The organism is Gillisia mitskevichiae (assembly GCF_003634585.1).
Classification (GTDB): domain Bacteria; phylum Bacteroidota; class Bacteroidia; order Flavobacteriales; family Flavobacteriaceae; genus Gillisia; species Gillisia mitskevichiae.
In genome coordinates, this window is record NZ_RBLG01000003.1 from 173015 (window position 1) to 230685 (window position 57671).

A 57671-nucleotide genomic window follows, 5' to 3' on the forward strand; every position below is an offset into this window, starting at 1 on the left:
CATTAACATCTGCCCCAGTTTTCTCACATAATTCGCTCATAGCATTTATGCTAGAAACCCGTTGGGCTAAAAATGCATTTGCAGTTAATTTAGATAATTCAGAAGACCAAACATTTGTGGTCAAAATATGCTCCTTTGTTACCCAATTAGCATAAACGCTAACTAATGCATTCACAGCCTCTCTGCCTTTTTCAGTATCTATATCTCCACCAATTAAAACTCTATCTGGAGCCAGTAGATCTTCTACCGCAGTTCCTTCAGCTAAAAATTCTGGGTTTGATAGAATCTGAAAGTTTACTCCATTTCCCGTGTTCTCTAATATATTCTTTAATGCTTCAGCAGTTCGTACAGGTAAAGTAGATTTTTCAACTACGATCTTATCTGTCTTTGAAACACGGGCAATTTGTCTTGCACAAAGCTCAATAAACTTTAAATCGGCCGCCATTCCCTTTCCAATACCATAAGTTTTGGTTGGTGTATTTACCGAGATAAAGATCATTTCAGCTTTATCTATAGCTTCATCTACTTTCGTTGAAAAAAACAAATTTCTACCTCTGGCTTCCTTCACTATATCTGACAAACCTGGCTCATAAATCGGAATGTTATTCACATCTTCATCATTCCAAGCAGCGATTCTTTTTTCGTTTATATCTACTACAGTCACATTAATATGTGGACATTTTTGAGCAATTATTGCCATAGTTGGACCTCCAACATATCCAGCTCCAATACAACAGATATTTGTAATCTTCATTCTATAATTTTTTATCGCATTTATCTCCTAAAACTCCTTTAACATCATAAACCACTGCGCTCTGAGATTTAAGTTCATTAAAGTCTAAACTTAAAAATTCCTTATGAGCAACTGTTAAAACAACTGCATCGAATTTTTTATTTGGTAATGTTCTGGATGTTGAAAGATTATATTCATGTTTAACCTCTTCTGGATTTGCCAATGGATCGTAAATACTAATATTTACACCATATTCCTTTAAGTTCTTAATAACATCTACAACCTTAGTATTTCTTACATCAGGACAATTTTCCTTAAAAGTTATCCCCAACACCAGTACTTCAGCTCCCTTAACTTTAATATCATTTTGTAACATCAGCTTTACAACTTCAGAAGCCACATATTGTCCCATACTATCGTTCATTCTTCTTCCTGCAAGAATAATTTCTGGATGATAACCTACTTCTTGTGCTTTTTGTGCCAAATAATAAGGGTCTACACCAATACAATGTCCACCAACCAATCCAGGTTTAAAAGGTAAAAAGTTCCATTTTGTACCCGCAGCTTCTAAAACATCATTAGTATCTATATCCAACATATTGAATATTTTAGCTAACTCATTTACAAACGCAATATTAATATCTCTTTGAGAATTCTCTATCACCTTTGCAGCTTCAGCTACTTTAATTGTGGGCGCTAAATGAGTCCCAGCAGTTATAACAGCTTTATAAAGATCATCTACTTTTTTACCTATTTCTGGAGTAGATCCAGCGGTAACCTTTAAGATCTTATCTACGGTATGTTCCTTATCTCCCGGATTAATCCTTTCTGGAGAGTAACCAGCAAAGAAATCCTGATTGAATTTTAATCCACTAATCTTCTCAAGAACTGGAATACATTCATCCTCTGTAACCCCAGGATACACTGTAGATTCATATATAACTATATCTCCTTTTTTTAGAACTTTCCCTACTGTTTCACTACTTTTATATAATGGAGTAAGATCTGGCCTATTATTCCTATCTACTGGAGTGGGCACAGTTATTATGTAATAGTTACAATCTTTTATATCCTCAAGATCTGTGGTACAATATAAACCAACTTCTCCAGATGGGCTATTTATTAAAGAGGATTGTAAAAGGTCTTTTTCAATTTCCAACGTAGAATCGATCCCAGACATTAGTTCGGCAACTCTTGGTTTATTAATATCAAAACCTATTACAGAAAATTTTGTAGCAAATAATCTGGCGAGTGGTAATCCCACATAGCCTAAACCTATGACTGCTATTTTAATATCTTTATTCATATATGCTATTTATAAAGTACATAATATTATCTTAAATTCTTCCAGTACCAAGCAACTGCTTCTTTCAAACCAGCCTGAATATTAAATTTCGGATCATATCCCAAATTCATTTTAGCTTTATCTACAGATGCTAAAGAATGTGGAATATCGCCCACCCGGTTTGGACCATGCTTGATCTCCACTTTCGCTATTTCCGGATCATATTCAGATAAATATTCCTTTAACAGGTGTATCAATTCGAGAAGATTTGTTCTTTCCCCAAATGCCGTATTATAAACCTCATTTAATGCTTTTTCATTTTCTGATGTAAGAGCAAGAAGATTCATTTGAACAACGTTATCTATATAGGTAAAATCTCTGGAATAGGTTCCATCTCCATTTATCACAGGAGATTCATAATTCATTAACTGAATTACAAATTTGGGGATAACCGCAGCATAGGCTCCATTAGGATCCTGTTTTCTTCCAAAAACATTGAAATATCTTAAACCAATAGTATCTAGATCATATGTATTCTTAAAAATATCTGCATACAATTCATTCACATATTTAGTTATTGCATATGGTGAAAGTGGTTTCCCAATAATGTGCTCCACTTTTGGTAAATTTTCGGAATCTCCATAAGTTGAGGAACTTGCTGCATACACAAATCTCTTTACCCTAGCATCTCGAGCAGCAACCAACATATTTAAGAAACCAGAAACATTCACTTCGTTAGATGTAATAGGATCTTTTAATGATCTAGGCACAGAGCCTAATGCCGCCTCATGTAAGATATAATCCACGCCTTTAGTTGCTTTATGACAAGTTTCAAGGTTTCTAATATCTCCTTCAATAAGAGTAAACATGGAATTATCCTTAAAAGCTTCTAAGTTCTCATGTTTACCAGTAGCAAAATTATCTAAACATACAACCTGAGCTCCATGATTTAGTAAGGTTTCGCAAAGATTGGAACCTATAAATCCAGCTCCTCCTGTTACTAATACTTTAGAAGACTTTAATTGTGAAAATTGTTCTAGCATTAAATGCGAATGTTTTGTTTAACAATCGGCAAAGATAGTATTTCTAATTTATGGATGAAGCATGTAAGTATTAAAGAAATGTGAAAAGGTCAGAGAGTTTTTCAAAAGTGTCCATCTGACTGGAAACTAATTGGCTAAATACTAAAAACGAATACGCATGAAAATAGGTGGTTTAACATTTTATTTCTATTCTGCAACCTTGAAAGTCGTTATCCTAAAAACGCTTGTATTATTTTTATCTACAATTTTCATCAAATAATCCCCGTATTCATTTTTGCTTAATGGAGTTGCGAGTTCTCGCAACTGTTCTCTGGAAATAAATTTTTTTATCGAATGCTATCTCTTCAATACAAGCAATTTTTAATCCCTGCCGTTTTTCTATAGTATTTACAAAGTTTGATGCATCTAAAAAGGATGCATGCGTACCCGTGTCCAATCAGGCAAATCCTCTACCCATTAACATCTAATTTTTCTTCAGCTAAATATTTTTGATTCACACTCGTTATTTCTAATTCACCGCACTCGCTTGGGTTTACAGATTTTGCTATTTTAATAACTGAATTTGGATAAAAATAAGTTCCTGTTACGGCAAAGTTGCTTTATGGTTTAACAGGCTTCTCTTCGATACTCTTAACTTCACCTTTGCTATTGAAATCTACAACCCCGTATCTATGTGGGTCGTTTACGCAATAACCAAATATGGTTGCTTTTTTATTTTTGGAATTTCCTAAAGCATTCTTAAGCATACCAGTAAATAGTTGTCCGTAAAAAATATTATCGTCCCAGATAAGGTAAACATCCTCATTAACAATAAACTTTAATGCTAATTAAAGCCATCTGATTAGGCATCAATATTTGCAGCAAAATCTTAACATTTGAATTTCCTGAACTATAAATTCTACCTTAATAAGAAATTTGCAAATTCAGTTGTAAAAACTTTTCTACCCTCGAAATTTATATGCGTATGATTTATAAAATATTTTTCTTGTGACATCCAATCCATGCCTGATTTAAAATAAATATCAGATTTGATGTTTTGAAGAAAATTTTCAAAGTCGTTATCAAGATTTTCCAGAGTTGGGGCGGTAAAAGTTATTATCTGAATATTATTTTCGGCCGCCAATTCTAATATTTGATTGTAATAATAATTATCCCTCTTATTCATTGTGAAATTTAAAATTCCGGCATTAGTAATAATAGGCTGGTTCGATATAGATTGTTTTTCCAATTTATTTCCGTTAATACAGTTAAATTCGGAGTTTTCACAAAAGGTGTCATATTTAAGAAATGAATTTATTATTTGAAAAGGAGAATAATAATTATTGTAAATAAAATAACCTAGATAAGGAATATAAAATGGGCTATCTTTAATTAATGGAATTTCCTCATGTAAAACATCTTTTATAGTTTCATCACTATCCCAATAGGGTAAATAGGCATAAGCGTAAAATGAATTAGAGAAACTTTCTTTCGACATAAATGAATAGGGATCAATCTGTAGATAAATTTTATCCAATTTATTTTTGTTTAATAAAAACAATTTAACACTAACATAATTTTCGTTAAAACCTGATCCATCTAAGCCTAGATTAATTCCATTTTGATCTGTTAAAGAATCAAGTAAATTTACATCTATAGAACCATAGGCTCGACTTGAACCAATTACGGCATAATCATAATCGGTATTTTTTATTGATAATTGCCAATATCTTTTGGTATTTCCTAGAAACATGTTCTTATTCTTGTAAAGTAGATCACACACAACCCCATAAACCAATAGGAAACAGATAAAAATAAGTAAATAAGCAAAAATTTTCTTTAGAAAATGTTTCATAAATTAGAATTGAAAATATATAAAACTATTAGGACTAATGTACAAACCAAAAAACACTATTAATAATAGGATTGTAGCATAAGAGAGTCTTCTCAATATAGAATTTTTGAAATATAGAGGAAATCGATCTGCTCTTCCCCGCCATTCAAATAATAAAAATATTGAAATAAGGGTAATAATCTTTGCATGGCTTAATAATGCTGATGTATTGAATGAAGTGAAAACAAATATTCTAAATATATAATTAATTGCATCGGCCACTGTGTCTGACCTAAAAAACACCCAAGCCAAACAGGTAAAGGAAAAAGTTAAAACCATTTGAACTAATTCTTTAAAATTAGGCAATGTTCTACCTTCTGCCACGGAACCAAGATCTTTACGATTTCGACCACTTAAAAGTAAAGGCAGGAAATATAAAGCATTCAAAGATCCCCAAACAACGAATGTCCAGTTAGCGCCATGCCAAAAACCACTTAGCATAAAAACCACGAAGATATTAATCACACCTCTGTTCTTACTTACTCGACTACCTCCAAGTGGAATATATACATAGTCACGAAACCATGTAGATAAAGAAATGTGCCATCTTCGCCAAAACTCAGCTATATCGCGGGAAAAATAAGGTGTACGAAAGTTTATCATTAAATCAAAACCAAACAATTTCGCAGTTCCTATTGCCATATCAGAATACCCAGAAAAATCTCCATAAATTTGAAATGCAAAAAATATAGCACCCAATATCAACTCCATTCCAGAAGCTGTCCCATAATTAGCAAATATGTCATTAACGGCAAAGGCACAATTATCGGCAATTACAACTTTTTTAAACATACCCCACAAAATTAGACGCATACCGTCTACTCCCTGAGTATAGTTGAATTTTCGTTTAATATTAAACTGCGGTAACAAATTAGTCGCTCTTTCAATAGGTCCCGCCACTAATTGAGGGAAAAAGCTAACAAAGGCTGCAAAAGAGATAAAATCTTTGGTTGGTTCCAGCTGTCTTTTATAAACATCTATAGTATAACTTAATGTTTGAAACGTATAAAAACTGATCCCTACTGGAAGGATGATGTTTAAAGAATTTGCATTTATTTCGGAACCAAAAAAAGTAAATGCTGATTTGAAGTTATCTAAGAAAAAATTGTAATATTTAAAGAAACCTAAAAACCCGAGGTTTACCAATACACTTACCCAAAGTAGTATTTTCCGCTTGTATAAATTATGCTCCCTTCCCAAACTTACCCCAATCACATAATCAACTAGGGTGCTGAACAGGATCAATGCCAAAAACCGCCAATCCCACCAGCCATAAAAAACATAGCTAGCAAAGGCAATAAGAATGTTCTGGTGCTTCAGATTTTTGTTGACAACAAACCAATAAAGAACAAAAACTATAGGTAAAAATACAGTAAAATCAAGGGAATTAAAAAGCATTTATAGAGTATAGAGAATTTAGTATTGAGATGGTTTGTGGTTATTTTATTTATAGTTGAATAAGACCTCAAAATTCATACTTCCTAACTGCAAATTTGAGAATTAAAAACAGGAGGAAATATAGAATTTATAAACTTGGATAAAATTGAAAATTCAATTACTCAGGATTTTCCTTTATCGAAGAATTTTAATTGACAAGAGTTCCATATTATTGCTCCTTTTTATCTACAATTTTCATCAAGTATTCCCCATATTCATTTTTTCGCAATGGGCTTGCCAGCTCCCGCAATTGTTCTCTGGAAATATATTTTTTATCGAAAGCTATCTCTTCAATACAGGCAATCTTTAATCCTTGACGCTTTTCTATGGTATGTACAAAATTGGAGGCATCTAAAAAAGACTCATGGGTGCCTGTATCTAGCCAGGCAAATCCTCTACCCATTAATACCACTTCTAATTTCTCTTCAGCTAAATATTTCTGGTTCACACTCGTGATTTCCAATTCCCCGCGCTCGCTTGGGTTTACAGATTTTGCAATCTTAATAACTGAATTTGGATAAAAATAAATCCCCGTTACTGCATAGTTACTTTTCGGATTAATAGGCTTCTCTTCGATACTCTTAACTTCACCTATACCATTAAAATCTACAACTCCATATCTATGTGGATCATTTACGTAATACCCAAAGACGGTTGCTTTTTTATTTTTGGAATTTTCTACTGCTTTTTTAAGCATACCTGTAAATCCTTGTCCGTAAAAAATATTATCCCCCAATATCAAACACACATCATCTTCCCCGATAAATTCTTCACCGATTATAAAGGCTTGAGCAAGGCCATCTGGGGAGGCTTGTTCTTCAAAATAAAATTTCATCCCCAACTCTTTTCCATCTCCTAATAACTTTTTAAAATTAGGAAGATCTTCAGGGGTAGAAATTATTAAAATTTCACGTATTCCTGCTAACATTAAAACAGATAAAGGATAATAGATCATCGGTTTATCATAAATTGGCAATAGTTGTTTAGAAATTCCTTTTGTAATTGGGTAAAGTCTAGTGCCGGATCCTCCTGCTAGTATTATTCCTTTCATTTGATACGAATTTTTATTACAAATTAATCCGAATTAATCCGAATTTTTTGAATTTAATATTCTTTTATATATTAGAGAAGACGTGCGAAATTAATCAACATTCCTAATTCCGTATTTGTACATTTTAAATAGTTTTTTAATTGAGCATAAAATACGGTAGGAGTTAGTTTAACTGCTTTTATTTCCAAAATAATAGAGTCATAACAAACGAAATCTGCTCTATATTGTTTCTTCAATTTTTGATTTTCGTAATATAGTTCTAGCTTAACTTGCTTTTTAAATTGTATTTTTTGGTTCCCAAATTCTTTCACCAAAGCTTCTTCATAAACCGCTTCCAAAAATCCGGGACCTAAGGTTCTATGAACTTTCATACAGGCTCCTATTATTTTATAACTCTCTTCCTTGAATACTATATTCTCATTGGATTCCATTCGTATAATTAGTATAAATTCGGATTAATTCGTTGCATATTGTTTTGTATAATATTCCTGATATTTCCCTGAGGTCACATTTTTTAACCAATCTTCATTATCCAAATACCAATCTATTGTCTTTTCTAATCCATCTTCAAAAGTTACCGAGGGTTTCCAGCCTAATTGTTTACCTATTTTAGAGGCGTCTATAGCATAACGCTTGTCATGACCTGGACGATCTTTTACAAAGCTAATTAATTGCGCAGAGCTACCTTCCGCTCTGTTCAGTTTAGCATCCATTATTCTGCAAAGAAGTTTTACCAAGTTGATATTTTTCCATTCATTAATTCCACCTATATTATAAGTTTCATTATTCTTTCCTTTGTGAAAAACCTTATCAACTGCAATAGCATGATCAATTACATATAACCAATCTCTTGTATAATCGCCATTACCATAAACAGGCAGTGGCTTTTCTTCTATAATATTATTAATAAATAATGGAATTAGTTTCTCTGGAAATTGATTTGGGCCATAGTTATTTGAACAGTTGGAAATTATATAAGGCAAATCATAAGTTTCTCCATAAGCTCTCACAAAGTGATCTGAACTGGCTTTTGAAGCGGAATAAGGTGAATTGGGAGCATAAGAGGTGGTTTCTGCAAATAATCCTTCCTCTCCTAAAGTGCCATATACCTCATCTGTACTGATGTGATAAAACAATTTTCCCTGTAAATTATCTTTCCAAATTTTATTAGCTGCATTTAGAAGATTCATTGTTCCAATCACATTAGTTCTAACAAATGCAAGAGGATCTTTTATTGAGCGATCTACATGAGATTCTGCAGCTAAGTGAATAATTTTATCAAACTTATATTTTTCGAATATGCTATCTACTTTATTTGCATCATTGATATCGACCTTTAGAAAATGATAATTCTCCTTATCTTCCACATCAATTAAATTTTCTAAATTACCAGCATAGGTTAAGGCATCTAGGTTGAAAATATCATATTCCGGGTATTTATCCACAAACAATCTCACTACATGAGAGCCAATAAACCCTGCTCCACCAGTTATTAAAATTTTCACTTTTTTGAACTCATCCATTCTATATTTCATCCATCATAAATTTAACTATTAGCATTATCGCTATCCATTTTTAAATATTTTAAACTCAAAAATATTATCTTCTCAAGTCTAATGTTCATCCTATACAACAACAAAAGCCAGAAATATACATGATATTAGCCCGGCCTACTAAAATCTAATTCCTTATATAATATAAAATTTTACCTTTCGAAATCTTTTCAAATCCTTCATTTAACAACCTCTCTTCCAAAGCACTTAAATCAGTATAATAAGAATTTTCGGGATATTTATAAGTTAAAAATATAGCGATTTTCTCTTTACTTTTCATCAATCGCTGCATTTTAGGATTAATTTCAGAATTCATTAAATCTTGATTAAAATCTTTAATATTAATAGATGCAAAAGGATATAAATAATTAAATATATGGCTCTTACTCCCGTAGAAATATGGATTGATATCTTCATTAAGAAGTTTTGCTATTTCCTTATCCACATCTTCTAAATAATCTGAACGTTCACCTTGGGTTCTTATTTGACTTAACTTTGGAATATTTACACTATTATTTAATTTCAAGAAATTAGCATCTTCATATGGGATTAAGACTTTATTAGTAATGCCAAGAAAACATGTAACAATTAAGGTTCCTACCCAAAACTTAATTCTCGTAGGTTTTAATATTACTGCAATAAAAGGAAATAAAATAAATAAAAAAGAAGCTTTGATAAGACCCGTATTAGATCCAAACGGGTTAACAAACATACAAATAACATACAGGATTAAAATTATAAATTCTCGATTTGGAAAATTTGATTTTTTTTCTTTAAAAAAAATTACTGCAAAACTTAAAACAATAGAGACGAAATAAAGTGTAAAATTATACTTCGTAAGAGAAGCTATGCCAAAAGAAATTAAAAGCTGAATAATGAAAAATGGAATATAGACTAATTCCGGTTTTCGAACTTTTTTAGCGCAAAATTTAAATACCTCATAAGACGTTAAAAAATATAAGCTGATCGCTATTAATTTATAGAAGTCATTTAAATAGTTTTTTAATAAATGCGTGGTTTCGTGGCCTGCAATATCAAATTCTTCTTTAATTACCAAAACGAAATCTGAATAATATAAAGAATATACCAATACGGTAAGAAACATACTAAAAAGTAGGTAAAAAACAGGTTTTAAAAATGCCTTTGTTTTAATTAAATTAGAATTCCGTTCATCATAAAAAAGAAAACCGGAAATAACAAGTAATACAACGAAATTTGGAAATCTTGTTAAAATTGCAGCGACTGTAAGAAAGGACAGTAATAATATTTTAGCAACGCTATTCTTTTCTAAATAATCTAATGATGTAAAAAATATAAGTGATAAAAGTAGAGTGCTGAACGTGTCGAAACCTAGAATATTTGTATTGAGTGAAGAGGAAATAAATAATAGAATTGTACCATATAATAAGCTTTGAATTATATCCATTTTTCTCTTAACATAAAAGAATGATATCACTCCAGGTATAAGAAGTAAAATACCATTAATCATCCTAAACCAAATAAGTTGGTCACCAAATAAACCTGATACTGCTTTTATAAATATGGAACTTAATAAAAAAGAAAACCTATAGTCATCATTTACTGGATGAAGAGCCTCATTAATGTGAAAGAAAGAATCTGTAAAATCCAGTCCATAAAAAATTGTTACCACATAAAAAGCTAAGGAAGAAAAGAATAAAATAGCAGACAGGAAAATTCTTAACCTCATTCTTATTTAAAATTCTGATTTAAACAATGCTCTATATAAAAATTTATTTTTGTAATAGGTTGTATCGCCATTAAAAACAGGGAAAGTATATATAAAATATTCCTATAATCGAATACAAGGCAAACTTAATCAACTTATAAATTCTATGTATGAAAACCTTAATAATTTATTTCAAAAGTAGCCGTTTTAATAATTTTAGATGCTAGTTCAAAATTCAAAGGATTTACGAATACTGGAAAAAAAAACTATCATCAGATAATTAAGATGCTCGCATCTATACTAAGCTTAGTATGGTAATTATATAAAACCAGCCCTAAATAATAGAATATTTATTAATTAACAGTGAGATTTTAGAAATATCAAATAAATTTAATTCTACATAAATAGGTAAACATAGTACTGTTTTTGAGATTTCTTCTGAAATCTTCATTTCTTTATAGTCTACATAATCGAGGGTGTTTAAGGAAGGATAAAAATATCTTCTTGGGAAGATCTGCGCTTTGTTTAAAGTCTGTTGTACCTTAAGGAGAGTTTCCTCATCTTCAAAAATAATGGGGTAATAACTAAAATTCCAATCGGTACCTTCCCGTATCCTCAACTTACGAAACTTCTTGAAATTTAGATTTTTGTTATATGCCTCAACTATTTTTTTTCTAGATGCTATTAGACCATCCACATATGGTAAAACTGCAAGCCCCATCGCAGCCTGTAACTCGCTCATTTTAGCATTAATTCCCAATCCATGAAAATCTAGTTCCCCTTTATGTCCAAAATTATGACTGTGAAATAATTTTTTATATAAATCTTCATCCTTACAAAACATTGCACCCCCTTCTCCTGTATGAAACAACTTTGTAGCATGAAAGCTACATGTGCTTATATCACCATATTCAAATAAAGATTTACCATTGTAATTCGCTGCAAAACAATGAGCAGCATCATAAATAACTTTTAAATTGTATTTAATTGCTATAGCTGAAATTGCTTCAATATTACATGGATTACCAAATACATGAGTAGCAAGAATTGCTGTTGTTTTCTCTGTAATAGCCGCTTCAATTTTAGTTTCGTTAATTGTTAAATACTCGGGATGAATATCTACGAATACTGGTGTGCAATTCTCCCAAACAATTGTAGATGTTGTAGCTACATAACTAAAGGGAGTAGTGATTACCTCTCCTTTATTTGCTAATAGTTTTAAGGCAATTTGAAGTGGCAATGTCCCATTAGCAGTAAGTATTATGTTAGAAATATGTAGATGCCTTTTTAAAGCAAATTGCAAATCGAATAACAATTTTCCCCCATTAGCTAATTGATTACTTTCCCAAATCACTTTCAATTTAGACTGATACTCCCCAATTGGAGGTAAAAATGTTTTTGTAACTGGAATCATTTCTTAATAATAAGTTTAATAAGCTCTTGGAAACTGTCAAATTTGAATCTATATGCTGCAAATATATAAATTGATAAGCCAACAACTCCTCCAACCATAATTCTTAATATATCTAAGTTATTACCTAAGCCATAATAATCTAATAGATAAATAAATAAACCCATTACTAAGGACAATAACACTATTGGAAACACATCTTTCAACTGCTGCAAAGCTGTATAATTGATGAATTTACCTGTATAATGTGCATTTATAAAAAAAGCAATAATAGAAATAACAACCTGACCATATAACATTGCAATTATACCTAAGGGAATAGTTACTAATAAGGTAATTATAATAAGTATTTTTTTAAATACCTCCAATTTTAAAAACAGATCACTTCGCCCTTTTACATTAAGAATTGTTAGATTATATGAATGCAAAGGATATAATATACCCGTAATACAAAGTATTTGAAAATATGGAACCGCTGGCAACCATTTTTCTGTAAATAAAAGCCGAAAGGTAGGCTCTGCCAATACCGCTAATATTATCAAAACAGGGGTGATTACAAAAACGACCATTTGCATAAGCTTTTTATATACGCTTCTTAATCGGACCTCATCATTTTGAATGCTTACAAAAAGCGGAAATGTCACCTTATTCAGTGCATTAGAAAGGTTGCTCACAGGAAGTTGCTTCATCGTTTCAGCCCTGGTATAGAAACCTACCTGCGCTGGAGAAAAATATTTTCCGATTACAATTAAAAAAATGTTATTGAATATTCTGTCTAATAATTCGGATAAGGTAAGTTTATAGCCATAGTTTAAATGAATTTTAAATTTTTTGTAATTGAAGTTTAACTCTGGAGTCCATTTAGAATATATCCATAATTGGATTGAATTTACTGATGCCGAAATAATACTACTCCAAACAAGGCTCCATATTCCAAACCCTAATAATGCCATTGTAACCCCCACAATGCCACCAATAATAGCAGAAGGAACTGCAATCATTGTTTGCGTTTTAAAATCCATACTCTTTGTTAACCTAGCCAATTGAACTGCAGAAAATGCTGAAATTATAAATGATAAACAGTAAATTCTTAAAATTTCAATTAAAATTGATTGCTCATAAAAATCTGCAATTAATGGCGCTAAAAAATATATAATTACATAAACCAAAAGACTTGCAACCAAATTGAAATAAAATACTGTGGAGTAATCTTCATTATTAAGATCTTCCCCTCTTATTAAAGATTTGGTAAGTCCGCCATGCAATAACGTGTTTCCAATGGCAACAAATACAGCTATCATCCCAATTAAACCAAATTCTTCCGGTAATAAGAGTCGGGCTAGAATTACAGAAACCACAAAACCAATAAGCTGATTTCCAAATTGCTGTGCAAAAGTCCACACTAAACCTATTGTGGCTTGTTTTTTTAGAGACATTAAATAGTTTGTTCCATCAAAATCAGATTGCAAAAGGTGTCAAGACTAAAGTGCTTGTAATCCATAATCCACATTGAAAGTTTTTATAAAAATACATACTTGAATATTAATATTAGAAGCTTTGGTATAATTTGACAATAAAACTTTCACTCACTATTCTGAATTCATTTTTATATCTTAAAATTCTTTTAATTCCCATTAAGTATATTTGCTCCGAGGATAAAAAATTAGAGACAGGAAATGACAATATTAAAGTTATGGTTTACAGATTTTGATGAGCTTTTTGATCCTCAGGATAATTTCATTTATAATTTACTTTGTACTCATTATACTATCAAACTATCTTCAAAGGATCCAGATTATTTGATTTACTCTTGTTATGGAAATGATTTCTTAAAATATAACTGTATTCGAATATTTATAACAGGAGAAAATTTAGTTCCGGACTTTAATCTTTGTGATTATGGAATTGGATTTAATCATCTACAATTTGGTGATAGATACCTAAGATATCCAAATTTCGCTTTTTATGAGGATCAATTCAAAGAACTTCTTACTCCAAAGAATTTTGATGAGACCATATTATTAAAAAAAGAATACTTCTGTAATTTCATTTACGCAAATTCACTTTCTGATCCTGCCAGAGATACATTTTTCCAGTTACTAAATAAGTATAAATTAGTGTCCTCTCCTGGAAAACACTTAAATAATATATCATTGAACGTAGGAGAGCGATTTGCTGAAGATTGGATGTATACCAAAATAGATTTTCAATCTAAATGCAAATTCAGCATTGCTTTTGAAAACACTTCTTCATGTGGATACACTACAGAGAAGATCCTTCACGCATTTATTTCTAGTACCATTCCTATCTATTGGGGAAATCCGGATGTAGCAAAAGATTTTAACCCAAAAGCATTTATTAATTGCCATAATTATCAGAGCTTTGAGCAAGTTGTAGAAGAAATTAAAAGGATTGATTCTAACCATCATGAATACATCCAAATGCTTAACGAATCGCCTTTCATAAATCACGTTATTCCAAAAGATTTAAGCAAGGAAACATTACTTCAGTTTCTTCAGAACATTTTTGAAAAAGAAAATACTAAGCGACGATCAGAATATGGTACCCAATACAAATATGAAAGTAATATGAAAGCTGCTATTACTTCAAGGGAAAGAATTATGAGAATTTCTAAATTTGTAAATCCCCTAAAATTTCTTATAAAAAAAAAAGAAAATAATAGTTGAATCCTAAAGCTTTTCATAATAAGCCTTATACCAATCTATATATTTCCCAACGCCTTTTTCGATGCTAGTATTTGGTTTATAGCCAAAATCTTTTTTTAGATCACTTACATCTGCCCAAGTTCTCTCTACATCTCCAGCTTGCATAGGTAGCATTTCTTTTTGGGCCTCTAACCCAAGTTGCTTTTCTATCTCATCGATAAAATCTAGAATTTTCACAGGTTTACTATTCCCAATATTATATAAGCTATAATTAGGTTTTTGATTTTCGGGATTAGTGACGATCTTTAAAACCCCATCCACAATATCATCTATAAATGTAAAATCCCGTTCTAGATTTCCATTATTGAATACCTTTATAGGCTTTCCTTTTATTATGGCATCTGTAAACAAGAACATAGCCATATCTGGCCTTCCCCATGGGCCATAGACCGTGAAGAAACGTAGACCGGTAGTTTTAAAATTAAATAAATGGCTATAGGTATATGCCATTAACTCATTACTCTTCTTTGTGGCTGCATATAAACTAATGGGATGGTCTACATTATCTTTTACAGAGAAAGGAATCTTTTTGTTTTGTCCATACACACTAGAACTGGTTGCATAAATTAAATGTTCTATATTATTATTTCTGCAACATTCTAAAATATTTAAAAAACCAACTACATTGCTATCTATATACGCTTCCGGGTTTTCAAGACTATACCTAACTCCTGCCTGAGCGGCTAAATTGCAAACAATTTTAAAATTATGCTCTTTAAAAAGTTTTGGCAGTTGTTCTCTATCCTCTAGATTTAATTTGATAAACTGAAATTTAGAATATTTTTCACTTCCTAAAATCTCATTATATGCAATCACCTTTTTTTCGATCCCTAGTTCCTTAAGTCTCGCTAGCTTTAAGTTGACTTCATAATAATCATTTATATTATCTAGTCCTACCACTTCAAATCCTAAGTCTAATAACTTCTTTGCTAAATGAAACCCAATAAATCCTGCGGCTCCAGTTACTAAAACCTTATTTTTAACTTGTTCCTGCATAATTTTAAATTGCAACCTTTATAGGTGATCTGCCATCACCCTTAAAATTTCATAGATTTCACAAAAGTATCAATTTCAATTTTATAACTTTATTGTTTACACAATTCAATTTCATGTTTCAAGAAATTAATAAAACGGCTTATCCCCCAACGAATTCTATATTTGTTTGGGATGGTGATTGTAAATTTTGCAAATGGTGGAAAAATAGCTGGGAGCATAATCTTAATGGTAATGTAGAATTTCATACTTATCAAGAGGTGAACCATCAATTTCCTGATATTCCGAAGAAAGAATTTCAGAAAGCCAGTAGGCTTATAGATATTAATGGAAATGTATATTCTGGACCTGATTCGGCTTTTAGAATTCAACATTACCTAGGAAATCCAAAATGGCATTCATGGTACAAAAAACAAAGGTGGTTTAAGCTTGTTAGTAATAACGCATATAATCATATCGCCAAAAACAGGAGTTTTTATTATAAGGCAACCCTGCTTCTTTTTGGTAAAGATCCTACAAAACCCAAGATCTATTGGTTTTACTACATCTTGCTTTTAATTTTAATCATTATTTCAATATGAAATTTTTAAAATCTTATTGGATCTATATTGTCGCTGCATTTATCACCCTTTTTGGTATAATCACGGGTTGGTATTTGTTCATTTTCTTCGCTATCCCTTTTGCGTTATTCCGAAGTAAAGATCTAAATGAATAAGAGTGTTTATCTGAGTTAAACTTATACTAAACACCAATAGCAATTTGCTTTTAGAGATCCTTGGCAGTAACTTTCAGTATAAATTTAAAATAAACTAAAATGAAGGACTACGGTACACTTTCACAGGCTATTAATAAATTGAAATTAGAAGAAGGATATGAATATGATTTTAATTTGATGGATGAAAAGATCGAATTGAAATCTGAATCAAAATCTTATCATGTAAACGATTTTGAAGTGGATAAAGTTTTAAGATTTGAAGGAATGAGTAATCCCGATGATAATGCCATTTTATATTGCATACATACCAAAGACGGGAAAAAAGGAACATTGGTAGATGGGTACGGAATTTCTGGGGGTCAAATCTCGAAAGAATTAATGGCAAAACTCGATCTTAAATCTGGTAGAGAAACAGAATAACTATCCCGTTAAACTTATATTAAACCTCGTTTCAAAATTGGATAGCAGCACACACTATCATATTTTTGTATCGTAAATTAGAAATCAATAAATAAAAACTATGAGCTACTTAGGATTAGACGATAAAAAAACTGTCCATACAGTGAAAGAATTAAATATTCTTCTTGCAGATTATCATTTATATTATCAAAAACTTAGAAACTTTCATTGGAATGTAATTGGAAAGAACTTTTTTGATCTCCATGAAAAATTTGAAGAATTATATGACGATGCTAAATTAAAAGTTGATGAAATTGCCGAAAGAATACTAACACTTCGCTATCAACCGGTAAGTAATCTAAGTGATTATCTTAAATCTGCCAGCGTAAAAGAATCTAAATCCGATCTTTCAGATTCACAAATGATCAAGACTTTATTGGATGATCATGGAACCATCCTTAAGCAATTACGTAAAGTTGCAGAGGTTGCCGACAAAGGTGGGGATGAAGGAACTATAGATTTAATTGGTGGATATATAAGAGAACTTGAGAAAACAAGTTGGATGTTAGATGCATGGAAAATGAAAACCAGCGATACTCATAAAACAATTTAATTCATATAACATTAAATGTTCAACGATTTCAATTTAAATGATTCCATAAGGGGTATTTGGGATAAAATGGGCTCTTGGTTAGACTCTTTAATTCTCAATCTTCCAAATTTTGTTTTAGCGGCAATAATATTTGTAATATTTATATTTATTGCTAAATATGCTGCTAAGCTGGTAGATAAACTCCTTCGTAAAAAAGGATCTCAAGACTCAATAAGACAAATTTCAACGAAAGTTGTAAAAATTGTTATCATTTTACTTGGATTCTTTGTTGCCTTAGGCCTTTTAAACCTAGATAAAGTTTTAACCTCTGTCCTAGCTGGTGCTGGAGTCGTTGGACTTGCCATTGGTCTAGCTCTACAAGGAACATTAAGCAATACGTTTAGTGGAGTTATTTTAAGCTTTCTACCAGAATTACAAATTGGGGATTGGGTTGAAACTAATGGGTATGCAGGAGAGGTTATAGAAATTAATCTTAGGAATATCGTTGTAAAGGAATCTGATAATAATTATGTAATGATCCCTAATTCGAAGATCGTTGAAGAACCATTCAAAAATTTTACTAGAACTGCACGATCACGAGTAATGGTTAATTGCGGTGTCGGTTATAGCAGTGATCTCGAATTCGTGCAGAAATTAACCACAGAAACTATGCAATCTATTTTCCCACAACGAGGGAATGAGGAGGTAGAATTCATGTATGGAGAATTTGGGGATAGTTCTATTAATTTTGTAGTGCGTTTTTGGACAGATGCTACTAGGAATCGTGATCTTTTAATGGCAAAGAATAAAGCTATTATAGCTATTAAGAAAGCTTTTGATAATAACGGAATCAACATTCCATTCCCTATTAGAACTATCGATTTTACCAATAAGCTCTCCATCAATGAACCTCAAAAAGAGAATTAATATTGAAATTGAATTATAAAAAAAGCTTCTCTAATTAGAGAAGTTTTTTTTATTTTAATCAAACCAGAAATTACTTTTTCTGGTCTCTCCTTTCTTACCAAGAGTATTAAACTTATAGCTAAATCCTAACATGAAATACCTCTCTAAAACGGTACTTTCCATATCCTGAATATAATCTTGGGTAGCAGTTCGTTGAGAATTAGTGTTCTGATTAAGTAGATCATACACTTTAAATGTAATGGTGCCTTGGTCCTTTAAAACAGAATAAGCTAAAGAACTATTCCAAAACACAGAACTTGTTTCAAATCCAGGGGCAACATCTGGATTAATATTATACTTTATATCATTATTCCATTCTAATTTCTTCGGGTAAAATGTGATAGTTCTTAATCTTAATTCATGTCTCACAAAATTCCTATCCTCAAAATTATCTATATCAAAATTATTGCTAGTATAACTTAATTCATAGTTAGGTCTAAATTCAAATAATTCCTTCCAAATAAATCTAAAACCTAATTTGGGACTGTATGAAAAATTCCTGCTTGCATATTTTACATCATTATTAAAGTTGACATTCCTACTAGCATTTAACCCAATTCCTACATCTAGATTTAAGGTTCTAAGACTATCCAAGGCAATATTTTTACTATAATTAGTATTTGCATAGATTTGATAATAGCCATCTACATTATCATATGTTGTAGTTCTAATAAATGAAGGATCAATGATAGACCTCGATACAACTTTATCATTATCTACATTAATATTAATGTACGTATACATTCCTGTTCGAGTTTGAAAATCGTAATTATTCAAATTCAAATATAAATAATGAGATTTCGCAGGCTTTAGATCGGGATTCCCTTGAACTATATTCAATGGGTCTGAAACATCTATGTAAGGAGAAAGTTGTCTTATTCCAGGCACATTATTAGATATTCCAAATCCAGTATATAATGAAGTTTTTTCACTGAATTTATACCGAATATTTCCGCTGAATTCTATTGCATTAAAATCATTGGTAAAATTAATAGCCCTTAATGCATCATCACTTTTTAAAGTTCTAAATACGTATCCAGTATTTAATCTGATTCGCACTTTATCAACATCATAAGTAATACCAATTTCAGGTCTTGAAGTTCTATCAACATTTGTGAAATCTGTGCTCTGATCTACGTTCAAAATAGAATAGGTATCCAAATTTTGATCTAGATCATATACCAACTGTGCATCATCTTTATCCTGATTTTTAAATCCATATTCCACGTCCATAAACAGTTTTTTCGCAAGCAAAGGGACCCGCACATTCGTATTGATCTCTATAGCATTTGTTTGTTGATTGCCGTCTGTAAACTGGTCTCTTAGGATCTCTTGAGGTGTATCACCAAATATCAGGGTTTCAGATTGAGAAAAATTATCATTATCCGTGTCATTTAATTCATTTTCAATAGAGAGCTTTACAAATCCTCCGTTAGATCCATATCTTTTATTAAGGCTTAGATCTCCCTTAAAATTCTTTCCTTCTCTTATAGCCTGGTTGTTTGTAGATGAGGAATTGGTTAACTCTTCCTCCATATTTAATGTTTCTTCTGAACTCTGATATCTGGAATCACCATTTGTATAATTAAACTTAGGTTTGAATTCTATAAGAAAGGTGGAATCTATTTTTGTTTTCAAATTGATATTGATAGCATGGTTATCGCTATTACTATTGGAATTGGAAACAAGATTCGAAAAATATCTTCGCTCTGGAAGAATATTTTCTCTATTCCTAATTTTATCTTCATAGGAGTTTGAAGCCGAGTAAAAGTAATCTGAGGAAATCTCAACTTTTTCTCCAATGTCGTCGGCATAATTAACTCCAGCAGTTCTAGAATTTGTAATCCCTTCTCCTCCACCAAAAACTCTACCCCCAAAGTTTAAAGTTCCATTACTGCTAATACTCATATAGTTTACGTTTCCAAACATTTTTTGAATTTCACCAAAACTAAAACCTGGGGAATTAATATTATTCCCTCCCGATAGTGCACTAATTCGTAGATCATTATCAAAATAATTCAGCAAACCAGCGTATTCAAAACGTTCATCGGTTCCTCCTCCTGCAGCTACGCGTCCAAAGATCCCTTTATTCTTCTCTTCATCTATTGTTATATTAATGGTCTTGTTCTGATCATCTCCTGCTTCGTTATTAAAGGCTTCAGAATCTGTTTTGGTATCTGTTACTTGGATTTTATCTACAATTTCTTTTGTAAGATTTCGGGTTGCAATAGTAGGGTCATTTCCAAAAAAAGGCTTCCCATTAACAAGGATCTTATTTACAGGCTTTCCATTAACAGTAATATTTCCCTGTTCATCCACTTCTACCCCGGGAAGTTCTTTTAAAAGATCCTCCACATTGGCATCCTTTTTCGTTTTAAATGAAGCTACATTAAATTCTAAAGTGTCCTTTTTAATGCTGATAGGTGCTCTTCTACCTTGAATAACTACATCTCCTAAAGATTCAATTTGTTCACTCAAAGAAATTGCTTCTAACTTAAGGTTTCTATTCTCCTCTATTGCTATTAACTTTTCGTAGGGCTTATAACCTACAAAAGAAATATAAAGGTTAACTTTTGAAGCCTGAGTACTCCCCTTAAGTTCAAACACCCCAAATTTATCGGAAATAGTATAGGTGATCAAAGAACTATCTTTAACAGATTCCACGAAAACTGTAGCAGCCTCTAAGGGTAATTTAGAATCCCGATCTATTAATTTTCCGGATACAGAAAATTCTTGAGAATAAGAAATTAATGAAATTGTAGAAAAGACAAGGGCCACAAGAAAACGGTTAAACATATGCTTTAAAATTAATGAAAAGCGAATAACAGAAATTTAGTTATAACTAGAATATTAGTTATGGAAATTTAAGTTTTAATTAACATTATCGATTTCTATAAAAGTATCCCAATGCAAAAGGCCTCTAAAATTTTAGAGGCCTTTTGTAAACTGTTATTTAAGGTTTATTAAAACTTGAAGCCGAAACCAAATGTAAATCTCATGTCTTCTTCACTACCAAATAGACTGAATTTTGCACTCAAGGCCTCAGCACTATTAATCCAAAGTCCTCCACCATAGCTATCATGCCATTTCTTGCTATCCCCTTCTTCTGTCCAAACCCGTCCAAAATCGAATCCACCATATACTCCTATCTGGAATGGTAAGAACGAAGTTTTAAATTGATTAAAGCTATAACGTAAGTCGGCACCAGTTGCAAAGGCCGTTTTACCAGAAAATCGTTGTTGTCTATAACCCCTTAAACCAGTATTCCCACCTAATAAAGCAGCTTGATAAAACTCATAATCTTCACCTATATTAAAATGAGCTTGTACCTGAGATTTTAAAACCAATTTTCTGTTCTTAGACAGAGAATTGTAGAAACCTAAATAAGGTTTAATATAACCAAAGTGTCTTTCAAGATCTTCTAGATTTAATTTTCCTCCTCCATTTAATTCAAATTTCATTCCTCTAGTAGGATTCAAATTATTATCATAACTCTCATATCTATAGGTCGCATCTAGTCCCCCAAAGAATTTTCTTTCAAAAAAGTCTGGATCATTAGAAACAAAATCTTCAGTAATAAACCTTCCTTCAGTTTCGTCTACTTTAATCCCTTCAAAATTTGCTAAATATCCAAAATAACTTCCAAAAGGAGATTTTCTAACGAACCCAAATTTAATTCCGGCTCTCCCAATTTTAGTTCGGTTATAGTCGTAATCTAAATCATCATCAAAATTTGAAGTTTCATTCCCATAGCCAAAGAAATTATTAGAGGCATTAGGACTAGAAAAATTAGCGCCTATCAACAAATTGAAATTTCCAATTATTCGGGCAAATTCTCCTTGATAACTTGCATCAAATCCATTCGTAGCAAAATAATATCCTAAACTATAGGTGTTCCTGGTTGTAAAAGGATTTCTTTTAAAACCATTAACGGTAGAAACACTTTGCAAGCCTAATTTAATACCATCATCTGGATTGTACCCAAAACCGGGAAGTATAGATCCAGATTTAAAGGTCTTCTTATCTTTATCAAATGTATTTTGATTATAATTATCTCTAAATCTAATCTTAGCATTCCCTTTGGACTGTACTGTACTAGGTTTACTTAAATAATCGTAAATCTTTACTTTTCTCCCGCTGTTCTCTTCAACATTATAAATATCATTATTTTGCCCTCCAATAACTCTAACAAAGATCAAATTTTTATTTATATCCCCTTTTATATTTATCTCATCATCATCGTCTAAGGCATACAACCAGATTTCATCTGTATCTGCTTTATTATAAGTCTTATCGCTTACAATATCTGCCTTTTTTCCGCCTTTAATCCTAGAAACAATGATTCTGGTTCGCCCTTGATCTAAACGTTCAATTTCTACAAAATCATCTTTATCTGTTCCGGTAACAATGGCCAATTTTGCCATATAATCGTAATATCTTTTCGCGATATCTACAATATTCCCTCTTCTACCTTTAAGACTTTTTACAATAAATTCTGTTGTTTCGTTTCGTGTAATCTCTGGTAACTCTAAAAACGCCTCATCAATTATTTCGTCGGTTAAATTCTTCTGAATAAATTCTGCCTGTTCTATCCATGCCTCTCTTCCTACGTTCTGGATTAATGTTCTATCCATTCCTGTAGCAGCGGTATTAAACCATTTTACATCTTTAATATCATCCCCATATACTGCGAATTGATTGGCGAATCCAGCTAAACCTCTTAAAGTACCAAAGAAGGCTCCATCAAAGTTTGAAAATGCCTGGTCCCGGTCTCTTGGAATTGGTAAAAATCGCTTATTCCCATTATCCATTTCAACTTCGGCCCATTTCCACTGATCTTGATGTCTATCCCAATCCCCAATAAGCATATCGAAAATTCTTGCCTTGATATATGCTTTTTCGTCCAAAAAGTATTTCTCATCCTTCCTTAACTTCTCCAACATATCTGAAGTACTTAAAATATCGTCTGTTTCCTCTCCAAAAGTCTTCATTCCAGCCCAATCATCTTCTGGCCTTTCCACGATCATATAAAGTTCATCTCCAAAATCTGAATTATATTCCTCCAAAGCTTTTTGCTTAGGTACATAGAACAATTTAGGATTTGTGTGGTATAACCCAATGGCATCAGATAATTTTGGGACTGCTAGAAATGCATATGGATGTGCCGCAGTATAAAAATCTTGGATCACATTTTCAGCAATCGTGTTCTCCAACTGATCTTGCACTGGAGTATCTTTAAAGGCAACCGTTTGTAAGAATTGCACAGCGCTCTTTTTTAGACGGCGCATATTATAATCTCTACCCAAACTATCTTCTAATCTAACAGATATGGTTTGATGACCACCTCCTTTAATAACAGGTTTTAAACCTCCATATAACGTGTCTAGATTAGCGGTTTTTACTGAAATTGGCGTGCCATAAAGATCTCTATATCGCTGTCCCCAAACACTTTCATATAATCCTGTTTTTTCCGTTTCTTCTTCATTGTAAATAGAAGTAGTTATAGTTTCAGGGAAGTTAGATGGTAAATGAGAAACATCGTAGGCTTTAGGAGCAGAAAACACCTCTTTCTGATATAATAATTTAGCCTTGTTATTTTCATTTCCATAGAAACTAGCCCAAGACGAACCATCTTCAAAAACATCGTAAACTGCAAAACCTTGATCTGGATATGCAAAATAACCATCGTTACTTAGTACTGCATAAGAACCCTTAGAACCAGATCCTGCTACGATCTGCTTAATACTATCATGTTCTATATATTGCAGCGAATGCTCATGTCCAGAAACGAATATTAATCTTTCTGAACCTTGTGCAATCGTTTCTAATCTTTTAACAAGCGACTTGTATCTTTCATTTTGAGCATCTTGAATAGAAACTCCCCCACTTGTTCTTATTAATGCAGCAAGAGAACCCAATACAGGAATGGGTATTTTTCTTTGAGAAGGATATATGTGTCTTGTAAACTCATATTGACCTCCATGAACTCCATTGGTGTATAATGGGTGATGAAGTGCCACTATAATTGTCTTATTTTGATTTTTTTGTAATTCTGAAGCTAATTCTATAAATAAAGCTTCTCTTGTTCTAATTTGAGAACAATTGTCATTAATAGTAGGATGCCTATCCCAATCTTCTAAAAACCATTGGGAGTCTAAAGTTATAAGCTGAATATTATCTGAGATCTCGATTACATCCAATCCACATCCAGTTTTTGGTGCCCAAATTAAATTATCCTTCAATTTGGATTTCAGATAATCCCTTTCGCGCTCTAAGCCTTTAATACCTTCATTGTACCAATCATGATTCCCAGGTATTACAACTACTTTTCCTTCATATTTCTCAAAGGCGTCTAATTGTGCATCCAATCTATATTCTGCCGCTTCGCGCTCTGGTGAATCCTTTGGCGGCATACCTACAGGATAAATATTATCCCCTAAAATAATGGTGTAATTATCTGTCACCTTAACAGAATCCATATAATTTTTAAGTGCAATTAATCCTGGTGAACTTCCTCCCGGAGGAGAATAACCTGCATCTCCAATTAAGTAAAAGGATTTCTCAATTTTCTTATCCGTTGGGTACTCAAAATTATTGGTTGGTTCACCTTCCCTGTATTTCGGATCGTATGTAGAACATCCAACAAGCAGTAAAATGGCCAATAAAGTTAGAAAAATGTTATTTTTTTTCATAAAAATCTATAGGGCGTTTTTTTTTGTAATTTGGCTCCTTATTTAATCAATATTTCCATGACAGAAATAATAAAAAAGGCAGATAAGTTTGTCCTAAACTTGTTTAAAGAGAAACTACCAAACACATTTATATATCACAATTATAACCACACAAAGCGGGTGGTTAAAAGTACTAAAGAATTAATTGAGAATTCGGAAATAAATGTTAAAGAAGAAGAGGTGTTGCTCCTATCTGCTTGGCTTCACGACACCGGCTACACTGTAAAGTTCGATGGTCATGAAGAAGAAAGCGTAAAAATTGCAGAGCAATTTTTACAGGAAAATAATGCAGATTCGGAGACTATAGAACTAGTATCTAAATGCATTATGGCTACGAAATTAGGGACTTTTCCTGAGACTAAACTCGAAAAAATTATTCGAGATGCAGACTGTTCTCATCTTGCTAAAGATTATTTTGACGAAACCAGTGAACTGCTAAGACAGGAATTACAATTATTAAATATACATAACTACTCTTCAGAAGAATGGTTAGCAGAGAATGTGAATTTATTCACAGATAAGCATCAATATTTCACTAATTATGCTTCCAAAAATTGGAAAGCAGGTAAGGACAATAATCTTTCAGAATTATTAGAGAAACAAACAAAAAAGGATCAAAAATTAAAAAAAGAGGAAACTAAAGCTCGTCTTAAAGCTGAATATAAAAACAACAATCCTGAAAGAAGTATTCAAAGTTTATTTAGGGTAACACTTAGAAACCACATAAAATTAAGTGACATAGCCGATACAAAAGCCAATATCTTACTTTCTGTAAACGCCATTATTATTTCACTTGCTTTAGCGAATATAATCCCAAAATTAGATGCCGTTTCCAATAAGCATTTATTAATACCAACCTTGATCCTAGTGATATTTAGTGTTGCCTCTATTATATTATCTATTATGTCTACCAAGCCAAACGTAACTACGGGAGAGTTTACTAGGGAACAAGTAGAAAGCAGAGATGTGAATTTGTTGTTTTTCGGGAATTTTCACAAAATGCCTTTTGAGCAATTTAAATGGGGTATCAACGAAATACTTAAGGATAAGGATTATGTTTATGAATCTCTTATGCTCGACCTCTTCCTATTAGGAAAGGTTCTCCATAGAAAATACATGCTTTTAAGACTTACCTATACTGTATTTATGGTAGGAATTATAGCCTCTGTATTAAGCTTTGTAATAGCTTTTTACCTTAAATAATCTATAAGTCCATCATAAGTGATGGCTTTATCAAAAGCATTTTCATCTGGGTGATATAAAATATTCACCCGGATGGCTTTTAATCCTATAACACCTTGCACATCCTCTAATTCCAACAATTCCACTTCGTCTCCAAGATATTGTTTTATCTGCAGGTATTTGATATATCTTAAATATTCTCGTTCATCACTGGTTTGAGAATACACGATCGAGATCTTCCCTTTTTGCGTTATTCGTTCTTCCGTATTTTTAATAAATGCTTTATCTATACGTTTTTTAATAATTTCATAACGCGCATTATAAGTGCCATCCACATCGAATTTCTTCTCATCCATTCTATATCTAATAGACAAGGTGCTGTTGAAAACTAGAATTAATGATGCAGCATCTAATTGTATTGGGGTATTCGTTTGCAGCTGATAGAATTTATTCTCCATCTCACACATAGTGGCAAGCTGCCATAATCTAAGATTATACAAATACACCTCATTAAAAGGTTTATTATTTGTTAATGAAGCTCCTATATAAATATTATGGTCTACTCCGTCGGTCTTATATCTTTCGAAATAATGTGGATATATTTTTTGAGCCTCAACTTGTTTTTTGTCAAGTAATCTGGCCATTGTTCTATTAATTCTTTGCACCGTATCATCATAATTCTTACGATGATTATAAATGATCCCTGTTTCTGGATTTAACTGTTTTTGATAATTATCTACCAGCCTTTTTAATTCATCAGACTGACCGCTTAAATGCTGCATTAAAGGGTTCACTTCTTTCTGAAGCAAATTGAAAACTCGCTGCTCACTCGATGCATTCAAGGTATCCTGAAGATCTTCTTTAAAATCTGTAATTCTAAATCTTACCTGATCGTAAATAGGCATATTTTCAATTTGATAGGCCATATCTATAATATGTTCTATCTCCTCTAACTGATGCATCAAATCATCTTGAATCGCAGAATTTCTAGCATCAGAAGAACCAACAATATCTATTTGACCATAGAGAGGATATACATCTTTAAAGGCTATATCTTTAAATGAAGCTAATCCATCTTGATTAAGATCTTTTATAAATTGCTTAGCTTCTCTATCAAATATCCACAGTACACTTGGGTGTATAGAAGTACACTCACTTTGGATCACCGCTTTAACTTTATTTTCGAACTCGCTTCTATTTCTTTCAACAGAGGTAACTATATACGGTAATATATCGTCCAGTTTTATCGCATTAATACTGTTCAATTCATTTTTTCTATAGGAGACTAATTCTAAAATACCCCAAACATTATTTTCTACTGCAATGGGTGCAAGAATACAGCTCATCACATTATTTTTTAGAAGATTCTGAGACAGTAAATTATTGTCTGTTTCCTTTGCATAACGTTCTACATTGGTAATAGAGAAATAGTTTTGTTCTTCTATAATTTTCTTAAAGGTTTCATCGCAAACACTATCTACACATTTATTTTCTTTCTTATCGTTGAGAATAAAACTAAAGGCATCCCGATCGTTCATTCTTTCAAAGACCATTCTTTCTTGGTTAAATACTGTGAAACCAACGCGAATATCTGGAAGCCTATAGATAGATTGAAAAATTTCTTGAAATTTCAGTAATTCTTCTTCGTCTGAAGATTCTTTATGAAGTAGTGTAGTTTTTAGATCAGAGATAGCATCATCTACCGTTACATCGGTTAAATTGCTTATTATAAATCCTTTAAAGGTCCAACTTAAGGGTGGGAATTTCTCTTTCCAAAAGTCTACATCATCAATATTCTGAATTAAAAGATCTACATCGTCTTCAGTAATATCTACAGCATTCTCCCCTTTTTCAATATCAACAAAGTCGGCATTTAACGCAACTCTATAGTGTTTTAAAATCCCTGTTTCATCTGGAATATCATAATATAAAGGTCTAGAAAAATCTATTTTATACCCGTAATGATGATTGAGAATTAGGATACATCCATATATGTAGTACATATCTTCATCCAAATTTCTCATAGAAAGCTCAAAATCATCACCCGCATTTTCAAGGATCTTTTTAAATCTGGCAGAAGTATTAAAGAACAAATTATGAAATGGCAAAGAAGCCGCTTTGATCTCGTTTTTCGTTAAAATTTTAGGGAAAAGTTCATCCAATAAGATCTTGATAACGTCCTTATACTTATTTAAATCATTAGGATCATCAATTCCCTCCTCTAGTTTAGGGAAAGAAGAAACATAATCTAAGACTTTTACCATATATTCCTTAGAAATACTACTTTGTTCATCCTCTAAAAGATGTCTGTATTCTTCAATAATTTTATGGAAACTTATCTTTATATCTAAAGGAAAATCCTGAAGCTGATTTTTCATAATATGATTTAAAGTTTAAAATTACTATTTCTTTTAGCGGTGTGCTTAACTAGCCTTGAAATTAACATTTTTTTACAAACTTAATTTAACAATCCAAGGGATGTTGTGTATTTTTGCTGAAAACAAACTATAAATGAAACAAGTTTTAATAGCAATAGCAGTACTTACCGTTCTTGGATGTGCCAAGGAAAAAGAAGGTTTTTCTATCTCTGGAGATCTTAAAAATATTGAAGATGGTAAAATGGTTTTTTTATCTGAATTAGATGCCAATAATCAGCCAAAAATCATAGATTCTGTGGCTGTTAAAGATGAGCAATTTATGCTCGAACTACCTGATGTTACTAATTCTAATTTAAATTTTTTAAATGTCGAAGGTCTTAGAGGAAATGTTTTATTTATTTCTGAAAATGCTCCAATAGAATTTAAAATTTTTAAAGACAGTTTGCCATCATCTAATGTTAAGGGTGGAAAAGAAAATGAATTGTTATATGACTATTTAGGCCATATTAAAGAGTTAAATACAAAGGTGATGAAAATTAGAACAGACCTTCGTACTCAAACTACCACATCTGGTGATCCCGCAGCAATAGCTAAATTGCAGAAAGAAGAGGAAGGACTTAGAAATAGCGATCTTATATATAAGAAAAAGGTAGCTAAAGAGAACCCAGAAAAGTATGTGTCTCTCTTAGTATTAACAGACATGATTAACGTAGGTGCTCCAGCTAATGAGGTGAGAGAACTTTACGACGGACTTTCAGAAAACTTGAAACAAACATCTATTGCCAAGATGTTAAAGGAGAATTTAGATAAAAGAAGTGTTACCGAAATAGGTAGTAAAGCACCAGAGTTCACTGCTCCAAATCCAGAGGGTAAAGAAATTGCTCTTAAGGATGTTCTTGGTAAAGTTACCTTAGTAGACTTCTGGGCAGCTTGGTGTAAACCATGTAGGTTAGAAAACCCAAATATTGTAAATGTGTATAACAAGTATCATGATAAGGGTTTTAATGTTATTGGAGTTTCTTTAGATAGAGAAGGGCAAAAAGATAAATGGACGCAAGCAATAGAAGATGATAATCTTACTTGGAACCATGTGTCTAACCTACAATTTTGGAATGATCCTGTTGCAAAAATGTATAATATTAGAGCTATTCCTGCAGCATTTTTATTAGATGAAAATGGGATAATAGTAGCTACAAATCTTAGAGGCGAAGCATTAGAAACTAAGGTTAAAGAATTATTAGAGAAATAATTTTCAATAAATATGTTATGATTAGCTTATTGAGAAATTGGCTATTGAATATCAACAAATGATTTAATAAAAAAGGCTTCTGAAAATTATCAGAAGCCTTTTTTATTTACTTAGAATTATATAAATTATTTCAACTCGAAAGCCACAGTAACTTTCGCACTGATCTCTAACTCTCCAGGAGCCACAGTTTCCTGTTCTATAGAATCTGAACTTGCTTTCATTTCATTCATTCTATACATAGGTGGATAATTGCTAGTTTGCACCTCACTAATACTAATAGCCTTTCCAATAGATTGATCTAAAGAAGAAGCATATTCTGAAGCTTTATTTTTAGCATTCAAAACTGCCTTTTTTCTAGCTTCGCTCATATATTTATCCATCTGAGATGAGTTAAACTGTACACCATCAATCCTATTCAAGCCTACTTTCAACAAGCCACTCATGATCTTCTCATAATTCTTTAGATCATCCAGTTTAATAGATATGGCCTGATTTGCAACGTAACTATAAGTCTTCTCGTTATAATTATAGTTTTTATTCAAATTAATATAATCTGTTTGAATATTTTTTTCTGGTATTCCTTCAGATTTCAAATATTTAATTACTGCATCTACAACAGCATCATTTTGTTTTTTCACCTCTTGTGCGTTGTCACCATCATGTTCTATTCTAGATTTTATAACAACTTCATCTGGAATCACTTTAACGATTCCTTCCCCATTTACAGTAACTGCTGGAGTATAACTATTAATTTGTTGGGCCTGAACAGCAAAGGTTCCTAAAGCTGCAAAAAGTATTAAAATTGATTTCATTTTAGTTAATTTTATTGATTTCAAGACTATATTACAAGAAGGATACCACTTTATATCTTTCCTGCTTTTTGAAGTACAAATAATATTAAAATAGGAATAGCTAGAAGAATCACCATAAGTAAATGTTGCTCAAAGATCCAGGGAGCCAACATAAGAGTAATAACAAAACCTCCTACTGCACCCCCAAAATGGGCGTCATGACCAATATTACCAAGTCGCTTTTTCATCCCGTAGATCGTGTATAGAAGGTAACCTATTCCAAAAACATAAGCGGGAACTGGAATTATAAAAAATAGACCTAACATCATATCTGGCCTTAAAAGAATTGCCGAATACAAGATTCCCATAACTGCACCACTAGCTCCTACAGCACTATAATTAAGATCATTTTTATGAAAGAAATAGCTAAGGAGATTTCCAATGATTAAACTTATTAAATACACAATTACAAAACCAATAGAACCAAGATCGTTAATCACCACATTGGCAAAGAAGTAAAGGGTAAGCATATTTACAAATAAATGAGACGTATCTACATGTAGAAACCCGGAAGTGAAGATTTGATGTTTTGCTCCTGCTTTTATTGCACCGATATTGAATTTATATTTTTCAAAAAAAACAATGTCATTAAAACCCTTAAATGAAATTATAACATTTATCGCAATGATAATAATAGCTATCAAGCTTAAATCTCCCATAGATACTTCCGTTAAGTGCCAAATATAGCATATATTTGCCTAAATTTTTTGTTGATGCAGCGATTAGTTTTTTGGTTAGTTTACCCATTTCTTTGGGTGATTTCTAAATTCCCATTTTGGCTTTTTTATAAGGTTTCAGATATAATTTTCTTTATAGTTTATTATTTGGTTGGCTATAGAAGAAAAGTTGTAATGGAGAATTTACATCTTGCATTGCCAAATAGATCTGAAAAGGAATACAAAGAAATAAGCAAAGGATCTTTTAAACATATGTGCGATATGTTTTTAGAGATGGTAAAAAGTATCTCCATTCCAAATAAGGAATTAAAAAGACGTTATACCTTCACAAATATTAGTGAAATTGAAAGAATACGGGAATTAAATAAAAGCATCATTCTTATTTGCGGGCATTATGCAAGTTACGAGTGGGTAAATGCATTACAACTCTATGGCTTAGATTATAAAGGCTACGGAATTTATAAAAAAGTGCAAAATCCTCATTTCGACAAAATGGCTAAAGATATTCGTCAACGTTTTGATGGAGAATTGATCACTTCTTCACAAGCTACTAAAACCATAAAAAGCAATCAAGATAAAGGCATTTTAGGAGTGTATGCTATAGTTGCAGATCAAACTCCTAAACTTGGAAGAGCTAAATATTGGTCTAAATTTATGGGAACTACGGTTCCAATATTTTTAGGTTCAGAAAAATTAGCCAAGAGTTTAGATATGGCTGTTTTCTATTTACATGTAGAAAAGAAGGCTCGCGGATTTTACGAGGCCACTTTTGTACCTATTACAGACAATGCTGCGGAAGAGCCAGCCTTTAAAATAACCAATAAGTTCCTTACTGAACTTGAGTCGCAAATTAAAAAGAAGCCAGATTATTATTTATGGACACATAAAAGATGGAAACATAAAGATGCTCCCATCCCTAAAGATGCCATTGTATTTCCTAGAAATTAAGCTACTATCGCTTTAATCTCTTCAATCATTTTTTCTGCTAAAGAATCTGCTTCCTCCTGAGATTTGGCTTCGGTATAAATTCTTATTATAGGTTCGGTATTGGATTTTCTTAAATGTACCCAGTTTTCAGCAAAGTCAATTTTCACACCATCTACAGTAGAAATTTCTTCAGAGGAATGCTTCTCTTTTACACTTGCAAGAATTGCATCTACATCCAGATCTGGAGTTAATTCAATTTTGTTTTTGCTCATATAATACATCGGGTAGCTTTTCTTGATCTCAGAAACAGTCATTTTCTTTTCTGCTAAATAAGTTAAGAACAAAGCCACACCAACTAAACTATCTCTACCATAATGAGATTCTGGATAGATAATTCCGCCGTTTCCTTCTCCTCCAATTACCGCATTGCTCTCCTTCATTAATTCTACTACATTCACTTCCCCAACGGCACTTGCTCTATAGGTATTTCCATGTCTGTTGGTAAGATCTCTCAGCGCTCTCGAAGAAGATAAATTACTAACCGTATCTCCAGGAGTTTTACTTAAAACATAATCTGCACAAGCAACAAGAGTGTATTCTTCGCCAAACATTTCTCCATTTTCGTCGATTAAAGCCAACCTATCTACATCTGGATCTACTACCACCCCTAGATCTGCTTTCTCCTTAGCAACTAACTTACAAATATCACCCAAATGTTCTTTTAAAGGTTCGGGATTATGAGGGAAATGCCCATTCGGTTCGCAGTATAATTCTACAACCTCCACACCCATTTTTTTAAGAAGAGCAGGAATAGCTATCCCACCTGTAGAATTCACAGCATCTACTACTACCTTGAATTTTGCTTTCTTTACGAGTTCTGCATCAACTAGCTTCAGTTTAAGCACTTCTTCAATATGTCTATCTATATAATCGTTGATAACAGTGATGGTTCCTAAATCATCTACTTCAGAAAAAACGAATTCTTCTTTATCGGCATAATTTAAGATCTTCACACCTTCTGCCCCATTCAAGAATTCTCCTTTATTATTTAGAAGTTTTAAAGCATTCCATTGTTTAGGATTATGGCTAGCGGTAAGAATAATTCCCCCATCTGCATGTTCCAAAGGAACAGCGATCTCTACTGTGGGAGTTGTAGAAAGTCCAAGATCTATTACATCTATTCCTAAACCAACCAAAGTATTCATTACCAATTGCTGAATCATAGAACCCGAAATTCGAGCATCACGACCAATAACTACCTTTAATTTAGGTTTTGTATTTTCATTTTTAAGCCAAGTACCATATGCAGCTGCAAATTTTACTGCATCTAATGGTGTAAGGTTTTCTGAAGGCTTCCCTCCTATTGTTCCTCTGATCCCTGATATTGATTTTATTAAACTCATATTATCTTGAATTAAATGTCTTATATATAAACCTATTAGTAGCTTATATGGTTGAAGTTTTAAAAAGTGAATTTTTGCAAATATACGCGGCTACTTAGGTCTTCCCCAAAAGTTAACATAAATTAAACAGGAATTCGCTTTAATTAGTACCTTGTAGGAATGAATTATCTTGCACATATTTACCTTTCTGCGGAGATCAAAGAATTAAAAATCGGGAACTTTATCGCAGACTCTATTAAAGGAAATAAATTCCGCCACTTTCCAGATAAAATACAAGATGGTATTATTTTGCATCGGGCTTTAGATACTTATACAGATAAACACCCAACCGTAAGAGAAAGCACTCATAGATTATTTGATCCTTATGGCCATTATAGTTCTGTAATTATTGATATTCTATATGATCATTTTCTAGCGAAGAATTGGAGTGACTATTCCAATATTCCGTTATATTATTATACTCAAGATTTTTATAATTTACTGAAAGAGAATTATGAAATATTACCTATAAAAGTACAGCAATTTTTGCCATATATGATCCAGGATAATTGGTTGTATAGTTATGCTACGATAGAAGGAATTGGCAAAATCCTGTATCAAATGGATCAGCGAACAAAGAATAGATCTAAGATGCAATTTGCTACCAAAGAATTACAATTATATTATCCTCTTTTTGAAGATGAGTTCAAAAGATTTTTTAAGGAAATTATCACTTATTCTACTGAAGAAATTCAAAAATTAAATTATACTTAAACCTATGAAAAAATTAATTTTACTTATCATATTCAGTTTCTTCTTGGCTTGCAAATCTGATCCAGCAAGTACTACTGAAAAAAAACCGACTCCAGAAGTTGGATTGATCACCGAGAATGCAATGGTAGTATCGGCTAGGGCTGAAGCCTCTCAAATTGCTTCAGATATTATGAAACAAGGTGGAAATGCTTTTGATGCCATGGTCGCAACAGAAATGGCACTTGCCGTGAGTTATCCTTTTGCTGGCAGTTTGGGCGGTGGTGGCTTTATGGTATATAGAAAAGCTAATGGAGAAATAGGGAGTTTAGATTTTAGAGAAAAAGCCCCACTTGCAGCGACTAAAGACATGTACTTAGATGAAAATGGGAATGCGGTTTCAGAAAAAAGTCAATTAGGAAGTTTGGCAATAGGAGTTCCAGGAACAGTTGCAGGGATATTTTCTGTTCACGAAAAATTAGGTTCCCTACCAATAGGTACTATTTTGGCTCCAGTGATCGCATTGGCAAAAAGAGGATATGTAGTTACTGAAGGTCAGGCCAAAAGTTTTAATAACCATCAACAATTATTTAGACAGGTTAATAAAGATTCCATTTTATATACAAAGAATTTTACAGTAGGAGATACCGTTAAAAATTTAGCGCTTGCAAAAACCCTTCAGAAGTTGGTGGATAATGGTAAAACTGAATATTACGGAGGAAATACAGGGGAAATATTGGTGAAATTCATTCAGGAGAATGGTGGCATCATCACTTTAGAAGATCTAAAATCTTATGAAACAGTTTGGAGAGAGCCAGTCACTTTTAATTACAAAAATTTAAGAGTAATATCTATGGCTCCGCCTTCTAGTGGCGGAGTGGCTTTGGCACAGATCATGAAAACTCTGGAAAAATTTCCTCTTCAAGAATTTGGTCATAATAGTATAAAATCAATACAAGTAATCACAGAAGCAGAGAGACGAGCTTATGCAGATAGAAGCTTTTACTTGGGAGATCCAGATTTTTATGAGGTTCCAATTTCAAAATTAACGAGTGATAGCTATTTAGATAGCCGTATGGAAAATTTCAGCTTTGAAAAAGCCACAGCTTCTAAAAGCTTAAAACATGGAGCAATTCCTGGATACGAAAGTTTAGAAACCACTCACTATTCTATTGTAGATCAATTAGGAAATGCTATAGCCGTGACTTCCACTTTAAATGGTGCATATGGCTCTAAATTATATGTGGAAGAACTGGGTTTCTTTTTAAATAATGAAATGGACGATTTTAGCGCAAAACCTGGAGTGCCAAATATGTTTGGACTAATTGGTGCTGAGGCCAACTCTATTGCTCCTGAAAAAAGAATGTTAAGCTCCATGACACCAACGCTTGTAGAAAAAGATGGTAAATTCTGGATGAGTGTTGGAACTCCTGGTGGTTCCACAATAATTACTTCTGTGCTTCAAACTATTCTAAATGTTTCTGAGTTTGGTATGAATATGCAAGAGGCAGTAAACGCTCCAAGATTTCATCATCAATGGTTACCAGATGAAATTAGGTTTGAACCAAATGCATTCGATAAAGAAACTCTTCAAATTTTAGAAACAAAGGGATATATTATAAATGAGAAAGATTCTCCGATTTTAGGGAAAGTGGATGCAATTTTAAAACTACCTAATGGAAACCTGGAAGGTGGAGCGGATAGAAGAGGTGATGATACGGCAATCGGATTCTAATAATAAAAAAGGGGCCAATGGCCCCTTTTCATTCTAAACTATATAAATTAACTATTAATTAATTTAAGGTTGAACAACAAGAACATCTAAACCTGTCATTATACTAGGATTGTTAGAAATCTTAACATCATCCAGCGCAAAATCATTTCCACTTGGAGCTGTATTATCATTAAGTATTTGCAATTTTAATTGTCCTGAAGCATCAGATCTTATCCATAATCCAACCTTCTGAAAGTTATCAGTAGTAGTAATAACATCTGCTAACAAGTTGCTATCCACACTTACTCTCAATTCTGCTGGACTCCTTGTTACCACACTTCTCGTTTCGAATGTTACATAATAATCTGAATTTGGACAGATATCTTGACATGTAAAAGAATAGTAAACTGTCTTATCATTTTCTACAGATCCATTGATAACCATCATATTGTCTCCATTATCAAAGTTAGCGAAATCAGGATGTACATTACTTGGGTTATTTATAAACGTATATGTTCCTTCTGGAACTAATGCATTTGATGTGTTTGGCGCAACATAGCTATATTGTGTACCTGTAGTAATTCCAGATCCAGTTAAGAATGCACTATCATTAAAATTATTTTCATACCAAGCTAAAGGGGATAATAAACATGGCGTAGAATCTTCTTCACAGTAAGGACCTTCTCTAAAGTGCCAGTATTTCTTAAGATCAGAATCTGGATCATCAAATGCTCCATTTTTAATCATAGTATCAGTAAAATTACCACGTCTAATTAGATCTTCTTCATTTCCATTTTCATCTACTGTCCAAATCTCTGCGTAATAAGAATCTGTTCCTGTTCTATCTGGCAAAGGAATACATAATGGATCTGCGCTTTTTACAATTCCATTTTCATAAACGGCATTGTTTGTTTCTTCTACTAAAGCTTTAGATCTATCTAATACAATATCGAAGAAAGCATCTGGAGATTGTGCTTCTGTATCATGTTCCCAAACAATTATTTTGAAATTAGATGGTGTGTGTCTTCCATTTATATCACATTCATTTCCAAAGAAACATACATAAGTTAATGGAACCATTTGAAAATCGAAGAATAAATAACCATATTCTCTTGCGAAAGCTTGATCATAACATAGTACTTCTACTTCATCGTAATGCTTAGTTCCTTCTTCTAACTCAATAACGTGAGGAAGTGGATTATTTACAAAATTTGCAAAGTTTGCAGGTCCGTACGTATCATCTGAATTAGGTGCTATCCACATTATATTCATTCCTGCATCTAAAACTGCAAAATAACGAAGTGTATAATCTCCTGGATCCAATTCTAAAAATGTTTCCTCATAGGTTAGATAGTTATCTAATCCATCTGCATTAGAGTCTGATGTGTTATCTATCACTCTTATTAAAACATCATTAGCCTCTCCTACTCCATCGGAAACATATCCTCCGCCAGGTTTCTCTATCATTGCCAAAATAAATGCTGGGGTAGTTTCTGCATTGGGACACATTGGTACATCACTATCTTCATTTACTGGAGTTTTCATTGTTTGCATTCTCGATTGGTCAAATTTCTTGAGAGCCATATCGAAACTTAAAGTTACCTTTTCTACTGCTTGAGGTCCTTCCGGATCTTGAGACGCATTGTCTTCCTTACTACAGGAGGTAAAGCACATTGCTAAAACAGCAATGATCATAACTGAAATTCTTGCATTTTTCATAATTAAATGGTTTTTGTTAAAGATTAAATTGGTTTAGTAAAAAATTAAATTGGTTAATTAGTTAGCATTATTAATTGTTATATGGGGCAAAATTCACCCCCATTAAGACTACTTCCGGATATCACTATAAATTTTCCAAATATGCTTCCAATGCCTATTGGTTGGGAGCAACTTGTGTGAATATCTGTATGTTTATTATGATTTATATAGACTTCAATATTGGTCCACATGGTGATTTTTCCATTTCTATTATATGATCCCATAACATTGAAAGTTTGGTTTTTATTTACATATTCTTTAAAAATCACCGTTCTATCTTTGGATTGGATTATTTTAATATTTGCATCACTTCCAGTATATTTTAGCGTTAACTCCACAACCTTTCCATCACATTCATCACAATCATCTGGTGGTGTTTCCACAGGGCACAATATCCCACCAAGCAGACTTGCCCCAGACAATATTTTAAAATCTCCTATCACTAAGCCCGGACCAATTGGGGAAGAACAACTTGTATGAAACTTTCCATAATATGAGCTGTTTACATAAATTTTAATATTATCACCCATTGTAGCACTACCTTCACTCTGTGAAATGTTAATAATTTCGCCATGATCTACAGTGTCTTGAAATAATATGGAATTATCATTATCTTGTTTAATTTTCACTGCTGTGTTATCTGGTCCTTTAAAGCGTATACTTAAATCTGTTACTTTACCATCACAGCTTTGGCATTCTGGGTTATCTCCAGGAGGCACAGGGCATAATTCCCCTCCAACTACGCTTTCCCCAACAATTATTTTAAAATCACCAATTAACAGCCCAGGCCCAATAGATTCAGCACAACTTGTATTTAATTTTCTGTATAAAATTTGATTTGTAAAAATTTTAATTTCATCTCCTAAGGAGGGAATACTACCGTGCTTATTTAATTCTATTATGTCATTGGGATTTACCGTCCCATCGAAGATGCTTATCCCTCCAGTGGTGATAGTTACGTCTGTGATTTCTGTTCCTAGGTATTGGAGATCTAAATTTGCAACCCCACCTTCACAGGGCTTACATTCCTGGCCATCACAATCTGCGGTAGTGAGATCTGTAAGAAGGGAAAAATTGTCTTCTTTTCCACAGCAATCATCTCTAAAATGATATAAACTAAATTTCTCTTCATTAAAAAGATTTTCTAAAATTGTAGTGTCTGTAAAAGAACCCTCTCTAATAAGTGTCTGAGATTGATCATCTTCAATAATATACACTTGCCCAAAAAATTTGTCTTCACCAGGTCCATCTGGTAAGGGAACACATATTAGATCACCGTAAAACCGTTCTACTTCATCATCATCTATTATAGAACTAATTGTATTTTTTTTATCTACTAATAAATTGCTGGCATCATAATTACCGTTTTCATCAAACTTCCATATTGCAAGTCTAAAGTGAGCAGGACTATGTCTACCTACTTCATCACAGACATTTCCAAAAGAACAGATATAAATAAAATTAGGATTTGTAAAATCGAAGAATAAATATCCAAATGCGATAGCAAGTTGTTTATCGTAACATAGAACCTCCACGGGAGCATAATGTTTTTCACCGCTCAGGATATCAACTTTTATTGGTAAAGGTTTGTTTACATAATTTTGAAATGAAATAGGCCCATAATTATCATTTTTTCTCGGTGCTAAATAAATTATTTCGGCATTGGCATCATTCCCATCCAATACTGCAAAATATTCTATGCTGTATGAACCAGCATCGAGTTCTAAATCTTCAGACTCTTTGGTAAACCAAGCATCTAGGATATTGTCCCCATTGGAATCACTACCATTCGGATTGACTTCGATTTCTATAAAACTATTTACTCCATCCTTGCCCGCAACCCATGAGTTATCACTTAGATTTCTAACGGCTACCCGTACATATTTGGGAATTAGATCTGAACATTGTGGAATTTCCTCAAACTCGCCAAAAACTGTTTTAAAATTTTTGTCATCAAAATTTTCTAATAAACTTCCAAAAGACAACACACCCTTGACTTCACCGGTGTTTTCTGGGGCCTTGGTACCCGATTCATCTTCTTTACTACAAGAAGAAACTAAAAAAAGCAGAAGAATTCCTAAAAATAAGGCACGAGTTTTTACCATGACTAAAAAGTTTAAATTTTATTAATGTCATTTTTAATATGCATATCCAAACACTGGATTATACAAATTGAAATTTAGTGGGTAGGACTAAAAAAATTATATTGTGGGGAAGTATTGATTTTCACTAAGGCCAAATTATAATCTTAAATATTTTAACAGTATGGGGGAAAACCCGTAGTTTTTAAAATGTAAATTTTAAACTATTTCTAACAAATAAGTTAATTATATTTTCAAAAAGGAATACCGTAAGCCTAATATTAGTAGGAGGTGATGAATATTTATATTTTTAACAGAATACTTAATTCTTATAAATACTCTTAAAATTCACCCAATTTTTTAAAAGTTCAAAAAGCAGATGATGGATTATATGGAAATCTAAACTAACTTTTTAGAATCTACTAAAATTTGAAAAAAGGTAGATTAAAGTGTTTAATTAAATCAAAATTTTAATAATTAAAGTTTCAATTTAAAATTGGATGAGAATAAAATAAGTAGAATTATAAAGTAAAAAATGAGATTATAAAATGCAGAATTCCGCAGAACTATATGAAGTGAATATCCAAAAGATTAATTTTTAATGGGAAAGGTGTAGATTCAAAAAAAAAGGGGGGACTAATAGGGTTTGTATCTTATTATTTAGAACATAAATAATAAGGATCTTGATCTTCTAAACTAAGAAAAACGAACCCAAATTCATAGGCATGTTCTATTTTAAAACAGAGAGCTTCTATTGGGATATAATGTTCTATTCCTTCCCTTATAGTGAATGTTATAGGCAAGGAATTGGTTACCAAATTATAATATTGCATTGCATTCGACTCCATTCCTTTTTTGGGTGACATTAATACGATTCTAGAATCTCTACCTTTGCTATTTGTTACTGCTAAATATTCCAAAGTATAATTCCCAACTGGTAATAATAGCTTATTGGCTTTAGAAGTATTCCAGGTATCCAAAATCTCATCATTATCTGTATCCAAACCTAAAGGATCTATTTCTAACTCATGGAATCCTGTCGTACTGTTTCCATAAAAACAATTCCCTTGACCATCTTTAATGGCCATACGAACATATTTGAGATCCAAAATAGAACACATAGTATTCTTAAACTTAAAATTGGCAGACCTCATATTACGTGAAGTTTCAATTGGAGTAACCCCAACTGAAAGAATTCCCATACCAATAGGATCATTAAAAGTGACATTGGAATCATCTGTACTGCTACATCCCCCAAATAAGAATATTACAAATAAAAGTAGTGAAAGCATTGGACTAAACTTTTTCATAATTAAATTATTTAATTAAACATTCTAAGAATTATATTCTTAGTGATTTCAAAAAGTTTTCTAAAATTAGCTAGGAGGAAGGGCAGAATCTTTTAAGCGTACAATGGGTGTAATGGGTACATAAAATATGAGGGAAGACTTAATAATTGAAATTCAAATTTAAACTAAAATTAATATTTAGGAAAGGGGAAAAAACCCTAAATTTTCAACTATAAATTATATTTGAATAAGAAATTTTGCTTCGAAAATATTTTAATATTACAAAGCAAAATTTAAGTACGCTTATGTTATACTTTTTTATTAATTTCTTTTTTTAAGACATTAAAAAATCCGTCACAAAAAGCATCGGGTGTTTTATAATTTAAATAATCAATTACAATTAATTGTTCAATTTCTATCATTCAGATCTCATATTTTGGGTTTGATCTGTTTGAGAATAATATGCTGTAGGTATATTACTTCTACCTATTTACCTAGAGTTTTGGAAGTATTCTTATAAACCGTAAATTCATTTTAATGAGTTCACGGTCATAGAAATTTTTAATAAATAGCTCGTCTAATTAATGTATGTTATTCACATTACTCTGTCTATAGGAGTTTTCCTTCAAGTAAAATGTACCTATTATACTTTAATTAATTGCGGAAGTAGAACCATTTCAATGTACTATATTCAATTCTGTAAAATTAATTTTCGATAACGATAAAAACTTATAATCATTTGATTTTAGTATAATTACATAGTAATTAAATAGCTGATGAATTAATAAAAAACACTTAAATATTATCAATTACAATACTGGGGAGAAACATTAATATTTAGATGTAATTTTAATTATTAAAAAATATAATAGAAGAGGCTCAGTAGCGAAAAATTATAAACAATTGGGGAAGATTTCCACAAGTAAAAGAATATTGTAGAAAAAAAAAGCCTGAGTAGAAAATTAATTACTCAGGCTTATTGGATTTATCTAGCGTAATACCAACGATCATTAATCAGTTCAACGACTTTCCAGCCATAAGACCTTGAATAATAATACCAAAGATCCTTATGTCTTAGCACTCTAACTCCACTAATTGTATAATATTCTCCATTAGTGTAAGTAGGATTAACTGGTTCTGTAGTTCCTCCTGAAGGATACATATTATTAATACCTGTTTTATCTCCGGATGAAAGCGCATTTCTTTGAACACTAAATGTGCTACCATCTAATTTTACAATTGTAGGTTGTCCATTACTAGAGAAAGAATAAGAGCTATACAACATGATTGATCCAAAATCTAAATTAGAAGTGAACTCATCTCCATCTGAACCACTTTCTTCATAAGTCTTAAAATTATGTTCTCTTCCACTTTGAATGTTTGAGTAGTTAATTCTAATGTGTTTCTCACGATCTACTCTACTCTGTTCATGCCACAATCCTACTGCATGCCCTATTTCATGAATAGTATTTCCTGTAGAACACCCAGTAGCTAGAGTGATATTTTGTCTACCACCTGTCATTCCTACATAAGAAGAACATCCAGAACCTGGTGTGAAATAAATATAGTTGGATTGACTTGTTCTCTGAACAAATTTAAGTGAAGTATTCGCTTCCCAATGTTTAATAGCATCTGTTGCTCTATTTTTATCTGGAAGACTACTATCTATGGAGTAGTACACTGTATTATTTGGCCATCTTGCCGATGTTCTCCCTACACTTTTCTGAGCAGGTATCTCCTCTCCTTTTTCAAATACTAATTTAACATCTTTAGATGTAAGCATATCATTAGAAAAAACGATATCTCCCTCATAAATGTATTCACCATCAATTTCTTCTACGGTGATCTTTTTACCGGCAAAATAAACATCTGATAAGAGTCCAAAATCGTTCGGGTAGGCTACTTCAACATTTGCTGCTAATTCTGTTTTCTCTACTAGTTGCTGTTCTTTTTCTGGGGTTATTTCATCTTTACTACAAGAAAGAATAGCTAGAGCTGGTAGTAAATACAATAAATTTGATTTCCTCATAAATTGGGGTTTAAAAAAATTAAATTGAACAAATACATCTTTAGTATTATATTATCTGTTCTGGTTATTAATAAAAAATGTTACGACTTGGATTGTTTCAAAGTTCATTCCAAAAAAAGTAATCATGAGATCACAATTATTTAAAAACCAACCACTTAACAATAAATTATTTCAATTATTCACAATAATTATGAATAATTTTTTAAAATTTTTATACGTTTTTATTAAAAAAAGAATAATTCAATTATTAATTAAGATTGAATCATCTTTGGCAGCTCATTTTGGGGGGAGATATGAGTGCATATTTAAATCAAGTCGCTAAAGTACACAAATATCCGATTAACGACGTTAAAATTTAATGTTTCTTTAACTTTAACATTTTCTATAATAGAAAAGCTGCCCGAAAAATCGGACAGCCTCTTCTATTAACACCTCTAATTATTATTAAAATAACTACTGGTGATTAATAAAACTAACCTCACATACCTATCATCCCCCCGGTTGACAAATAGCAAGCGTTAGTTTTTTATTTATATCATTCGTATTATTATGGACCAACAATATCTTCACATATAACCGCCTCTATGGTAATAAAAACAGGATATGTATATTCATAATCGGAGAATGTTAATGGAATAGCCAATTGATTACCAGATGGTGCTACTATTTCATTGTCACATAAAGTGTGAAAACATTCTACAATTCTAGCATCAGATTCATCACTAGGCCAAATTTTAACTCTGTATCCTTTTATTCTATCTATTACATTTGGAGTATCTAAAGTTACTTGGACATTAGTACCATCTAAAACCACATTAGCAATTCCAAATAATACATCAGGGTCTAACTGACCTTTATCTCCTCTTAATTCCAAATCGGTTTCACCTGTAATAGTATAAACAATACTAGAGTCTGCTAAATCTACCGATACATCGTAGCAATTTCCACCAGATGTACTAGTAAGCTCACAATCTGTTGGAGTACATCCTACAATAGGATCCGTCCAACACCCATCTCCATCAGGATCAACTTGCCCTGTTAACACAGTTGTAATTGGACAGTCATCCACATCATCATTTTTCCCATCATCATCGGTATCTGGATCATTAGGGTTTGTGCCTAACTCTTCTTCCTCTTCATTAGTTAAATTATCCCCATCTGGATCACATTGTGGTCCTGTTGGATCTGTTTCACAATTATCTCCGCCATTTCCATTTCCATTATCATCTCCACAATTAATTCTAACGTGCTCATATCGTGGCGTATCTAAAAGTTGTGCATCTATATCTGCCTGAGTTATTGTGTACTCTACAAAATCTGAAGCACCTGCAATATATGCTCCTGCGTCAAGTACTGTAACTCTTACATAGTACATTCCATCTTCTCCTAATGGAGGTAAAGGGAAACATAAAACTGTAGCTGCAAAAGCATTGCCTTCACCAGAAACAGAATTCATCGCACCATCTACTATCACATTTGTTCCATCATAAGCATCTCCCCATACATCTACCTGGAAGTTTGCTGGATACTCTCTACCTGTCTCATCATAACAGTAGTTAACAAAAACGCAATAGTTGTTAGTTATTCTAATTAAGTTAATATCAAAAAAGATATAACCAAAGGCATCTTCCATACGCGGAACATAACATAACACGTCTACTTCTACATAAGGCTTAGTTCCTGCACCTAACATTATTTCTTGTGGCAAAGGATCCATAACACTACTTGCGTAAGCACCACCTTCTCGAGGAGCTACCCACAGTACTTCATCATCTGCACTATATACTATAAAGTATTGTAATTGATAAGTACCTGCTGGTAATCCCAAAACATCTGAGTATTCCGTTTCCCAACTTCCATTATTATCTTTAAGATTAACTTTGATAAAATCACTTGCATCAGCACCGTCTGCTTCTGGGTTCATACCGCCAACCCATTCATCATCACTATTGGTTAATGCAACCAATACATAAGAAGGAGCAGCATCACTACATACCACGGGATCATCAGATAAATGATCTTTGCTTTGCTTTGCAAAATCATTTAATAAGGTTCCAAATTGTAATTGAAATGTATCCTGACCATCAGCACCTGCAACATCTGTTTCTTCCTTACTACAGGAAGTAAAGAGTAGTGCAAATACCGCCAGAAAGGCTATTGAATGTTTAAAAATTTTCATGATTGAATAATTTAGATTAATTGTATTAAGAATACTTAATACCTGAATTTTAATTAAGTAAGAGCGATTAAAAATTTATACGATTTTTCTAATCGCTCTACACTTAAAAATTATAATAACTTGAAATGAACATTTTAATCTTTAGGTTTAAAGGGAAGGACAAAAGCCTTCTTGGACTCTAACTTTTAAAAAGAAACCACCAGATGCAAGAACTTGTGGTGAGATTACATCACCCTCTAATCTTTCAGTGAAGTTATCATTGTGAACACAGTCATCATTACATCTTGTATCGTTACAAATATCTGCACTAGACCCATTTGGCAATCGAGCATCTATTTCAAAAGCTGAAATTAGATTATTACCTAAATTGGAGAAATGAACTCTAAGGTCTCCGCCTCCACTAAAATCAAGATTCACATCAGCAATTGGATTCGTTGTGCCTTCTACATAAAGTTTGAATGTATCTGAGATATTTGCATTTGTTATATGAACAAATCCAGCTGCGCCCATATCACCTTCTTCAGATAGGAATCCATATACCCCACCGTCACAATAGAAATTACATGAGGATACATTCGCTGTAGAAGGAGTACAATAAGGTTCTTCTTGATTAGGATTACAATTAATTTTTAAGTGCTCGTAACGAGGAGTTTCAGTTAACTGAGCATCAATATCAGATTGATTTATTTGGAATTGCACCACATCTGAAGCGTCAGATGTATATGGTAACAATGCATCATCCATTACTGTAACTCTAACAAAATAAGTATCGTCTCCTTGTAATGGTGGCAATGGGAAACATAACACAGAGGCTGCTGGATAATCACCAGATTGAGAGATGGAGTTCATTTCTCCATTAATCACTATCTCGCTTCCATCATATCCATCTGCCCATACCTCAACCATAAATTTGGCAGGATATTCTCTTCCAGTCTCATCATCACAATAATTCACGAAGATGCAATAGTTGTTAGTTATTCTTATTAAATTAAGGTCGAAGAAAATATAACCATAAGCCTCTTCCATACGAGGAACATAACATAAAACATCTACCTCTACATAAGGTTTAGTTCCTGCTCCTAACATAATTTCTTGTGGCAAAGGATCCACTACGCTTCCTGCATATGCACCGCCTTCTCTAGGGGCTACCCAAAGTACCTCATCATCGGCACTATACACAATAAAATATTGTAATTGATAAGTCCCTGCTGGTAAACCTAAAACATCTGAGTATTCTGTTTCCCAGCTGCCATTATTATTTTTAAGGTTTACTCTAATAAAATCACTTGCATCAGCACCATCTGCTTCTGGGTTCATACCCCCTACCCACTCATCGTCACTATTGGTTAATGCAACTAATACATAGGAAGGTGCAGCATCACTACACTCTACTGGATCATCGGATAAATGATCCTTGCTTTGATCAAAATCATTTAATAAGGTTCCAAATTGTAATTGAAAAGTATCCTGCCCATCAAGGCCGGCAATATCAGATTCTTCCTTGCTACACGATGTAAATATTAGTGCAAGGATCGCAATAAAACTTAAATAGTAATTAAATTTTTTCATGATTAAATAGTTTAGATTAATAATATATTTAGAATGGCTAATAAAAGAATATGGATATAGTTTGAATATTAAAATAACCATCCATTGAATTCATCATTCAATGGATGGCATTTATTAAATGTTAGTCATCATCATCAGTTCCGTTATCATCACCATTACAAGTATTACCTGCATGTACAATAACCCAGAAGCTACTATCTGAACTGGTTCTGGTAAGTGTGAATTCTAACTCACTATCTCCCACCTCATCATTTCGGTTGTATTTACCTGGACTTTTTGCAGTATCCCCAGGACTATCTTCACTTAAATAAACATGAAGGTCTGAAATACTAAAGCCTGAGTTTAAACTAATTGAAAAGTGAACCTGGTCTCCATTTGTAGTAATGGTTACTTCTCCTGCATTTGTACCTTTACTTAGATCATTTTGACCAGCTCCTCTCCATAAATCGAAGGTTTGACTGTTATTATCATCATTATCTGCAGTATTGTAGTTATGAGCCCAGCCCCATCTGTTGGATTTTGAAATCTCATTGATTCTAGTATTTCCAAACATAAAGGCAGTTCCACATCCGGTATCTACATCTTCTTCAGGACACCCGTTATTTGTTGTACTATAAACATCTGGACACGCATCTACACAGTTTTTAAAACCGTCTCCATCTGTATCTCTATCGTCACAATCATCACAGACATCACCTTTACCATCTCCATCTTCATCAGCTTGATCTAGATTGGCTACATTAGGACAATTGTCACATCCATCTGGGATACCATCACCATCTGCATCTTCCTTATCATCATAACCTGGACATAAATCATCATTATCTGGTACGCAATCTCCATCTGAATCTTCTGGAGTTATTGGACAATCATCTGGAGGAGTTCCACAATTAATTCTTAAGTGCTCATATCGTGGCGTATCTAAAAGTTGTGCATCTATATCTGCCTGCGTTATTGTATACTCTACAAAATCTGAAGCACCTGCAATATATGCTCCTGCGTCAAGTACTGTAACTCTTACATAGTACATTCCATCTTCTCCTAATGGAGGTAAAGGGAAACATAAAACTGTAGCTGCGAAAGCATTGCCTTCACCAGAAACAGAATTCATCGCACCATCTACTATTACATTTGTTCCATCATAAGCATCTCCCCATACATCTACCTGGAAGTTTGCTGGATACTCTCTACCTGTCTCATCATAACAGTAGTTAACAAAAACGCAATAGTTATTAGTTATTCTTATTAAATTAATATCGAAAAAGATATAACCAAAGGCATCTTCCATACGTGGAACATAACATAACACGTCTACTTCTACATAAGGCTTAGTTCCTGCACCTAACATTATTTCTTGTGGCAAAGGATCCATAACACTACTTGAATAAGCACCTCCTTCTCGAGGAGCTACCCACAGTACTTCATCATCTGCACTATATACTATAAAGTATTGTAATTGATAAGTACCTGCTGGTAATCCTAAAACATCTGAGTATTCCGTTTCCCAACTTCCATTATTATCTTTAAGATTAACTTTGATAAAATCACTTGTATCAGCACCATCTGCTTCTGGGTTCATACCGCCAACCCATTCATCATCACTATTGGTTAATGCAACCAATACATAAGAAGGAGCAGCATCACTACATACCACGGGGTCATCAGATAAATGATCTTTGCTTTGCTTTGCAAAATCATTTAATAAGGTTCCAAATTGTAATTGAAAGGTATCCTGACCATCGGGCCCTTTAACATCGGTTTCTTCCTTGCTACAGGAGGTAACGCATAGTGCGAGAATCGCAATAAAACTTAAGTAGTAATTAATTTTTTTCATAATTAAATAGTTTAGATTAATAATATATTTAGAATGGTTAATAAAATTATTACGTAAGTACCTGTAGGGAGTACAGTTATGTTATTTTCGGGATGTTCCTTTTGGGAATATTCTAATTAAACAGGAAGTTGTAGATGGGGGTGACTTCTTGCTTTAAAGTAAAGATATATTGATATCTAGGAGTAGGCCTATGGGGGAATTCCCCCATAATTTTTAATTAATCCTTATGCCCTATTATGTTGTAAATCGATTAAATTATGGCTTACAGCGTATATGATGCTTTCCAATATAGTATCAGAATTAGTGCGCTTAACGATGTTTGCCCTATGCTTCTCTATAGTCTTAGGAGAAATATATAAGGTGTCAGAAATTTCTTTCGTTTTATAACCTTTACACAATAATTGAATAATTTCTTTTTCTCTTTTTGTAAAGCAGAATTCTGTCAAATTGGAGTTTTCTTCGAAGCAGTTTTCAACATTTTCAGAGGAGCTTCCTACTTTTTCATTAATCACAGAATCTTCATCAAAGAAGTGAATCATCATAATGAATTGGCCTTGAAGCAATTTATCTAGTTTGCTAAAACTAATCTTAGCATTCCTAGTTTTATTGTTTTTCAGTTTTAAGGAGGTTTTAGTTACAGCTTTCATATGCTTGCCTCTAGCAAAATTCCTTAAACTCGCTCTCACCTTTGTTTTATTCTTACAGTCTACAAAATCTGTAAGTTTTATATTTTCAACATCTAAATTGTCTAGTTTAAAGGACTCCTTAAATGAATCGTTCATTGCAATTATAGTATCCTGTTGTAGTAGGATTACAGGATTTACCAATATATTAAATAGTCCCATAAAAGAGTCCTTCCAATAATTCGTAATCGTTAATTTTGAATGTATTTGCTTTAAGATCCTATTATATAGATGTGATTTTGTACAGGTATTATAGATTACCTCATTTACCTCATTCTTATATTGCAGCTCAACAATACTCTTAACATTTTCATCTGCATACATTACTAGATAGCACTTATTTAGGAAATGAGTAGATTTAAAATTTGAAATATTTTTAAGACTTTTTGTGCTTAGTGAGGTTTGATCTACAATAATAATATCTGGAAGTAAATCCAGAGCTAAGTTGTAACCAGTATGAATTGAATTTGCCGAATTTATTTCGCAATCTACACTCAAATTCTCAGCTATATTTGAGCTAAAATCCTTATGATCGCTAATGACCAATAATTGCTTCTTATCTGTTCTCATCCCATTAATTTTAAACATAATTCCAATTTTAATTTGTAGGTATAAAGAATATGATTCAGGCTAACTAAAATTAATTCTCAGAGAGAATAATTTTGAAATATGTAGGGAAGGATATTAATTTAAATTCAAGTCAATGAAATCGACTCTAAGTGTGGGGAATAAAATGGGGGAATTTTAATATTCTAAATTTAAGGGAAATCACCCATATCAATGAAATTATTTTGGTAATATTAAACTGACAATCAGGATATTATATTTACGATTTAATTATAAATTAAATCGTTAAAAACGCTTTTCATCTCTATAAATCCACAAAATCTATAATTCATTTAATTTTTTTAAAAAAATTAAACGTCAAGAATGCTTTACTAGCTAGTTTTTCTCTAATAATTATATAGTAGAATATTTACCTTTAAATTAACATGCGTGAATTGGTGCTTACTTTTTAGTTAGCAACAGTTTAAGTACCTTTGCGGACTTGACTAAAAATATGGCTAAAGCTGAAGAAAACATTGAAGTACTAGGGGCTCGGGTACATAATTTAAAGAATATAGATGTTACTATTCCCCGCGAAAAATTAGTAGTTATTACCGGTCTCTCAGGATCTGGAAAATCATCCTTAGCATTCGACACTATTTATGCTGAAGGACAACGTCGTTATATAGAAACATTTTCCTCCTACGCAAGGCAATTTCTTGGCGGCATGGAGCGACCAGATGTAGATAAAATTGAAGGATTATCTCCCGTTATTGCTATAGAGCAAAAAACTACCAGTAAAAACCCAAGAAGTACTGTTGGTACTATAACGGAAATTTACGATTTCTTAAGGCTACTTTTTGCTAGAACTGGCGATGCCTTTAGCTACAATACCGGTGAAAAAATGGTGAGCTATAATGATGAGCAAATTAAAGAGCTTATTATTAAAAACTTCCTAGGAAAAAAAATAAGTATCCTAGCGCCAGTTGTTAGATCTAGAAAAGGTCATTATAGAGAGTTATTTGAACAAATAGCGAAACAAGGTTTTGTAAAAGTAAGAACAGATGGAGAAGTTCGGGATCTAATAAAGGGAATGAAACTGGATAGATATAAGATCCACGAAGTGGAAATTGTGATAGACAGGCTTCAAATAGATGAAAATGCAGAATCTGATAAGCGTTTAGAAGAAAGCATTAAAACAGCCATGTATCATGGAGAAGATGTTTTGATGGTTTTGGAACAAGATTCTAATGAAGTTAGATATTTCAGTAGAAATCTAATGTGCCCAACCTCCGGAATTTCCTATCCTAACCCAGAGCCAAATAATTTCTCGTTTAATTCTCCAAAAGGAGCGTGTCCTAATTGCAACGGGATTGGAACTCTCCATAAAATAAATGTAGACAAAGTTATTCCGAAGAAAAATCTTTCTATTAAGAATGGAGCTCTTGCGCCACATGGTCCACAAAAAAAGAACTGGGTATTCTCACAGCTGGAACTTATTGCTGAACGATTTGAATTCAAATTAAGTGATCCTGTAGAAAAAATACCAAGTGCTGCATTAGAAATGATCCTATTTGGAGGTAAAGAAAAATTCTCTAAACAATCCGATACTTTAGGAATAACCAGAGATTTTAAAATTGATTTTGAAGGAGTTGCCACTTTTATAGAGAACACATATAATAGTAATGAATCTACTTCTCTAAAACGTTGGGCTAAAGAATATATGGATAAAATAGATTGTCCAGTATGTCATGGCAGTAGATTGCGTCAAGAATCACTTTATTTTAAAATCAATAATCAAAATATAGCTGAATTAGCTAACAAGGACATTACAGATCTTGCTGATTGGTTCGCAAATTTGGAATCAAGCCTTTCAGAAAAACAATTACAAATTGCTTCAGAAGTTATTAAAGAGATCCGGACTCGTTTGCAGTTCTTAATAGATGTTGGTCTTACTTATTTATCCCTGAACAGAAGCTCCAAATCCTTATCTGGAGGAGAAGCTCAAAGAATTAGACTAGCTACACAAATTGGTTCTCAATTAGTAGGAGTGCTTTACATTCTCGATGAACCTAGTATTGGTTTGCATCAGCGTGATAATGAAAAATTGATAAACTCCTTAGAAGCTCTTAGAGATATAGGAAATTCTGTAATTGTGGTAGAGCATGATAAAGACATGATAGAGCGAGCAGATCATGTTATAGATATTGGACCTAAAGCTGGGAAACACGGGGGAGAGATTATAAGCCAAGGAACTCCCGCACAAATAAAAAAGCACAGTACCATTACTGCTTCCTACCTTAATGGAACCATGGAAATTGAAGTTCCTAAAAAGCGCAGAAAAGGAAATGGCAAACATATTACCCTTAGTGGTGCCACTGGAAATAACTTAAAAGATGTTACGGTAAAGATCCCATTAGGTAAAATGATCGCTGTCACCGGAGTTTCTGGTAGTGGAAAATCTACTTTAATTAATGAAACTTTATACCCTATAATGAATGCTTTTTACTTTAATGGTGTAAAAGTTCCTATGCCTTACAAAAGTATTAAGGGGCTAGAACATATAGATAAAGTAATAGATATTAACCAATCTCCTATTGGAAGGACTCCTAGATCTAATCCTGCAACTTATACAGGTTTGTTCTCTGAAGTTAGAAACTTGTTCGCTAAAACTCCCGAAGCTTTAATTAGAGGTTATAAGCCTGGAAGATTTAGTTTTAATGTAAAAGGAGGAAGATGTGAAACTTGTAGAGGTGGCGGACTTCGAGTGATAGAAATGAATTTTCTACCAGACGTATACGTAGAATGTGAAACTTGCCAAGGGAAAAGATTTAATAGAGAGACGCTGGAAATACGATATAAGGGAAAATCTATTTCAGATGTTTTAGACATGACTATTGAAGAAGCTACAGATTTCTTTGAATTGATTCCTAAGATATACAGAAAATTAAAAACATTGAGAGACGTAGGCTTGGGTTACATTACACTGGGCCAACAAAGTACCACGCTATCTGGTGGGGAAGCTCAAAGAATTAAACTTTCTACAGAACTTTCTAAGCGCGATACTGGGAATACTTTTTATATATTAGACGAGCCTACCACAGGGCTACATTTTGAAGACGTCCGAGTTTTGATGGATGTTCTTAATAAATTAGCCAATAAAGGAAATACAGTTCTTATTATTGAACACAACTTAGATGTAATTAAATTAGCCGACCATATAATTGATATAGGTTACGAGGGCGGGAAAAATGGTGGTGAAGTTATAGTTACTGGGACTCCAGAAGTTGTTGCAAAACATAAGAAGAGTTATACTGCACACTATTTAAAGAAAGAATTAAAATAAATTAAGATTTAGAATAACACAGAAATGAGAGCTAAGCAAGAAAATAAAGCGTGGAACGGAATTAAAACTAACGATTCCTGGGCTATTTTTAAAATAATGGGTGAATTTGTAAAAGGATATGAAAAGCTAAGTCAAATAGGACCTTGCGTTTCAGTCTTTGGATCTGCTCGTACAAAACCAGACCAAAAATATTATAAGTTAACCGAGAGGATCGCCCAAAAAATTGTAGATCATGGATATGGAGTAATTACTGGAGGTGGACCTGGAATTATGGAAGCTGGTAATAAAGGAGCACATCTTGCTGGTGGGACATCAGTTGGGTTGAATATAGAATTGCCATTCGAGCAACATGACAACCCATATATTGACCATGATAAAAGTTTAGATTTCGATTATTTCTTTGTTAGAAAAGTAATGTTTGTGAAATATTCTCAAGGTTTTGTAGTAATGCCTGGAGGTTTTGGAACATTAGATGAACTTTTTGAAGCAATCACTTTAATACAAACCAACAAGATCGATAAATTTCCAATAATTTTAGTAGGAACAGAATATTGGGGAGGTTTAATAGATTGGATAAAATCTACCTTACTAGATGGATTCCAGAACATAAGCGATGGCGATATAGATTTGGTTCAAGTTGTAGATACAGAAGATGAAGTTATAGCCATCCTGGATGATTTCTATGATGAATACAATCTAAGTCCTAATTTCTAGGAAACTAAAATAGTTCTGATATTAATTTTTAATTTATTTGCCCTTTGAAAATTAAATTAATTTCCATTTTAATTATTGGTTTGTGCTTTACTGATTTCAGTTTTGGACAAACCAATATGGATATTATAGCGGTATTGAATGATTCTACCCGAACATTTAATATTCAACATAAAATTGAATATGAGAACACTAGTAAAGACACATTAACCTCCATCTTTTTAAACGATTGGGCCAATAGCTATAAAGATAAATCTACTCCCCTAGCAAAACGCTTTGCAGAAGATTACTTAAGAAGATTTCATTTTGCTAAATCAGAAGAACGAGGATATACTAGAATATATAGTGTCACTGGGAAAGATCTTAAACCCTATAATTGGCAAAGACCAGAAAACGAACCGGACATTATAGAAATTGTTCTAGATAATCCATTGTTACCGGGAGAAAAACAAGTTATAGATATATTATATACTGTTAAGATCCCTTCAGATAAATTCACTAGATATGGTTATGATGATTTAGGGAACTTTAAATTAAATTATTGGTATATAACTCCTGCAGTTTACAAAAAAGGATGGCAAATATACAGTGACAAAAACTTAGGAAATCAATATACGCCTCCTGTAAATATTACAATTAAATTATCTACTAGGCCATATTTATATGTAGCATCTCCCTTAAAAACAGATAGATTAGTAACAGAGGATCTTTATAAAACCACTTATCTATCGGGAACAAATAGTGTTTCTTCTCAATTATATTTAACCAAATCTTACAGATTTGAGTCTATACAAGCAAATTCTACAGAGATTGTCACAAATTTAGATGATGAAGGACTAAACAAGGAAATTAAAGCTAGCCTACTCTCTAGGATCATGGGCTTCTTAGAAACTACATTAGGTGAATATCCTCAGAATTCATTAATGGTTACAAGGGATGAATATTTAAATAATCCAGTTTATGGTCTTAACCAGTTACCAGATTTTATAAGACCTTTTCCTGATGGTTTTCAATATGACATTAAGCAGTTAAAAACCATAACCAATCAATTTGTAAAAAACACCATTCTAGTTAATCCTAGAAATGAACAATGGGTTTATGATGCCTTGGTGATCTCTTTAATGATAGATTATGTAGATGAATATTATCCTAACATGAAATTACTTGGAAGCCTAAGTGATTTTCTTATTGTTAAATGGTTTCACGCAGCAGACCTTGAGTTTAACGATCAGTATCCGTTTATGTATTTGCATATGGCTAGGATGAATATAGATCAGTCATTATCTACAGCTCAAGATTCCTTGGTGAAATTCAATAAAAATATAGGGAATGCTTATAAAGCTGGAACAGGATTAAAGTATCTCCAAGAATACCTTCAATCTAATGAAGTAAAAGAATCAATCTCAGAATATTATAATTCTTATGTTCTTAAACCTTCAAGCGAAGAGGATTTCCTTAATATTCTTCAGAAGAACACGCAAAAAGACATTTCGTGGTTTAAACAAGATTATGTTAAGTCTAAAACAAAGATAGATTACACTATAAGCAAGCTAAGAAAAACTCCCGATTCTCTAAAAGTCACCATTAAAAATAAGAGAGATAATAATATGCCTATTTCTCTATATGGTTTAAATAATGGGAAAGTGGTTTATAAAACTTGGGTAGGAAATATTCAGGAAAGCAAGCAAGTGACCATTCCTAGGGATAGTATAGAGAGACTCGCGTTAAATTATGAAGGCGTTGTTCCCGAAGTTAATCAAAGAAATAATTATAGAAGAGTAACTACTCTGCTTAATAAGCCACTACAATTTAGATTGTTTCAGGATATTGAAGATCCAAGATATACCCAATTTTTCTTTATGCCAGAATTCAATTATAACTTGTATGATGGAATTTCTATTGGTCCTAAATTGTATAATAAAACCTTTCTGAATAAAGACTTTGAATGGAAGATCTCTCCAAAATATGGGTTTACCAGTCAGACAATTGTAGGTTCTGTTTCTGCCAATTACACGAATTATCTGGATGATGAAAATCTATTTGCCATGAAATTCGGATTTGGAGGAACACGGTTTTCTTATGGGTATAATTTATTCTACGAAAAATTCACTCCATTCATGGGACTCTATTTTAGAAATTCCTATTTAAGAGATAATCAAAGACAATCCTTAACTTTTAGAAATGTTAATGTAAAGCAAGATCTGGATCCTCTTAACCCAGTAGAGCAACCTAAATATAATGTGGTTAATTTGAGCTATAATTTTAGCGACACCAATTTAATAGACTATTTAAGAGGTGGTGTAGATTATCAAATCGCTAAAAATTTCAGCAAGGTTTCTTTAACGGTAGAATACCGAAAACTATTTAAAAATAACCAACAATTAAATCTTAGATTATTTGCGGGGACCTTTTTATTTAATGACGAAACAGATAATGACTACTTCAGTTTTGCTTTAGACAGACCTTCAGATTATTTATTTGATTATAATTATTATGGTCGTAGCCAGGCAAGTGGTCTTTTTAGCCAACAAATTATTGTAGCTGAAGGTGGATTTAAATCTAAGTTAGAACCTGCTTTCGCTAATCAATGGATGGCCACAGCTAATGCAAGTACTAATATCTGGAAATGGATCTACGCTTATGGTGATTTGGGTGTTGTGAAAAATGAAAGCATCAGTCCAAAATTCGTATATGATTCTGGAGTTAGAATGAGTTTGGTTGCCGATTATTTTGAAGTTTTTTTACCTGTATATTCTAATCTTGGATGGGAAATAGGACAAAAAGATTATGATCAAAAAATAAGGTTTATAGTAACTTTAGATATTAATACCCTTATTAGATTATTTACCCGAGAATGGTATTAAGCCATTAATTGAAAAAGATATTTTCAATTGTAGTTTAAGGAATAAATACAACACACATTATTAGATTCGTAATTAATCCTAAATTATATCTCAATAATTATCAATAGTTTAACTATTTCAATATTTTTTGCATTTTTACATAAATTATGTCAAGTTTATTGAATTGTATTTAACCCTAGTTTTAGCTATATTTGTAACAATTCAAACATTATTTCATGCAAAGCGAAATTCAATCAAAAGAATCTATATCCTTTGAAGATTTTAAAACGCAAGTTTTAGAAGATTATAAAATTGCCGTTACCAGTAGAGAATGTAGTCTATTGGGGAGAAGAGAAGTGTTAACGGGCAAGGCAAAATTCGGGATATTTGGAGATGGGAAGGAAATTCCACAGTTGGCATTGGCCAAAGCTTTTAAAAATGGAGATTTTCGTTCAGGTTATTATAGGGATCAAACCTTTATGATGGCTATTGGCGAAC

41 protein-coding genes and 1 pseudogene (2 of these 42 running past the window's edge) are annotated in these 57671 nt (G+C 32.5%); 15 read left to right on the forward strand and 27 right to left on the reverse strand.

Annotation, left to right across the window (positions count from 1 at the left end; genetic code table 11):
* From BC962_RS11660 to BC962_RS11715, 12 genes and pseudogenes are all read right to left on the reverse strand, one after another.
* Nucleotides 1-754, reverse strand: the 5' portion of a protein-coding gene (locus BC962_RS11660) for a nucleotide sugar dehydrogenase (RefSeq protein ID WP_121346208.1). Its footprint begins 641 nt before the window's first position; the window shows 754 of its 1395 coding nt (coding positions 1-754); the start codon lies at nt 752-754; the stop codon falls past the left edge of the window.
* A gap of 1 nt (nt 755) precedes the next feature.
* The gene (locus BC962_RS11665) at nt 756-2039 is read right to left on the reverse strand and encodes a nucleotide sugar dehydrogenase (RefSeq protein WP_183075503.1); all 1284 of its coding nucleotides are present in this window, start codon (nt 2037-2039) and stop codon (nt 756-758) included.
* A 26-nt stretch (nt 2040-2065) separates the two neighbouring features.
* A complete protein-coding gene (locus tag BC962_RS11670) occupies nt 2066-3061 on the reverse strand; it encodes an SDR family oxidoreductase (protein WP_121346209.1) in 996 nt (331 codons plus the stop codon).
* Between the two features lie 449 nt (nt 3062-3510).
* A pseudogene (locus BC962_RS16610) lies at nt 3511-3873 on the reverse strand (sugar phosphate nucleotidyltransferase).
* 86 nt (nt 3874-3959) lie between these two features.
* Nucleotides 3960-4895: a hypothetical protein gene (locus BC962_RS11680; RefSeq protein ID WP_147405655.1), complete on the reverse strand. Its 936-nt coding sequence runs from the start codon at nt 4893-4895 to the stop codon at nt 3960-3962.
* Nucleotides 4896-4898: 3 nt separating this feature from the next.
* On the reverse strand, nt 4899-6332 hold the full coding sequence (locus BC962_RS11685) for an MBOAT family O-acyltransferase (protein ID WP_121346211.1): 1434 nt from the start codon (nt 6330-6332) through the stop codon (nt 4899-4901).
* A gap of 208 nt (nt 6333-6540) precedes the next feature.
* The gene (rfbA, locus tag BC962_RS11690) at nt 6541-7422 is read right to left on the reverse strand and encodes a glucose-1-phosphate thymidylyltransferase RfbA (protein WP_121346212.1); all 882 of its coding nucleotides are present in this window, start codon (nt 7420-7422) and stop codon (nt 6541-6543) included.
* Nucleotides 7423-7493: 71 nt separating this feature from the next.
* Nucleotides 7494-7853 (reverse strand): GxxExxY protein, encoded by a 360-nt coding sequence (locus BC962_RS11695; protein ID WP_121346213.1) that lies wholly within the window; start codon nt 7851-7853, stop codon nt 7494-7496.
* 24 nt (nt 7854-7877) lie between these two features.
* Nucleotides 7878-8957 (reverse strand): dTDP-glucose 4,6-dehydratase, encoded by a 1080-nt coding sequence (gene rfbB / locus BC962_RS11700; protein WP_245984174.1) that lies wholly within the window; start codon nt 8955-8957, stop codon nt 7878-7880.
* A gap of 145 nt (nt 8958-9102) precedes the next feature.
* On the reverse strand, nt 9103-10626 hold the full coding sequence (locus tag BC962_RS11705; RefSeq protein ID WP_183075504.1) for a glycosyltransferase family protein: 1524 nt from the start codon (nt 10624-10626) through the stop codon (nt 9103-9105).
* A 370-nt stretch (nt 10627-10996) separates the two neighbouring features.
* Nucleotides 10997-12076: a DegT/DnrJ/EryC1/StrS family aminotransferase gene (locus tag BC962_RS11710; protein WP_121346215.1), complete on the reverse strand. Its 1080-nt coding sequence runs from the start codon at nt 12074-12076 to the stop codon at nt 10997-10999.
* Nucleotides 12073-13509 (reverse strand): lipopolysaccharide biosynthesis protein, encoded by a 1437-nt coding sequence (locus BC962_RS11715; RefSeq protein ID WP_121346216.1) that lies wholly within the window; start codon nt 13507-13509, stop codon nt 12073-12075. Before BC962_RS11715 ends, BC962_RS11710 begins: the two co-directional genes overlap by 4 nt.
* 240 nt (nt 13510-13749) lie before the next feature.
* On the opposite strand from BC962_RS11715, the gene BC962_RS11720 reads away from it, so the two are divergent.
* The gene (locus BC962_RS11720; RefSeq protein WP_121346217.1) at nt 13750-14760 is read left to right on the forward strand and encodes a glycosyltransferase family 10 domain-containing protein; all 1011 of its coding nucleotides are present in this window, start codon (nt 13750-13752) and stop codon (nt 14758-14760) included.
* Between the two features lie 3 nt (nt 14761-14763).
* On the opposite strand, the gene BC962_RS11725 is transcribed toward BC962_RS11720, so the two are convergent.
* The gene (locus BC962_RS11725; RefSeq protein WP_121346218.1) at nt 14764-15795 is read right to left on the reverse strand and encodes an NAD-dependent epimerase; all 1032 of its coding nucleotides are present in this window, start codon (nt 15793-15795) and stop codon (nt 14764-14766) included.
* A gap of 113 nt (nt 15796-15908) precedes the next feature.
* On the opposite strand from BC962_RS11725, the gene BC962_RS11730 reads away from it, so the two are divergent.
* From BC962_RS11730 to BC962_RS11745, 5 genes are all read left to right on the forward strand, one after another.
* A complete protein-coding gene (locus tag BC962_RS11730) occupies nt 15909-16373 on the forward strand; it encodes a thiol-disulfide oxidoreductase DCC family protein (protein ID WP_121346219.1) in 465 nt (154 codons plus the stop codon).
* On the forward strand, nt 16370-16507 hold the full coding sequence (locus tag BC962_RS16390; RefSeq protein WP_183075505.1) for a hypothetical protein: 138 nt from the start codon (nt 16370-16372) through the stop codon (nt 16505-16507). Before BC962_RS11730 ends, BC962_RS16390 begins: the two co-directional genes overlap by 4 nt.
* A gap of 99 nt (nt 16508-16606) precedes the next feature.
* Nucleotides 16607-16927, forward strand: coding sequence for a phosphoribosylpyrophosphate synthetase (locus BC962_RS11735; RefSeq protein ID WP_121346220.1), 321 nt, complete (start codon nt 16607-16609; stop codon nt 16925-16927).
* A 100-nt stretch (nt 16928-17027) separates the two neighbouring features.
* Complete coding sequence (locus BC962_RS11740) at nt 17028-17519, forward strand: Dps family protein (RefSeq protein ID WP_121346221.1); 492 nt, start codon at nt 17028-17030, stop codon at nt 17517-17519.
* Nucleotides 17520-17534: 15 nt separating this feature from the next.
* A complete protein-coding gene (locus BC962_RS11745) occupies nt 17535-18425 on the forward strand; it encodes a mechanosensitive ion channel family protein (protein ID WP_121346222.1) in 891 nt (296 codons plus the stop codon).
* A 54-nt stretch (nt 18426-18479) separates the two neighbouring features.
* Here BC962_RS11745 and BC962_RS11750 read toward each other — a convergent pair whose 3' ends face one another.
* Both BC962_RS11750 and BC962_RS11755 read right to left on the reverse strand, forming a co-directional pair.
* Nucleotides 18480-21260: an outer membrane beta-barrel protein gene (locus tag BC962_RS11750; RefSeq protein ID WP_121346223.1), complete on the reverse strand. Its 2781-nt coding sequence runs from the start codon at nt 21258-21260 to the stop codon at nt 18480-18482.
* Nucleotides 21261-21427: 167 nt separating this feature from the next.
* On the reverse strand, nt 21428-25156 hold the full coding sequence (locus BC962_RS11755) for a metallophosphoesterase (protein WP_121346224.1): 3729 nt from the start codon (nt 25154-25156) through the stop codon (nt 21428-21430).
* Nucleotides 25157-25213: 57 nt separating this feature from the next.
* On the opposite strand from BC962_RS11755, the gene BC962_RS11760 reads away from it, so the two are divergent.
* A complete protein-coding gene (locus BC962_RS11760) occupies nt 25214-26398 on the forward strand; it encodes a Pycsar system effector family protein (RefSeq protein WP_121346225.1) in 1185 nt (394 codons plus the stop codon).
* On the opposite strand, the gene BC962_RS11765 is transcribed toward BC962_RS11760, so the two are convergent.
* The gene (locus BC962_RS11765) at nt 26386-28755 is read right to left on the reverse strand and encodes a GAF domain-containing protein (RefSeq protein WP_121346226.1); all 2370 of its coding nucleotides are present in this window, start codon (nt 28753-28755) and stop codon (nt 26386-26388) included. The two genes, BC962_RS11760 and BC962_RS11765, sit on opposite strands and share 13 nt — an antisense overlap.
* Before the next feature lie 133 nt (nt 28756-28888).
* Here BC962_RS11765 and BC962_RS11770 point away from each other — a divergent pair, with 133 nt between their 5' ends.
* A complete protein-coding gene (locus tag BC962_RS11770; protein WP_121346227.1) occupies nt 28889-30004 on the forward strand; it encodes a TlpA disulfide reductase family protein in 1116 nt (371 codons plus the stop codon).
* Between the two features lie 125 nt (nt 30005-30129).
* Here BC962_RS11770 and BC962_RS11775 read toward each other — a convergent pair whose 3' ends face one another.
* Entirely contained in the window at nt 30130-30816 is a 687-nt protein-coding gene (locus BC962_RS11775) for an SIMPL domain-containing protein (protein WP_121346228.1), read from the reverse strand.
* A gap of 50 nt (nt 30817-30866) precedes the next feature.
* Nucleotides 30867-31514: a rhomboid family intramembrane serine protease gene (locus BC962_RS11780; RefSeq protein WP_121346229.1), complete on the reverse strand. Its 648-nt coding sequence runs from the start codon at nt 31512-31514 to the stop codon at nt 30867-30869.
* A 54-nt stretch (nt 31515-31568) separates the two neighbouring features.
* Between BC962_RS11780 and BC962_RS11785 the strand changes: the two genes are divergently transcribed.
* On the forward strand, nt 31569-32480 hold the full coding sequence (locus BC962_RS11785; protein ID WP_121346230.1) for a lysophospholipid acyltransferase family protein: 912 nt from the start codon (nt 31569-31571) through the stop codon (nt 32478-32480).
* On the opposite strand, the gene glmM is transcribed toward BC962_RS11785, so the two are convergent.
* Nucleotides 32477-33862 carry a phosphoglucosamine mutase gene (gene glmM, locus BC962_RS11790; RefSeq protein WP_121346231.1) on the reverse strand — a complete coding sequence of 462 codons (1386 nt, stop codon included), beginning with the start codon at nt 33860-33862 and terminating at the stop codon, nt 32477-32479. The genes BC962_RS11785 and glmM overlap by 4 nt on opposite strands.
* A 159-nt stretch (nt 33863-34021) precedes the next feature.
* Here glmM and BC962_RS11795 point away from each other — a divergent pair, with 159 nt between their 5' ends.
* Together BC962_RS11795 and ggt are read left to right on the forward strand one after the other, a co-directional pair.
* Nucleotides 34022-34615, forward strand: a complete 594-nt coding sequence (locus BC962_RS11795) for an acyl carrier protein phosphodiesterase (protein WP_121346232.1) — start codon at nt 34022-34024, stop codon at nt 34613-34615.
* A 4-nt stretch (nt 34616-34619) separates the two neighbouring features.
* Nucleotides 34620-36326, forward strand: coding sequence for a gamma-glutamyltransferase (gene ggt / locus BC962_RS11800; RefSeq protein WP_121346233.1), 1707 nt, complete (start codon nt 34620-34622; stop codon nt 36324-36326).
* 63 nt (nt 36327-36389) lie between these two features.
* Here the strand turns inward: ggt and BC962_RS11805 are convergent, their stop codons facing one another.
* The 8 genes from BC962_RS11805 to BC962_RS11840 all read right to left on the reverse strand — a co-directional run bounded on the left by BC962_RS11805 (nt 36390) and on the right by BC962_RS11840 (nt 50315).
* Entirely contained in the window at nt 36390-38024 is a 1635-nt protein-coding gene (locus BC962_RS11805; RefSeq protein ID WP_121346234.1) for a hypothetical protein, read from the reverse strand.
* A gap of 77 nt (nt 38025-38101) precedes the next feature.
* Nucleotides 38102-40168 (reverse strand): DUF7467 domain-containing protein, encoded by a 2067-nt coding sequence (locus tag BC962_RS11810; protein ID WP_121346235.1) that lies wholly within the window; start codon nt 40166-40168, stop codon nt 38102-38104.
* Nucleotides 40169-40800: 632 nt separating this feature from the next.
* Nucleotides 40801-41454 (reverse strand): hypothetical protein, encoded by a 654-nt coding sequence (locus BC962_RS11815; protein WP_121346236.1) that lies wholly within the window; start codon nt 41452-41454, stop codon nt 40801-40803.
* 964 nt (nt 41455-42418) lie between these two features.
* Nucleotides 42419-43462, reverse strand: a complete 1044-nt coding sequence (locus tag BC962_RS11820) for a M12 family metallopeptidase (protein WP_121346237.1) — start codon at nt 43460-43462, stop codon at nt 42419-42421.
* Between the two features lie 547 nt (nt 43463-44009).
* Nucleotides 44010-45641, reverse strand: a complete 1632-nt coding sequence (locus BC962_RS11825; protein WP_121346238.1) for a hypothetical protein — start codon at nt 45639-45641, stop codon at nt 44010-44012.
* Between the two features lie 147 nt (nt 45642-45788).
* Nucleotides 45789-47210 carry a hypothetical protein gene (locus BC962_RS11830; protein WP_121346239.1) on the reverse strand — a complete coding sequence of 474 codons (1422 nt, stop codon included), beginning with the start codon at nt 47208-47210 and terminating at the stop codon, nt 45789-45791.
* 121 nt (nt 47211-47331) lie between these two features.
* Nucleotides 47332-49044 (reverse strand): thrombospondin type 3 repeat-containing protein, encoded by a 1713-nt coding sequence (locus BC962_RS11835; protein ID WP_220660186.1) that lies wholly within the window; start codon nt 49042-49044, stop codon nt 47332-47334.
* 224 nt (nt 49045-49268) lie between these two features.
* Entirely contained in the window at nt 49269-50315 is a 1047-nt protein-coding gene (locus BC962_RS11840) for a response regulator transcription factor (RefSeq protein ID WP_245984176.1), read from the reverse strand.
* Nucleotides 50316-50787: 472 nt separating this feature from the next.
* Here BC962_RS11840 and uvrA point away from each other — a divergent pair, with 472 nt between their 5' ends.
* The 4 genes from uvrA to BC962_RS11860 form a co-directional block, all read left to right on the forward strand.
* Nucleotides 50788-53619 carry an excinuclease ABC subunit UvrA gene (gene uvrA / locus BC962_RS11845; protein WP_121346240.1) on the forward strand — a complete coding sequence of 944 codons (2832 nt, stop codon included), beginning with the start codon at nt 50788-50790 and terminating at the stop codon, nt 53617-53619.
* 24 nt (nt 53620-53643) lie between these two features.
* Nucleotides 53644-54333, forward strand: a complete 690-nt coding sequence (locus BC962_RS11850; RefSeq protein WP_121346241.1) for an LOG family protein — start codon at nt 53644-53646, stop codon at nt 54331-54333.
* A 44-nt stretch (nt 54334-54377) separates the two neighbouring features.
* Nucleotides 54378-57194 carry a gluzincin family metallopeptidase gene (locus BC962_RS11855; protein WP_121346242.1) on the forward strand — a complete coding sequence of 939 codons (2817 nt, stop codon included), beginning with the start codon at nt 54378-54380 and terminating at the stop codon, nt 57192-57194.
* A 215-nt stretch (nt 57195-57409) separates the two neighbouring features.
* Nucleotides 57410-57671, forward strand: the 5' portion of a protein-coding gene (locus BC962_RS11860; RefSeq protein ID WP_121346243.1) for an alpha-ketoacid dehydrogenase subunit alpha/beta. The gene runs 2150 nt beyond the window's last position; only the first 262 of its 2412 coding nucleotides appear in the window; it begins with the start codon at nt 57410-57412; its stop codon lies beyond the right edge, outside the window.

What these genes read in the sequence shown, in the direction of transcription:
- BC962_RS11665 (WP_183075503.1), bottom strand. Translation starts at nt 2,039, where the DNA reads ATGAATAAAGATATTAAAATAGCAGTCATAGGTTTAGGCTATGTGGGA.
- BC962_RS11735 (WP_121346220.1), top strand. Translation starts at nt 16,607, where the DNA reads ATGAAGGACTACGGTACACTTTCACAGGCTATTAATAAATTGAAATTA.
- BC962_RS11725 (WP_121346218.1), bottom strand. Translation starts at nt 15,795, where the DNA reads ATGCAGGAACAAGTTAAAAATAAGGTTTTAGTAACTGGAGCCGCAGGA.
- BC962_RS11730 (WP_121346219.1), top strand. Translation starts at nt 15,909, where the DNA reads ATGTTTCAAGAAATTAATAAAACGGCTTATCCCCCAACGAATTCTATA.
- BC962_RS11825 (WP_121346238.1), bottom strand. Translation starts at nt 45,641, where the DNA reads ATGAAAATTTTTAAACATTCAATAGCCTTTCTGGCGGTATTTGCACTA.
- BC962_RS11785 (WP_121346230.1), top strand. Translation starts at nt 31,569, where the DNA reads ATGCAGCGATTAGTTTTTTGGTTAGTTTACCCATTTCTTTGGGTGATT.
- BC962_RS11715 (WP_121346216.1), bottom strand. Translation starts at nt 13,509, where the DNA reads ATGTCTCTAAAAAAACAAGCCACAATAGGTTTAGTGTGGACTTTTGCA.
- BC962_RS11795 (WP_121346232.1), top strand. Translation starts at nt 34,022, where the DNA reads ATGAATTATCTTGCACATATTTACCTTTCTGCGGAGATCAAAGAATTA.
- rfbB (WP_245984174.1), bottom strand. Translation starts at nt 8,957, where the DNA reads ATGAAATATAGAATGGATGAGTTCAAAAAAGTGAAAATTTTAATAACT.
- rfbA (WP_121346212.1), bottom strand. Translation starts at nt 7,422, where the DNA reads ATGAAAGGAATAATACTAGCAGGAGGATCCGGCACTAGACTTTACCCA.
- BC962_RS11840 (WP_245984176.1), bottom strand. Translation starts at nt 50,315, where the DNA reads ATGTTTAAAATTAATGGGATGAGAACAGATAAGAAGCAATTATTGGTC.
- BC962_RS16390 (WP_183075505.1), top strand. Translation starts at nt 16,370, where the DNA reads ATGAAATTTTTAAAATCTTATTGGATCTATATTGTCGCTGCATTTATC.
- BC962_RS11750 (WP_121346223.1), bottom strand. Translation starts at nt 21,260, where the DNA reads ATGTTTAACCGTTTTCTTGTGGCCCTTGTCTTTTCTACAATTTCATTA.
- BC962_RS11760 (WP_121346225.1), top strand. Translation starts at nt 25,214, where the DNA reads ATGACAGAAATAATAAAAAAGGCAGATAAGTTTGTCCTAAACTTGTTT.
- BC962_RS11805 (WP_121346234.1), bottom strand. Translation starts at nt 38,024, where the DNA reads ATGAAAAATGCAAGAATTTCAGTTATGATCATTGCTGTTTTAGCAATG.
- BC962_RS11810 (WP_121346235.1), bottom strand. Translation starts at nt 40,168, where the DNA reads ATGGTAAAAACTCGTGCCTTATTTTTAGGAATTCTTCTGCTTTTTTTA.
- BC962_RS11680 (WP_147405655.1), bottom strand. Translation starts at nt 4,895, where the DNA reads ATGAAACATTTTCTAAAGAAAATTTTTGCTTATTTACTTATTTTTATC.
- glmM (WP_121346231.1), bottom strand. Translation starts at nt 33,862, where the DNA reads ATGAGTTTAATAAAATCAATATCAGGGATCAGAGGAACAATAGGAGGG.
- BC962_RS11710 (WP_121346215.1), bottom strand. Translation starts at nt 12,076, where the DNA reads ATGATTCCAGTTACAAAAACATTTTTACCTCCAATTGGGGAGTATCAG.
- BC962_RS11745 (WP_121346222.1), top strand. Translation starts at nt 17,535, where the DNA reads ATGTTCAACGATTTCAATTTAAATGATTCCATAAGGGGTATTTGGGAT.
- BC962_RS11755 (WP_121346224.1), bottom strand. Translation starts at nt 25,156, where the DNA reads ATGAAAAAAAATAACATTTTTCTAACTTTATTGGCCATTTTACTGCTT.
- BC962_RS11695 (WP_121346213.1), bottom strand. Translation starts at nt 7,853, where the DNA reads ATGGAATCCAATGAGAATATAGTATTCAAGGAAGAGAGTTATAAAATA.
- BC962_RS11685 (WP_121346211.1), bottom strand. Translation starts at nt 6,332, where the DNA reads ATGCTTTTTAATTCCCTTGATTTTACTGTATTTTTACCTATAGTTTTT.
- BC962_RS11830 (WP_121346239.1), bottom strand. Translation starts at nt 47,210, where the DNA reads ATGAAAAAATTTAATTACTATTTAAGTTTTATTGCGATCCTTGCACTA.
- BC962_RS11740 (WP_121346221.1), top strand. Translation starts at nt 17,028, where the DNA reads ATGAGCTACTTAGGATTAGACGATAAAAAAACTGTCCATACAGTGAAA.
- BC962_RS11670 (WP_121346209.1), bottom strand. Translation starts at nt 3,061, where the DNA reads ATGCTAGAACAATTTTCACAATTAAAGTCTTCTAAAGTATTAGTAACA.
- ggt (WP_121346233.1), top strand. Translation starts at nt 34,620, where the DNA reads ATGAAAAAATTAATTTTACTTATCATATTCAGTTTCTTCTTGGCTTGC.
- BC962_RS11780 (WP_121346229.1), bottom strand. Translation starts at nt 31,514, where the DNA reads ATGGGAGATTTAAGCTTGATAGCTATTATTATCATTGCGATAAATGTT.
- BC962_RS11815 (WP_121346236.1), bottom strand. Translation starts at nt 41,454, where the DNA reads ATGAAAAAGTTTAGTCCAATGCTTTCACTACTTTTATTTGTAATATTC.
- BC962_RS11820 (WP_121346237.1), bottom strand. Translation starts at nt 43,462, where the DNA reads ATGAGGAAATCAAATTTATTGTATTTACTACCAGCTCTAGCTATTCTT.
- BC962_RS11770 (WP_121346227.1), top strand. Translation starts at nt 28,889, where the DNA reads ATGAAACAAGTTTTAATAGCAATAGCAGTACTTACCGTTCTTGGATGT.
- BC962_RS11775 (WP_121346228.1), bottom strand. Translation starts at nt 30,816, where the DNA reads ATGAAATCAATTTTAATACTTTTTGCAGCTTTAGGAACCTTTGCTGTT.
- BC962_RS11720 (WP_121346217.1), top strand. Translation starts at nt 13,750, where the DNA reads ATGACAATATTAAAGTTATGGTTTACAGATTTTGATGAGCTTTTTGAT.
- BC962_RS11850 (WP_121346241.1), top strand. Translation starts at nt 53,644, where the DNA reads ATGAGAGCTAAGCAAGAAAATAAAGCGTGGAACGGAATTAAAACTAAC.
- uvrA (WP_121346240.1), top strand. Translation starts at nt 50,788, where the DNA reads ATGGCTAAAGCTGAAGAAAACATTGAAGTACTAGGGGCTCGGGTACAT.
- BC962_RS11765 (WP_121346226.1), bottom strand. Translation starts at nt 28,755, where the DNA reads ATGAAAAATCAGCTTCAGGATTTTCCTTTAGATATAAAGATAAGTTTC.
- BC962_RS11835 (WP_220660186.1), bottom strand. Translation starts at nt 49,044, where the DNA reads ATGAAAAAAATTAATTACTACTTAAGTTTTATTGCGATTCTCGCACTA.